This is a genomic window from Paracoccus laeviglucosivorans, from assembly GCF_900182695.1.
Taxonomy (GTDB): Bacteria; Pseudomonadota; Alphaproteobacteria; order Rhodobacterales; family Rhodobacteraceae; genus Paracoccus; species Paracoccus laeviglucosivorans.
The window spans coordinates 1-57001 of record NZ_FXTK01000007.1 but is presented as its reverse complement, the minus strand read 5'-3'; the positions used below and the strand labels follow the sequence as shown (position 1 = coordinate 57001).

At 62.5% G+C, this 57001-nt stretch carries 56 protein-coding genes (1 of these 56 cut by a window edge); 12 read left to right on the top strand and 44 right to left on the bottom strand.

Features of this window, described 5'->3' with window-relative positions:
• The 7 genes from FN835_RS09895 to FN835_RS09865 form a co-directional block, all read right to left on the bottom strand.
• On the bottom strand, positions 1 to 721 hold the start of the coding sequence (locus FN835_RS09895; protein ID WP_142663060.1) for a Hint domain-containing protein. The gene continues 1475 nt to the left of window position 1, outside the view; only the first 721 of its 2196 coding nucleotides appear in the window; the start codon lies at positions 719 to 721; its stop codon lies off the left edge, out of view.
• 193 nt (positions 722 to 914) lie between these two features.
• Positions 915 to 2921 carry a Hint domain-containing protein gene (locus FN835_RS09890; RefSeq protein ID WP_142663059.1) on the bottom strand — a complete coding sequence of 669 codons (2007 nt, stop codon included), beginning with the start codon at positions 2919 to 2921 and terminating at the stop codon, positions 915 to 917.
• Positions 2922 to 3050: 129 nt separating this feature from the next.
• Positions 3051 to 4091 (bottom strand): ABC transporter ATP-binding protein, encoded by a 1041-nt coding sequence (locus tag FN835_RS09885; RefSeq protein ID WP_142663058.1) that lies wholly within the window; start codon positions 4089 to 4091, stop codon positions 3051 to 3053.
• A complete protein-coding gene (locus FN835_RS09880) occupies positions 4088 to 4870 on the bottom strand; it encodes an ABC transporter permease (protein WP_142663057.1) in 783 nt (260 codons plus the stop codon). The genes FN835_RS09885 and FN835_RS09880 overlap by 4 nt, the downstream gene beginning before the upstream one ends.
• Positions 4867 to 5712, bottom strand: a complete 846-nt coding sequence (locus FN835_RS09875) for an ABC transporter permease (protein ID WP_142663056.1) — start codon at positions 5710 to 5712, stop codon at positions 4867 to 4869. Before FN835_RS09875 ends, FN835_RS09880 begins: the two co-directional genes overlap by 4 nt.
• A gap of 52 nt (positions 5713 to 5764) precedes the next feature.
• Positions 5765 to 6871 carry an ABC transporter substrate-binding protein gene (locus FN835_RS09870; protein ID WP_142663055.1) on the bottom strand — a complete coding sequence of 369 codons (1107 nt, stop codon included), beginning with the start codon at positions 6869 to 6871 and terminating at the stop codon, positions 5765 to 5767.
• 133 nt (positions 6872 to 7004) lie between these two features.
• Positions 7005 to 7766, bottom strand: coding sequence for a 2-keto-4-pentenoate hydratase (locus tag FN835_RS09865; RefSeq protein ID WP_246098694.1), 762 nt, complete (start codon positions 7764 to 7766; stop codon positions 7005 to 7007).
• A 222-nt stretch (positions 7767 to 7988) separates the two neighbouring features.
• Here FN835_RS09865 and mutS point away from each other — a divergent pair, with 222 nt between their 5' ends.
• The gene (mutS, locus tag FN835_RS09860) at positions 7989 to 10616 is read left to right on the top strand and encodes a DNA mismatch repair protein MutS (RefSeq protein ID WP_142663053.1); all 2628 of its coding nucleotides are present in this window, start codon (positions 7989 to 7991) and stop codon (positions 10614 to 10616) included.
• Between the two features lie 3 nt (positions 10617 to 10619).
• Here the strand turns inward: mutS and FN835_RS09855 are convergent, their stop codons facing one another.
• The 12 genes from FN835_RS09855 to FN835_RS09800 all read right to left on the bottom strand — a co-directional run bounded on the left by FN835_RS09855 (position 10620) and on the right by FN835_RS09800 (position 23470).
• Positions 10620 to 11939 (bottom strand): glycosyltransferase family 61 protein, encoded by a 1320-nt coding sequence (locus FN835_RS09855; protein ID WP_142663052.1) that lies wholly within the window; start codon positions 11937 to 11939, stop codon positions 10620 to 10622.
• 59 nt (positions 11940 to 11998) lie between these two features.
• The gene (locus FN835_RS09850; RefSeq protein ID WP_142663051.1) at positions 11999 to 12724 is read right to left on the bottom strand and encodes an Ntn hydrolase family protein; all 726 of its coding nucleotides are present in this window, start codon (positions 12722 to 12724) and stop codon (positions 11999 to 12001) included.
• Positions 12725 to 12799: 75 nt separating this feature from the next.
• On the bottom strand, positions 12800 to 13606 hold the full coding sequence (locus FN835_RS09845) for a transglutaminase family protein (protein ID WP_142663050.1): 807 nt from the start codon (positions 13604 to 13606) through the stop codon (positions 12800 to 12802).
• A gap of 13 nt (positions 13607 to 13619) precedes the next feature.
• Positions 13620 to 14576, bottom strand: coding sequence for an alpha-E domain-containing protein (locus FN835_RS09840; RefSeq protein WP_142663049.1), 957 nt, complete (start codon positions 14574 to 14576; stop codon positions 13620 to 13622).
• A 15-nt stretch (positions 14577 to 14591) separates the two neighbouring features.
• Positions 14592 to 15998: a circularly permuted type 2 ATP-grasp protein gene (locus FN835_RS09835; protein WP_142663048.1), complete on the bottom strand. Its 1407-nt coding sequence runs from the start codon at positions 15996 to 15998 to the stop codon at positions 14592 to 14594.
• A gap of 218 nt (positions 15999 to 16216) precedes the next feature.
• A complete protein-coding gene (locus FN835_RS21760) occupies positions 16217 to 18142 on the bottom strand; it encodes a M10 family metallopeptidase (RefSeq protein WP_142663047.1) in 1926 nt (641 codons plus the stop codon).
• A gap of 25 nt (positions 18143 to 18167) precedes the next feature.
• Positions 18168 to 18551: a hypothetical protein gene (locus FN835_RS09825; RefSeq protein ID WP_142663046.1), complete on the bottom strand. Its 384-nt coding sequence runs from the start codon at positions 18549 to 18551 to the stop codon at positions 18168 to 18170.
• Between the two features lie 296 nt (positions 18552 to 18847).
• Positions 18848 to 19180 carry a heat shock protein HspQ gene (hspQ, locus tag FN835_RS09820; protein WP_142663045.1) on the bottom strand — a complete coding sequence of 111 codons (333 nt, stop codon included), beginning with the start codon at positions 19178 to 19180 and terminating at the stop codon, positions 18848 to 18850.
• A gap of 89 nt (positions 19181 to 19269) precedes the next feature.
• Positions 19270 to 19731, bottom strand: a complete 462-nt coding sequence (locus FN835_RS09815) for a CreA family protein (RefSeq protein ID WP_142663044.1) — start codon at positions 19729 to 19731, stop codon at positions 19270 to 19272.
• Positions 19732 to 19797: 66 nt separating this feature from the next.
• Positions 19798 to 20547, bottom strand: a complete 750-nt coding sequence (locus FN835_RS09810) for a metallophosphoesterase (protein ID WP_142663043.1) — start codon at positions 20545 to 20547, stop codon at positions 19798 to 19800.
• A 63-nt stretch (positions 20548 to 20610) separates the two neighbouring features.
• Complete coding sequence (gene serA / locus FN835_RS09805) at positions 20611 to 22200, bottom strand: phosphoglycerate dehydrogenase (RefSeq protein ID WP_142663042.1); 1590 nt, start codon at positions 22198 to 22200, stop codon at positions 20611 to 20613.
• 115 nt (positions 22201 to 22315) lie between these two features.
• Positions 22316 to 23470: a phosphoserine transaminase gene (locus FN835_RS09800; protein ID WP_142663041.1), complete on the bottom strand. Its 1155-nt coding sequence runs from the start codon at positions 23468 to 23470 to the stop codon at positions 22316 to 22318.
• Positions 23471 to 23660: 190 nt separating this feature from the next.
• Between FN835_RS09800 and serB the strand changes: the two genes are divergently transcribed.
• The 3 genes from serB (at position 23661) to FN835_RS09785 (ending at position 26841) form a co-directional block, all read left to right on the top strand.
• On the top strand, positions 23661 to 24536 hold the full coding sequence (serB, locus tag FN835_RS09795; RefSeq protein ID WP_142663040.1) for a phosphoserine phosphatase SerB: 876 nt from the start codon (positions 23661 to 23663) through the stop codon (positions 24534 to 24536).
• Between the two features lie 86 nt (positions 24537 to 24622).
• A complete protein-coding gene (locus FN835_RS09790; RefSeq protein WP_142663039.1) occupies positions 24623 to 25315 on the top strand; it encodes a CDP-alcohol phosphatidyltransferase family protein in 693 nt (230 codons plus the stop codon).
• Positions 25316 to 25368: 53 nt separating this feature from the next.
• Positions 25369 to 26841 carry an ABC transporter substrate-binding protein gene (locus tag FN835_RS09785; RefSeq protein WP_142663038.1) on the top strand — a complete coding sequence of 491 codons (1473 nt, stop codon included), beginning with the start codon at positions 25369 to 25371 and terminating at the stop codon, positions 26839 to 26841.
• A gap of 51 nt (positions 26842 to 26892) precedes the next feature.
• On the opposite strand, the gene FN835_RS09780 is transcribed toward FN835_RS09785, so the two are convergent.
• The 3 genes from FN835_RS09780 to FN835_RS09770 all read right to left on the bottom strand — a co-directional run bounded on the left by FN835_RS09780 (position 26893) and on the right by FN835_RS09770 (position 29238).
• A complete protein-coding gene (locus FN835_RS09780) occupies positions 26893 to 27804 on the bottom strand; it encodes a lytic transglycosylase domain-containing protein (protein ID WP_142663037.1) in 912 nt (303 codons plus the stop codon).
• Between the two features lie 81 nt (positions 27805 to 27885).
• Positions 27886 to 28368, bottom strand: coding sequence for a hypothetical protein (locus FN835_RS09775; RefSeq protein WP_142663036.1), 483 nt, complete (start codon positions 28366 to 28368; stop codon positions 27886 to 27888).
• A gap of 129 nt (positions 28369 to 28497) precedes the next feature.
• A complete protein-coding gene (locus FN835_RS09770) occupies positions 28498 to 29238 on the bottom strand; it encodes a L,D-transpeptidase (protein WP_185958641.1) in 741 nt (246 codons plus the stop codon).
• A 321-nt stretch (positions 29239 to 29559) separates the two neighbouring features.
• Between FN835_RS09770 and FN835_RS09765 the strand changes: the two genes are divergently transcribed.
• A complete protein-coding gene (locus tag FN835_RS09765) occupies positions 29560 to 29820 on the top strand; it encodes a GlsB/YeaQ/YmgE family stress response membrane protein (RefSeq protein ID WP_142663035.1) in 261 nt (86 codons plus the stop codon).
• Positions 29821 to 29875: 55 nt separating this feature from the next.
• Here the strand turns inward: FN835_RS09765 and FN835_RS09760 are convergent, their stop codons facing one another.
• A complete protein-coding gene (locus FN835_RS09760) occupies positions 29876 to 31177 on the bottom strand; it encodes a D-amino acid dehydrogenase (protein ID WP_142663034.1) in 1302 nt (433 codons plus the stop codon).
• Between the two features lie 249 nt (positions 31178 to 31426).
• On the opposite strand from FN835_RS09760, the gene FN835_RS09755 reads away from it, so the two are divergent.
• The 5 genes from FN835_RS09755 to FN835_RS09735 all read left to right on the top strand — a co-directional run bounded on the left by FN835_RS09755 (position 31427) and on the right by FN835_RS09735 (position 36771).
• The gene (locus tag FN835_RS09755; protein ID WP_142663033.1) at positions 31427 to 33061 is read left to right on the top strand and encodes an MFS transporter; all 1635 of its coding nucleotides are present in this window, start codon (positions 31427 to 31429) and stop codon (positions 33059 to 33061) included.
• Positions 33062 to 33125: 64 nt separating this feature from the next.
• Positions 33126 to 34067, top strand: a complete 942-nt coding sequence (locus FN835_RS09750) for an ABC transporter permease (protein WP_142663032.1) — start codon at positions 33126 to 33128, stop codon at positions 34065 to 34067.
• Positions 34064 to 34876 (top strand): ABC transporter permease, encoded by an 813-nt coding sequence (locus FN835_RS09745; RefSeq protein ID WP_142663031.1) that lies wholly within the window; start codon positions 34064 to 34066, stop codon positions 34874 to 34876. Before FN835_RS09750 ends, FN835_RS09745 begins: the two co-directional genes overlap by 4 nt.
• The gene (locus tag FN835_RS09740) at positions 34873 to 36495 is read left to right on the top strand and encodes an ABC transporter ATP-binding protein (protein ID WP_142663030.1); all 1623 of its coding nucleotides are present in this window, start codon (positions 34873 to 34875) and stop codon (positions 36493 to 36495) included. Before FN835_RS09745 ends, FN835_RS09740 begins: the two co-directional genes overlap by 4 nt.
• 45 nt (positions 36496 to 36540) lie before the next feature.
• Positions 36541 to 36771 carry a hypothetical protein gene (locus FN835_RS09735; protein WP_142663029.1) on the top strand — a complete coding sequence of 77 codons (231 nt, stop codon included), beginning with the start codon at positions 36541 to 36543 and terminating at the stop codon, positions 36769 to 36771.
• Between the two features lie 210 nt (positions 36772 to 36981).
• Here the strand turns inward: FN835_RS09735 and FN835_RS09730 are convergent, their stop codons facing one another.
• Entirely contained in the window at positions 36982 to 37938 is a 957-nt protein-coding gene (locus FN835_RS09730) for an L-malyl-CoA/beta-methylmalyl-CoA lyase (protein ID WP_142663028.1), read from the bottom strand.
• Between the two features lie 169 nt (positions 37939 to 38107).
• Between FN835_RS09730 and FN835_RS09725 the strand changes: the two genes are divergently transcribed.
• Positions 38108 to 38968, top strand: a complete 861-nt coding sequence (locus FN835_RS09725; RefSeq protein WP_142663027.1) for a D-amino-acid transaminase — start codon at positions 38108 to 38110, stop codon at positions 38966 to 38968.
• A gap of 69 nt (positions 38969 to 39037) precedes the next feature.
• Here FN835_RS09725 and FN835_RS09720 read toward each other — a convergent pair whose 3' ends face one another.
• The 20 genes from FN835_RS09720 to FN835_RS09625 form a co-directional block, all read right to left on the bottom strand.
• Complete coding sequence (locus tag FN835_RS09720; protein ID WP_142663026.1) at positions 39038 to 39886, bottom strand: calcium-binding protein; 849 nt, start codon at positions 39884 to 39886, stop codon at positions 39038 to 39040.
• Positions 39887 to 39951: 65 nt separating this feature from the next.
• Positions 39952 to 40722: an amino acid ABC transporter ATP-binding protein gene (locus tag FN835_RS09715; protein WP_142663025.1), complete on the bottom strand. Its 771-nt coding sequence runs from the start codon at positions 40720 to 40722 to the stop codon at positions 39952 to 39954.
• Between the two features lie 10 nt (positions 40723 to 40732).
• Positions 40733 to 42184 (bottom strand): amino acid ABC transporter permease, encoded by a 1452-nt coding sequence (locus tag FN835_RS09710; protein ID WP_142663024.1) that lies wholly within the window; start codon positions 42182 to 42184, stop codon positions 40733 to 40735.
• 1 nt (position 42185) lies between these two features.
• Entirely contained in the window at positions 42186 to 43442 is a 1257-nt protein-coding gene (locus FN835_RS09705; RefSeq protein WP_142663023.1) for an amino acid ABC transporter permease, read from the bottom strand.
• A gap of 102 nt (positions 43443 to 43544) precedes the next feature.
• Entirely contained in the window at positions 43545 to 44570 is a 1026-nt protein-coding gene (locus FN835_RS09700) for an amino acid ABC transporter substrate-binding protein (RefSeq protein ID WP_142663022.1), read from the bottom strand.
• 159 nt (positions 44571 to 44729) lie between these two features.
• Positions 44730 to 45446 carry an ATP12 family chaperone protein gene (locus FN835_RS09695; protein WP_142663021.1) on the bottom strand — a complete coding sequence of 239 codons (717 nt, stop codon included), beginning with the start codon at positions 45444 to 45446 and terminating at the stop codon, positions 44730 to 44732.
• Positions 45443 to 46114 carry an HAD-IA family hydrolase gene (locus FN835_RS09690; protein WP_142663020.1) on the bottom strand — a complete coding sequence of 224 codons (672 nt, stop codon included), beginning with the start codon at positions 46112 to 46114 and terminating at the stop codon, positions 45443 to 45445. Before FN835_RS09690 ends, FN835_RS09695 begins: the two co-directional genes overlap by 4 nt.
• The gene (locus FN835_RS09685) at positions 46111 to 47154 is read right to left on the bottom strand and encodes an RluA family pseudouridine synthase (protein ID WP_142663019.1); all 1044 of its coding nucleotides are present in this window, start codon (positions 47152 to 47154) and stop codon (positions 46111 to 46113) included. The genes FN835_RS09690 and FN835_RS09685 overlap by 4 nt, the downstream gene beginning before the upstream one ends.
• Positions 47151 to 47519: a fluoride efflux transporter CrcB gene (gene crcB / locus FN835_RS09680; RefSeq protein ID WP_142663018.1), complete on the bottom strand. Its 369-nt coding sequence runs from the start codon at positions 47517 to 47519 to the stop codon at positions 47151 to 47153. The genes FN835_RS09685 and crcB overlap by 4 nt, the downstream gene beginning before the upstream one ends.
• Entirely contained in the window at positions 47516 to 48844 is a 1329-nt protein-coding gene (locus FN835_RS09675; protein WP_142663017.1) for a replication-associated recombination protein A, read from the bottom strand. Before FN835_RS09675 ends, crcB begins: the two co-directional genes overlap by 4 nt.
• A 53-nt stretch (positions 48845 to 48897) precedes the next feature.
• A complete protein-coding gene (locus FN835_RS09670) occupies positions 48898 to 49488 on the bottom strand; it encodes an acyl-homoserine-lactone synthase (RefSeq protein WP_142663016.1) in 591 nt (196 codons plus the stop codon).
• Positions 49489 to 49557: 69 nt separating this feature from the next.
• The gene (locus FN835_RS09665; protein ID WP_142663015.1) at positions 49558 to 50169 is read right to left on the bottom strand and encodes a helix-turn-helix transcriptional regulator; all 612 of its coding nucleotides are present in this window, start codon (positions 50167 to 50169) and stop codon (positions 49558 to 49560) included.
• A gap of 347 nt (positions 50170 to 50516) precedes the next feature.
• On the bottom strand, positions 50517 to 50939 hold the full coding sequence (gene rplQ / locus FN835_RS09660; RefSeq protein ID WP_142663014.1) for a 50S ribosomal protein L17: 423 nt from the start codon (positions 50937 to 50939) through the stop codon (positions 50517 to 50519).
• Positions 50940 to 51051: 112 nt separating this feature from the next.
• Positions 51052 to 52068 carry a DNA-directed RNA polymerase subunit alpha gene (locus FN835_RS09655; protein ID WP_142663013.1) on the bottom strand — a complete coding sequence of 339 codons (1017 nt, stop codon included), beginning with the start codon at positions 52066 to 52068 and terminating at the stop codon, positions 51052 to 51054.
• Between the two features lie 118 nt (positions 52069 to 52186).
• On the bottom strand, positions 52187 to 52576 hold the full coding sequence (gene rpsK, locus FN835_RS09650) for a 30S ribosomal protein S11 (protein WP_142663012.1): 390 nt from the start codon (positions 52574 to 52576) through the stop codon (positions 52187 to 52189).
• 15 nt (positions 52577 to 52591) lie between these two features.
• On the bottom strand, positions 52592 to 52960 hold the full coding sequence (rpsM, locus tag FN835_RS09645; RefSeq protein ID WP_142663011.1) for a 30S ribosomal protein S13: 369 nt from the start codon (positions 52958 to 52960) through the stop codon (positions 52592 to 52594).
• Between the two features lie 153 nt (positions 52961 to 53113).
• Complete coding sequence (locus FN835_RS09640) at positions 53114 to 53776, bottom strand: adenylate kinase (RefSeq protein WP_142663010.1); 663 nt, start codon at positions 53774 to 53776, stop codon at positions 53114 to 53116.
• A gap of 36 nt (positions 53777 to 53812) precedes the next feature.
• Positions 53813 to 55189: a preprotein translocase subunit SecY gene (gene secY / locus FN835_RS09635; protein WP_142663009.1), complete on the bottom strand. Its 1377-nt coding sequence runs from the start codon at positions 55187 to 55189 to the stop codon at positions 53813 to 53815.
• Between the two features lie 103 nt (positions 55190 to 55292).
• Entirely contained in the window at positions 55293 to 55778 is a 486-nt protein-coding gene (gene rplO / locus FN835_RS09630) for a 50S ribosomal protein L15 (protein ID WP_142663008.1), read from the bottom strand.
• Between the two features lie 143 nt (positions 55779 to 55921).
• Entirely contained in the window at positions 55922 to 56212 is a 291-nt protein-coding gene (locus FN835_RS09625) for a GSCFA domain-containing protein (protein ID WP_142663007.1), read from the bottom strand.
• Between the two features lie 57 nt (positions 56213 to 56269).
• Here FN835_RS09625 and FN835_RS09620 point away from each other — a divergent pair.
• A partial coding sequence (locus FN835_RS09620) for a transposase (RefSeq protein WP_142663006.1) occupies positions 56270 to 57001 on the top strand: 732 nt, incomplete at its 3' end.

Genomic DNA, 57001 nt, shown 5'->3' with positions numbered 1-57001 from the left:
CGCGCTCTCCGGTTTCGCCGCCATAGATCGTGTCATGTCCGACCCGCTCGGTTTCATTGCCGCGGCCCCAGCGGATGTTGTCGATACCCCCGCCGCCATAGATCAGGTCATTGCCTGTCGAGCTTTGGATGAAATCCGAACCTTCGCCGCCATAGATGGTGTCATTGCCCGGCCCGCCGTCGATGACGTCGTTTCCGCGCGATCCGATGATGATGTCGTTACCCGCGCCCGCGGTGATGTCCAGACCGTGCACCGGCACGTGATTGACCGTGCCGGGCTCGCCGCGTTCCGGTTCCAGCACCGCCAGCGCACCGTTGATGACATCATTGCCCGATCCGGTCGTCAGCCGTTCGAATTGCTGAAAGGTCAGCCGGTTGCCCCAAGCGTCCAACGCCTGACCGTCTTCGCTGGAGGTGAAGGTGACGCGAAACCCGTGCTGTCCGGCATGATGACCCAGCACCAGCCTGTCGCCGCCCAGACGATCCATATAGGGATTAGGGTCATAGGTTTCGTGCATCTGGCCGCCGACATAGGCATCGACCACCCCACGGGACAGCGGATCCTGATCCCAATACACCACATCGGCACCGCTGCCCGCATGAACCCGGTCCGGCCCGCGTCCGGGATCGATCGTGTCATTGCCGTGCATGGCGTGGATCGTGTCGCGACCGTTCGTTCCGCGCAGGCTGTCCCGACCTGCCGTGCCTCTGATCAGGGGCATGTCTCTCTCCGATTGGCATAAGGGCGAGTCGCCGGCTGGCAGCGGCTATCCTCGCAATCGTTGTCATGCCAATAGTAGATGAAACGCACGTAAGGGCGTTGACCTGACCATTTGGTCAGTCAGCAAATTCTTGCGCCCATTAAAGCATCAATCGGCGAAAGACCGCTGATGAGTCTTTCGCCAAAGATGCATGTTATTTGCAGAACAACTGCTTGTGGTTGCGCTGATGCCGTTCTGCCATGTTGCGCGCCTTGCCGCCCGACACGAATGGCCGCGCCCCGGTGGCAGGCATATCGCGCAATTCAGGGAATAGCGTGAAGATTTCATCGCAGGCCGACTGGCCAAGGGCCTTCATCGCTTCGGGTCCGGTGTAAAGCGATTCGGTTTCGGCTCCGTTTGACACGATGATCTCATGCCGGTCGAACAGGATATGGAAATACTCGACCTGATCGACGGACAGCGCTTCGATCCCGTCCATGGCGGTCAGCTGCTTGGCCGCGACCAGCACTTCATCGGCGCCGAACATCCGCTGAGCGATGGCAGACCGGACCAGCACACGGTGCTGCGGCGAAACCAGCAGATCGGCCGCGGGCAGCCCTGCCCCCAGCGCACCGGCACGAATGCGGATAGGCTGAAGACGCGGCGCCAACGCCAGATCCACGCGGTCCAGCGCGCGGCTGCCAATCCAGCGGACCGGCTGCAACCCATTGTCGCGGGTCTGCACCATATCGCCCACGCGCAGGTCCTGGACCGCAATCTCGCCCCGGTCGGTCAGGATCGTCGTGCCCCGGCAAAAACAGGGAATGCCCATGGCCAGCAGACGCTCGCGCGTCAGGGTATCGGGATCGACGCCCTGGAACCAAAGTTCCTCGCCATTCGGGAAGTGGATAACGGCGAACTGGTTGTTGTATTGATCAACATCGGCACGCACGGTCACATCGCCGACGCGGATCGGGTTGCCGTCGGCATCATGAAGACCGCTGACATCCAGCACGTCCGCGGGCGCAGGATTGCCGTCGCTGTCGGCCTCGCCACCGAATGCAAAGCTGCGGATGGTGTCCTGACCAAAGCCATCGGCCAGCACCAGCGTATCGGTCGAGGCGTCCGGGCGGCTGACCTGCGCAAAGATGTCGCCGTTCATCGAGATGAAGTCATTGCCCAGGCCGCCGATGATGGTATCGCCACCCCAGCCGCCTTCCAGCGTATCGTCGCCGCGCGACCCGATGATCGAATCGTTGCCCCAATCGGCAAAGACCCGGTAGCCGTCAACATTGGCGTTCGAGCCATCGATGACATCATTGCCGCCGCCGGTGCGCAGGTTCTGGAAGTTCTCAAAGCGCAGATGGCCCTGCACCCCGCCCAGGGCGTCGATGTCGCCGGAACTGTCGGTATCCAGCACGACATGAATACCCGCGCCGCTTTCACCTTCGACGGTCGGAGGTGCGGATTGCCAGGCGTTCAGCGTGTTGAACCCAGTGCCGCCGTCATAGAAGTCGTTGCCGATCGCGGCGTTGCTGCCGCCATCGCCCCAGCGGAAACCGTCATTGTCCGCGCCACCATAAGCGACGTCATCACCGCCGCCGGTTTCGATCACGTCATTGCCAGCGCCGCCGTAAACGGTGTCATTGCCGCCGCCGCTTTGGATGTAATCCGTGCCGCCGCTGCCATAGATCGTGTCGCTGCCGTTGCCCGAATAAAGCCGCATCCCGACGTAATGATCGGGGCCATCGCGGAACAGATCCTGTGCATCGCGCGCATCGACAAGGTTGTTGCCATTGCCCAGCCACACACGCTCGATCCCGTCGAATTGGACGGTATTGCCATTGGCATCGACAGCCGTGCCGTTCTCGGCGGTGCTATAGGTCAGCGTCACACCGACATCGGACCCATAGTTCAGCGCCAGCGTGTCGCCACCGTTATGGTTGTAGACATCGAAGGTATAGCCTTCAGAGCCGGTCAGATGGGTGACGATGCCGTTTTCCCAAACCGGCTCGTGACCGTTGCCGCCGTGGAAAACGGCGTTGTCGCCCCCTGTGGGAGAGCCTTTCCAATACAGGCGATCCGCACCTTCGCCGCCATCGACGGTATCGTTTCCGCCCATGCCCAGAATGGTATCATTGCCGTCGCCACCCGACATGCTGTCGGCATCCGCCGTGCCGATCAGCGAATCCGCACCATTCGTTCCGGGAAAATCCGCCATCATCAACCTCAAATTTGCTCGTTACTGAACTTGCCGTAAACCTTGGATACTGACGCGATTCTGGTCGGCAATGCGCAAGATTTACGCCATATTTTAAGCAAACAGAGAGTTGTTCTTTTGGACAGTCCGTCAACCTGCGGCGTCAAGCACCAGCCAGGTCGAATCCGAAGCCGAGATATGGATCGTCTCGTTCAGTTCCGGCAGGGCGACCGATGGCGCGTTGAAGCGGTCCAGCACTACGTCCTTGTCGCCGACGCGGGCACGCAACCGCTGGACAGACCCCAGAAATTCGACGCCGGTCACCTCGGCCGGGATGCCATGCGGACCGACCACCAGACCTTCGGGGCGGGCTGCCAGCGTTATGCGACCGGCCTTGACCGGGCGGTTCAACAGCACATCGGTGCGGCCGATACGGACATGCCCGGTCGCGGCATCGACCACATCCGCGTCGAAACGATTCAGCGTGCCGACGAAACCTGCGACGAAATCCGTGGCGGGCTGGTTATAGATCTGACGCGGCGTGCCGGTCTGATCGGCCACGCCCTGATGCATGACGACGATGCGGTCGGAAATCGACAGCGCCTCTTCCTGGTCATGCGTCACAAAGATCGTGGTGATGCCCAGTTGCTGCTGAATCTCGCGAATCTGGTTGCGCAGGCTGACGCGGATCTTGGCGTCCAGCGCCGATAGCGGCTCGTCCAGCAGCAGGACGCGCGGGCGCGGCGCCAGCGCGCGGGCCAGTGCCACACGCTGCTGCTGCCCGCCCGACAGCTGATAGGGATAGCGTTCGCCCATCTGCGGCAGACCGATCAGCTCCAGCATCTCGGCCACGCGGCCTGCCCGTTCAGCCTTGGCGACGCCCGCGACCTTCAGGCCGAAGCCCACATTGTCGGCGACCGTCAGGTTCGGAAACAGCGCATAGGCCTGAAAGACCATGCCGATCTGGCGCTGGTTCGGACGCAACCGCGTCACGTCCTGCCCGCCGATCATCACACGGCCCGCGCTGGGGGTTTCGAACCCCGCGACCATGCGCAGCACCGTCGTCTTGCCGCAGCCCGACGGTCCAAGGAACGAGATGAACTCGCCTTTTTCGACATTCATGCTGAAATCGTGGACGACCTTGGTGGGGCCATAGGATTTTTGCAGGTGGTCAAGGGTCAGAAAGCTCATTTCGCGGTCTTTCGCACACCCGCAAGGCGGGAAATCAGTTGCATGAGGCCCATGCAGCCCCAGGTGACGGCAAAGGCGATGACGGCCAATGCGGCGGGTTCATAGGCGCGGTTCGCGCCCAAAAGCTGCATATACGGGCCGAAAGCCGGGCGGTTCAGCAGCGCGGCCATCGTGAATTCACCGATGACGATGGCGAAGGTCAGGAACGCGCCCGACATGACGGCAGCCAGCACATTGGGCAGGATCAGTGTGCCGATGATGCGCGGCCAGCCCGCGCCCAGCGACTGCGCCGCCTCGGTCAGCGAGCGCACGTCCATCGTGGACAGGCCGGTGTCGATGGCGCGATACATGTAAGGCAGCGCCAGCGTGGCATAACCGCAAAGCAGCAGGATATTCGTCGTCCCGCCCGATCCCGTCAGCGGCAGCCATGAACTGGTATTGTAAAGCCGGATATAGCCGAACACGACCACGATGGCCGGAATGACCAGCGGCAACAGCGTGATGAATTCGATATAGGGCCGCAGGCGCGGCAGCCGCAGACGCACCCAATAGGCGGTCGGCACCACGATCAGCACGCCCAGCACGATGGTCAGCAGCGCCATCAGCACCGAATAGCCGAAGGTCGCCCGGAACGCCGGATCGGACAGCACCGAAGCATAGGCATCCAGCGAATATTCCCCGCGCCGCATCCGCAGCGAAAACTCGATCGTGCCGATCAGCGGCAGCAGGAAATACAGGCCACCGATGACGATTGCGGCCCAGGACCAGAACTTTCTCATCGCATCCACCTTTCGGCGCGGGACCGCATGATGACATAGGCCAGATTGGCGATGCCGGTGATGACGATCATGCCGAATGCCATGGCATAGCCCAGATGCGGGTCTTGCAGCACGTCACCGCGGATCTGCGCGAACAGCATGATCGGCGCGATGGACAGCGACGATCCGGTCAGCGCATAGGCCGTGGCGACCGCACCGAAGCTGTTGGCGAACAGCAGCGCGAATGTGCCCAGCAGCGACGGGAACAGGATCGGCAGCGCCACCATGCGCCAATATTGCCAGGTCGAGGCGCCCAGCACCTCGGCGGCTTCGCGCCATTCGCGTTTCAGCCCCTCCAGCGCCGGGGTGATGATCAGGATCATCAGCGGGATCTGGAAGAACAGATAGGTCAGCGTCAGGCCCCAGAAGGACAGCAGGTTGAAGCCCATCGCATAGATGTTGATGCCGAACCATTCGCGCAGCAGCATCGTCACCAGACCGACACGGCCCAGCGTTGCGATGAAGGCGAAGGCCAGCGGCACGCCCGCGAAGTTCGAGGCGACGCCCGAAAACGTCATCAACGGGCCTTTCAGCCAGCCGGGAAGGCCGCCCATGACCAGCGCCGCAGCCATGGCAAAGCCGATCAGGCAGCCAAGGATCGCCGATGCCAGCGAAATCTGGATCGAGATCTTGAAACTGTCCATGATGCGCGGTGCCGTCAGCCCCGCAAGATTCGAAAGCGTGAAGCCGCCTTCGGGATTTTGGAATGCGCCGATGACGATGTTCATCGTCGGCAGCACAAGGAACAGCGCCGCAAAAGCAAAGAAGGGCAGGATGCCCAGCCAGTTCCAACCTAACTTCATCGCTGTCCCCCGGACTTGGAAGGCCCCGCCTGATGTGGCGGGGCCGACCGTCTTATTCCTTGACCGCCGCGCCCACGACATTGTCCCAGCCCTCGGTCACGACCTTGCGGTTGGCCTCTTGCTGTTCCAGCGTCGGGAAGATCGCCTTTTCATAGGCGGCAGCCGGGGGCAGCGCGTCCAGCATTTCCTGCGGGACTTTGCCTTCGGCAACCAGATTGTTGAAGCGGATCGGGTGGCAGTAACCTTTCAGCCAGCCCAGCTGACCTTCGTCCGAATACAGGTATTCCATCCACAGCTTGGCAGCGTTCGGATGCGGCGCATAGGCCGAAATCGCCTGAACATAGACGCCCGCGACAACGCCGTCCTCGGGGATGATGACTTCGACCGGCGGGTTGCCGTTCAGGCCATCGCGCCAGGACAGCAGGTTATAGTCCCAGGCGGTGACGATCGGCGTCGCGCCCTGCGCGATGGTGGCCGACTTGCCGATGACCGGAACGAAGTTGCCAGCCTTGTTGACTTCGGCCAGCAGCTCCATGCCCTTCTGGCCCGAAGCTTCGCCCGGCTCGCCGCCATTGGCCATGCCAGCGGCCATGACCGAGATGATGGCCTGAGCCGAGGCGCGCGGGTCGCCCGCCAGTGCGAAGGCGTTGGCATATTCCAGCTTGGACAGGTCTTTCCACGACTTCGGCGCTTCGTCGATCAGGTCGGTGTTCACACCGAACGCCATCACGCCGTAATAGTCGCCATACCAGAAGCCTTCGGCATCCTTGGCATCGTCCGGGATCGAATCCCAGGTCGCGACCTTATAAGGCTGGATCAGCCCTTCGGCCTTGGCTTGCGGACCAAAGGACAGGCCGACGTCAATCACGTCGGGCGCCTGCGGGCCTTTGTTGTCCTTGTTCGCGCGGATCGCTTCCAGCTCATCGGCCGAACCGGCATCGGGGTTCAGCTCGTTGATCTGGATTTCCGGGTATTTCGCCTTGAAGCCGGCGATCACCTCGCCGTAGCCGCACCAGTCATGCGGCAGCGCGATGGTGGTCAGCATACCTTCTGCCTTCGCGGCTTCTTCCAGTGCCGCAAGATCCTGCGCCGATGCCGCGCCCGAGGCGGCCAACGCGATCAGCGCGGCAAGGCTTGCCGCTTTCGAATGAATGGTCATGGCAAACTCCGTTGCAACTTGTGCCGCCTCGGCAGCATCACGTGCCACCTAGCCGTGCCCAGTGACAGTCTTGCGACATAGCGGCCTGCATCGCAAAGAGTTTTTGCCGGGATTTATCTTTTAAGAACCGGGATTAAGGGGCAAGCGTCACCCCGACTTTCATCGGGTATCCGCCAAGGTTGTATTCCGCCTCGATTCGGCGGCCCGGCATGGCAGGTCCGAACGTGCCCAGCGATCCCAGCGAAACGATTGAGCCGGCGTGCAATTCATACCGCCCGTGCTGCACCAGCCATAGTAGCACATCCAGCGGATGCCCCAGCAAAGCTGCCCCGCTGTCGGTATGGACGACCCGTCCATCGACCTTCAGTGCGACGGTCATCCGCTCAAGGTCACCGACCGGATCGGCCAGCGCGGAAATCGGGATGCCCTGCCCCAGCACCCCGCGCCACGGCGTCACGCCATAACTGGCAAACAGCGGCCCATCCGGCACTGCCCCGCGCGGCAGCGCGATGTCGGGCAGTTCGATGAACGGGCGCACATCGCGCAAGGCAGCGGCAACCTGCGCCCGCGTGGTGGCCCGCATGATGGCGGGATCGGCCACGGTCACGACCAGATCGGCCTCGTATAGCGGGGCGCGACTGCCTTTCAGGCTAAGCCTGCTGCCATCCGCGACCAGCATGGGGGCAAACAGCGCGCCCGCGATCGGCTCGCTGATGCCATAATTCTCCTGCGCCTCGGCCGAGGTGAATGCGACCTTGACGCCGACGGGTGGTCCCAGTTCCGCCTCCAGCACGGCACGAAAGCTGGCATAGGCGCAATTGGCGTCGTCCATATTGCGCACCAGCGGATCGGGCAGGCGCTGCCCCGCGATCCAGCCGCGGGCGGCGTTGTGCATCAGCGATGAATCCGGGCATGCCGCTTGCGCGGCAGACAGGCTGCAAGCGATAACTCCCCCCAGAATCAATGCCTTCATGTGTCCCTCGCTCCGCCCTTCGGCCGACGATGCCCGATGCGCGAAGTTCTGTCACCGGGGATTTTCCCAGCGCTGGCGCGAGATGGTTTCCATCCCCTGCCCCATCCCCTAGAAGGACTTACCCCAGAACGCGCAGGCCAGCCGATGAGTGACCAACCGACCCCCATGATGGCGCAGTTCCTTGCGATCCGAGAGGCCAATCCGGGTGCGCTGCTGTTCTATCGCATGGGCGATTTCTACGAGATGTTCTTTGAGGACGCGGTAGCCGCATCCGCCGCGCTGGACATCGCGCTGACCAAGCGCGGCACGCATCTGGGCGAGCCGATCCCGATGTGCGGCGTGCCGGTCCATGCCGCCGAAAGCTATCTGCTGACGCTGATCCGCAAGGGTTTTCGCGTGGCCATCGCCGAGCAGATGGAAGACCCCGCCGAAGCCAAGAAGCGCGGTTCCAAATCCGTGGTGGCCCGCGACGTGGTGCGCCTTGTTACCCCCGGCACCCTGACCGAAGAATCGCTGCTTGAGGCGCGGCGCCACAACTTTCTTGCAGCCTTTGCCGCCGTTCGCGACGATTGCGCGTTGGCTTGGGTCGACATCTCGACCGGCGAATTCCGCGTCATGCCCTGCCCCGAAGCGCGCCTTGCCCCCGAACTTGCCCGCCACGCGCCGCGCGAATTGCTGGCCATCGAGGGCTCTCGGCTGGACGATGTGGCGCTTGAGGCGGGCGCGGCCCTGACCGAACTGCCCGCGCTTAGTTTCGACAGCGCCGCCGCGACACGGCGGTTGTCGGCACTGTTTCAAGTCGAAACGCTGGAAGGCTTCGGGACGTTTTCGCGCGCCGAGCTGGCCGCGATGGGAGCCATCGCCGATTATCTGGAACTGACGCAAAAGGGCCGGATGCCCCTGCTGCGTGCCCCTGTGCGCGAGGCGGCCTTGGGCGCGATGCAGATCGACGCCGCGACCCGACGCAATCTGGAACTGACGCAAGCCCTGTCCGGCGGGCGCGAAGGCAGCCTGCTGGCCGCCATCGACCGCAGCGTGACGGCGGGCGGCGCGCGCCTGCTGGAACGCCGCATCAGCGCGCCGTCGCGCGAATTGCCGGTGATCCATGCCCGTCAGGCCGCAGTGGCGCATCTGGTCGCCGACCCGCGACTGACCGCCGACCTGCGCGAGGCATTGTCGCGTGCCCCCGACATGGACCGCGCCCTGTCCCGCATCGCGCTGGAACGCGGCGGTCCCCGCGATCTGGCCGCGATCCGCGCGGGCCTGACGCAAGGCGGCGCCATCGCTGCGATGTTGGGCGATGACAGCGTGCAGGTGCTGGCCGACGCTGCGTGCGACCTGACCGGGCATGACGAATTGATCGACCTGCTGGACGACGCGCTGGTGGCCGAACCGCCGCTGCTGGCCCGCGATGGCGGCTTTGTGGCGTCAGGCTATGACGACGATCTGGACGAAACCCGCCGCCTGCGCGACGAAGGCCGGGGCGTCATCGCCGGGATGCAGGCCGACTATATCGCGCAGACCGGCGTCACCAGCCTAAAGATCAAGCATAACAACGTGCTGGGCTATTTCATCGAAACGACCTCGACCCATGCCGAACGCATGTTGGCGATGCCCGACCGCTTTATCCACCGCCAGACCACCGCGAACCAGATCCGTTTCACCACGGTCGAGCTGTCGGAGCTGGAAACCCGCATCCTGAACGCCCGCGACCGCGCGCTGGAGATCGAGCGCGAGGTCTTCGCCCGCCTGTCCCGCGCGGTTCTGGACCGCGCGCCGCAGATCGGTCAGGCCGCACGCGCCTTGGCCGAAATCGACCTGACGGCGGCTTTCGCCGATCTGGCGGCGGGCGCGGGCTGGGTGCAGCCCATGGTCGATGACAGCCGCGCCTTCCTGATCGAAGGCGGGCGGCATCCGGTCGTGGAACGCGCTCTGAAACGCAAGGGCGAGGCGTTCGTGGCCAATGACTGCGCCCTGACCGAAGCCGCGACACCCGCCATCTGGCTGCTGACCGGCCCGAACATGGCGGGTAAATCGACGTTTCTGCGGCAAAACGCGCTGATCGCTATTCTTGCGCAAGCGGGCGGGTTCGTGCCTGCGACCCGCGCCCATATCGGCCTTGTCAGCCAGCTGTTCAGCCGCGTCGGCGCGGCGGACGATCTGGCGCGCGGCCGTTCGACCTTCATGGTCGAGATGGTCGAAACCGCCGCCATCCTGAATCAGGCCGATGACCATGCGCTGGTGATCCTTGACGAAATCGGGCGCGGCACGGCGACTTGGGACGGGCTGTCGATCGCTTGGGCGGTGATGGAGCATCTGCACGCCAAGAACCGCTGCCGCGCGCTGTTCGCCACACATTACCACGAAATGACCAGCCTTTCGGCGCGCCTGCCCGGCGTGGAAAACGCGACCGTCAGCGTCCGCGAATGGGAAGGCGAGGTGATCTTTCTGCATGAGGTCAAAAAGGGCGCGGCGGATCGCAGCTACGGCGTGCAGGTCGCGCGTCTGGCGGGCCTGCCCCCTGCGGTCGTCGAACGCGCCCGCGAAATCCTGCACCAGCTTGAAAGCGGCGAGCGTGAGGGCGCGGGCAAGCCCGCAGCCATCCTTGACGACCTGCCGCTGTTTCGCGCAGCCCCGCCTGCCCCCGCGCCCAAGGCAAAGGCCTCGGCGGTCGAGGATCGGCTGCAAGGCGTAAATCCCGACACGATCACAGCGCGCGAGGCGCTGGATCTGGTCTATGAACTGCGCGGGTTGCTGAACCGGCCTGCCTGACGCCTAAGCGCAGACAGGACGACGCCGTTCCTGGCGGTCGCGGTCGATCAGGCCAAGGATGCGCGAGATCGCCCGCCGTCCCAGATGCAGCGCTGCCGGGGCCGAGCGCGGCGGCAGATCGTCGGGGCTGCGCCCGCCCGCCATATCGCCCAGCACGGTGTAATAGCGGCATTGCGCAACATGGGCCAAAGGCAGCAGATCGGCCCAGTCATGCAGCACCCGATGCGTCTCAAGGCTCAGGACCAGCGTGCCGGGCCGGACAAAGGCCATGTCACCAAGCCCGGTGCCATAAGGCGCGACGATCACCTCGGCCGATTGCAGCGCCGCGATGCGCTGCAGGGGCGTCTTGTCGGCAAGCTGCACGGAACGGAAACCGCGACCGCGCAACCCCTCCAGCAGAGGCTCATGCCCGGTCAGCGCCGGGGCATCCGGGCCGGGGGTCAGCCAGATCAGCGAAGGATCGTTCATGGGTGCCGGAATGCGACGCAGCGCCGCCTCTCGCAGCAGGCGCAGGCCGCTGTCATAGGATGCGCCCGCCACAGCGGCCCTTTGCCGGGCCGTCGAACCGGGGCGCTGCCAACCTGCCTGTGCCAGATTGGCGCGGCGGATGCGGCTGTCCTGCACCTGATACAGGTAATGGCGATGATTGAACACCGATCGCACGGCACCGTAGCGCCGCGCCCCGCTATGAAAACGCAACCGGGGCAGCAATGTGGGAAAGATCGCCGCAATCATCGCGACCAGACCGTGACGGATTGCAAGCGACGGGACGTGGAGATTGATCATTCGGTCTGACCCGTCCTGCGCCACATGCGCCAGATCGGACATCAAGCCGACCAGCGCCGCAGGATGCCCCGCGCCATGGCCCATCGCCAATGCCACGTCCAGCGTCGCGGCATCGCCTTCCCAGACCGGCGGGCAATATTCGCCGCTGTCGCGGGCGCTGCGGAACGCGGCCCGCAGATCGCCACTTTCGCCTGGCAGGGGCTGAAAGCGGTGGCGCAGACGGTCTCCCTGCACGCCGTTCAGCCACATCCGGCCCTGCACGGTGGCGAACAAACCGCGAAATTCAGCCCCGCTCAGCACGACGGATGCCGAGGCGATTTCCATGACGCTGCCCGGAATGCGCTGCTGCTGACGGTCGATGGCCGATTGCTGCAATTCAAGAATGGGATCGCTGTCGCTGGCCGCGAACAGGTGAACATCGGCACCCGGAACCGGGCGCATCAGCCAGTCGGTCGGCGGCAGGGCATAATGAACCCCCGCATGGATCGACGGCATATGAAACAGGTCCGTCGGCTGGCCGGAAAAATCCAGACCCATGTAACAACACTCCTCGTCAACAACACAGGTCGGCTTACCACCGGGACAAGGACGAATTGCTAGATCGTCACCTTCACGAAACTATCCCGAAGGGCCGCAGACCATGCTGCGGACATTGCCATGAAAGCCGGGTCTCCGTCCAGTATCCGACGACGTAAGCCGATGCGAAGACTGTTTTTTTCGATCACCGCCAGATCCAGAGGCATTCCCACCGACAGATTTGAACGCAGGGTTGAATCCATCGACAGCAACACAGCCTTTTGCGCATCCGCAAGACTGGTTTCGGGCGTCACCACCCGGTCCAGAATCGGTTTGCCATATTTGTGTTCGCCGATCTGCAGGAACGGCGTGTCATCCGTCGCCTCGATGTAATTGCCCTGCGGATAGATCAGGAACAGATGCGGCTCTCCGCCCTTGCGCTGGCCCGCGACGATCATGCTGGCGCTGGCCTGCTGGCTAAGCTCGCGGGTCTGTTCGGCAATTTCGCGCCGGGTGCGGTTCAGCGTGTCGCCGATCATCGTCGCGACCTTCAGCATCGATCCGGCTTTCAGGATTGATGTCGTCTCATCCGCATCGGGATCTTCGATGGCTTCCTGCAGGCGGCCCAGCGTGGTCTGGGTGACGGACAGGCTGCCCGCGGTCATGATCGCGATGATCCGTTCGCCCGGCACTTCGAAGAAGAACATCTTGCGATAGGTCGAGATATTGTCCAGCCCCGCATTGGTGCGGGTGTCCGACAACAACACCAGCCCCGCATCCAGCTTCATCCCGACGCAGTAAGTCATATCCGTTCCCGCAGCAAATCCCGCGCAATTCATAGGCCCGCGCGGGTTCGTGCGCAACATGGCGGAAAGCAGGGGTTATTGCTGCACTTCCTCGACATGGACGCGGACATCCATGCTTTCCGTCCCGATGCCAAAGGCCATGCCCCGGACGGGGGCGGCGTCCTGCGCGTCATAACCCGAGCCCAGACGCACATAGCGTTCATCCGGGCAGCAGGCATTGGCGGCATCGAACCCGACCCAACCCAACGGGCCGACATGAATTTCGGCCCAGGCATGGGCCGCGTCATGCGGCTTGCCGTCCATGCTGGAATGCAGGTAGCCCGAGACATAGCGCGCAGGCATCCCGCGCAGCCGCGCACAGGCGATCAGCGCATGGGCATGGTCCTGACAGACGCCCTGACGCTGTTCCATCGCCTGCGCGGCCGATGTCTGGGACTGGGTGACGCCGGGCATGTATTCGATCGTGTCACCGATCGCGGCGCAAAGCTTGTGGGCCAGATCCAGCGCGTCCTGCCCCTGGATGGATTTCGCCAGATCGCGCAGCGCGTCATCGGGCTTGGTCACTGCCGTCTGGCGCAGATAGACCATCGGATTGACCGATTCCCGATGCCCGCGCAGCACGCCCGCCGTGTCGCGCGTCTCGACCAGACCGTCGATGGTGACACTGACCAGATCAATGGGGCCACGCACGGTCCAGCCTTCGATCCAGTCGCCCGCCCCATCGCGGAACGCAGCCCCACGCTGGCCACCGGCAACTGTAATGCGCCAATCGCCCACGCGCTGCCCTTCGTGCGACGATGGGGTCAGGCGCAGGCTTTGCACCAGTGCCTCGACCGGGGTGTCGTAGCTGTAGCTGGTTTCATGGGTGATCTTCAGCCTCATCGCATGTCCCCCCTTACATCCGGCCACTGAAGTAATCTTCGTGCACGGCGGTCGAGATGCTGCCGATCTCTCCGATGAACCATGTCAGGAATTCGTGCAGCCCTTCGTCGAAGATCGCTTCGATGTCGCGGGCCATCAGCGATTCCAGCGTCTGCCGCGCCCGTTCCGAGGCATTGGCGGGCACGCCTTCGCCATAGCGGCGCACCAGCCCGTCAAGGTTCCAGACCGCCTCGTAAAGCGAGGTCAGCAGCGAACGCGGGCTTTCGCCGTTCAGGATCAGGAAATCCGCGACCTTGGCTGCCGTGATCTCGCCGCCATAAGCCCAGTGAAAGGCCCGATGCGCCGACAGCGCCCGCAAGATCACCTGCCACTGGTAATTGTCGAGGCCAGAGCCCACGAATTCCACCCGTGGCAAAAGCACGTAATATTTCACGTCCAGCAGGCGCGATGTGGCGTCGGCACGCTCCAGCGAATAGCCCAGATTGATGAAATGCCAGCCATCATTGCGCAATTGCGTCGCATTGATCGCGCCACGCACGGTCGAGCTGTGGCGCATGGTGAAATCCGTCAGCTCGGCCGCATCGACCTTGCCGCGTCGGCGCTGCATCTGGCGCAATTCCTGATAGGCGGTGTTCAGCGCGTCCCAGACCTGACTGGTCAGCGCGGTGCGCACGATCCGCCCGCCTTCGCGCGCGCGTTCAAGACAGGACGCCACGGATGACGGATTGTCGCCGTCAAAGAACAGCCAGCTTTCGATATTCTCCTGATTGATCTGATCGCCATAGCGTTCGGCAAAGGGCTGCTGCGCGCCCGACGCACGCAGCAGGGATTCCCATTCGTTGCGATACCCTTCGTCGGTATTGGGCAGCAGCGTGATGCGTGCGCCCACGTCCAAAAGACGGGCTGCGGTATCGGCGCGTTCCAGATGACGTCCCATCCAGAACAGGTTTGCGGCGGTGCGGCTGAGCATGTGCGACCTGATCCCTTATTCCGACAGAACCCAGGTGTCCTTGACCCCGCCGCCCTGCGACGAGTTCACCACCAGCGAGCCTTCACGCAGCGCCACCCGCGTCAGGCCCCCCGGCACCAGTTCGACCCGATCACCGCACAGGCAATAGGGGCGCAGGTCCACATGGCGCGGGGCCACCCCTTCCTCGACGAATGTGGGGCTGGTGGACAGGGCCAGCGTCGGCTGGGCGATGTAGTTGCCGGGATTGGCCTTGATGCGCAGGGCAAAATCCTCGATCTCGGCCTTGGTGGCCTTGGGGCCGATCAACATGCCATAACCGCCCGAACCGTGGACCTCTTTGACCACAAGATCGGCAAGATTCTCCATGACGTATTTGTAGTCGTCGTCTTTCCACAGCGTCCAGGTCTGGACGTTCTGCAAAAGCGGCTCCTCTCCCAGATAAAAGCGGATCATTTCGGGGACGAAGGTATAGACGGCCTTGTCATCAGCCACGCCCGCGCCGGGGGCCGATGCGATGGAAACCCCGCCCGAGCGGTAGACATCCATCAATCCCGGCACGCCCAGCATGGAATCCTTGCGAAAGCACAAGGGATCAAGGAACGGGTCGTCTATCCGGCGATAGATCACGTCCACGCGCTTTGGCCCCTGCGTCGTGCGCATGTAGACGAAGCCGCCATCGACGAAAAGATCGCTGCCCTCGACCAGCTCCACCCCCATAAGGTTCGCCAGAAAGCTGTGTTCGTAATAGGCGCTGTTGAAATGGCCCGGCGTCAGGATGACGATGGTCGGCGCACCTTCGCATTTCGCGGGTGCGACGGATGCCAGCGTGCGGCGCAGAAGTTCCGAATACTGGTCCACCGGCTCGATCCGGTTGTTGCGGAACAAACCCGGAAACATACGCATCATGATTTCGCGGTTTTCCAGCATATAGCTGACACCCGAGGGGGTGCGGCAGTTATCCTCAAGCACGAAGAACTCGTCGCGGCCCGTGCGAACGATGTCGATGCCGACGATATGGGAAAACACCCCGCGCGGCGGCACGATGCCCACGACGGCTTTTTCATATGCCTCGTTCTGATAGACAAGCTGCGCCGGGATGCGGCCCGCGCGCACGATCTCGCCCCGGCCATAGACATCGCGCAGAAAGGCGTTCAGCGCCCGCGCGCGCTGCTTGATGCCGCGTTCCAGCTTGCGCCATTCGCTTTGCAGAAAAACGCGGGGCATCATGTCGAACGGGATCAGCCGGTCGGGGTCGCCCCCCTCGCCATAGACGGCAAAGGTGATGCCGATGCGGCGAAACAGCGCCTCGGCCTCGGCCTGCTTCATCTGCCGGATTTCCGAGGGCATCGTCTCGACCCAGTCCGAGAGCATCGCATAGGGCGCCCGCACCTGCCCGCCGTCCAACATTTCATTGTAATACATGGTAACCCCGGCTCCCTCACCTCTGCTCACGATCTTGGCAATCGGGCCGACAGTGTCCACAGGCGCAACCGTGAAGAATGAACGAAGTTCCCGGCTGACAATGGCGCAGGCAAATTATGCCTTGAAACAAGGCAGCCTATGAAAGCGGCAGCCCGAAGGGCATCGCCCGGCGACAAATCCACCGGGCAATGCTTAACATGCGAAACCGCATCGCCCGGTCAGATGATCACCAGATCGTTCGAAAGCGCGTTGATATTCGTCACGTCCTCGACCCGCAGGGTATGGCCGTTGCCAAAGCTGAACAGCACGTCGCCATTGTGGATAGACGCGAATTGCAGCACCTGCGCGACGGTGCGCGTGGCATTGCCCCACAGCGCGTTGTCGATCTGGATCGTGTCGATGTCGTTCTGGAAATCGGTGATGACATCGCGCCCGTTGTTGAAGACGAACACATCTGCGCCAACCCCTCCGGTCAAGGTGTCATTGCCGCCCATGCCCAGCAGCCGGTCGTTGCCGCCCATGCCGCGGATGCTGTTGGCAAAGCCGTTGCCGACGATGGTGTTGGCCAGCCCATTGCCGTCACCGTTCTGTGCGCCGTTGGCAATCAGGCGCAGCTCCTCAAGATTGGCGCCCAATGTCATGCCATGGGCCGCGTGAACGACGTCACGGCCACCATTCGCCCTTTCGATGACCGCATCGAAGCGATCGACCCAATAGACGTCGTTGCCCGCTCCGCCATCCAGCGTGTCGCGCCCCGCCCCACCCAGCAGCGTATCATTGCCCACGCCGCCGTTGATCCGGTCGTTGCCGTCATTGCCCCAGATCGTATTGTTGGCGACATTGCCGTTCAGCACGTCATTGCCCGACCCGGCGCGCAGGTTCTCGATGATGGTTCCGCGCATGATCGAGATATTGCCTGTCAGCCCATAAGCGTCGGAAATTGATTCCTGCCCAAGAAAGATGCGCTGGTTCGCAGTATCGCGGCTTAGGTTCAGCGTATCGATCCCCGCACTGTCAAGGATGGTAAAGGTGATGTCGTCACGCTCGGGCCCCGCCAACAGGCTGGAGATTACACCGTAACTGCCGCCCGCATTGCTTTGCTCGCCGTAAACCGTATTGCCCGTGCGCAGGCTGGCCACGCCGTAAAGATCCTGCACCGCCGCAATGTCGCCCATCATCGCCGACATCACCAGGGCGTAGCTGGCATCCACGAAGGTGTTATCTTCCTGGCTGAAATAGGACATGATCGACGCCTGCCAGCTATCGTTGCTATAGTGGTTGTCAAAGCCGAAGGTCGCGGTGGAATTGTAATTCCCCGCATGGCCCAGCCCCAGCGCATGGCCGATTTCATGGATATAGGTCTGATATGAATAGGTGGCAAAACCCGTGCCATAGCTGCTCAGCCAATCCAGGCCGACATTGACGAAGGAACTGCTGATCGTGGTGCCAAACACTTCGGACGTGGAATATGCACCCGAATCGCTGTCATCAAAGCGAATATCGGCGTTGAAGCCACCATTGTTGGTGAAACGGGTACCCGTCACGTCTGTCCATGCGGCAAGCGCCGCCGTCGCCAGTTTGCGTCCCGCCGCGGTCAGCCCCGACATATCTACGCTCAGGGCCTCGCCGGGATTGACGTCGAACGCACGGCGGCCCCGGAACGTGCTTTCCCAGTAACCGTCGGTCAGCTGCTCGGCGATCTGATCGATGGTAAAGGTCGGGATCGTGTTGGTCCTGACCCCAAGGCTATAGGCGCCGGTGTGGCTGGAGTTATAACCGCTGGCCTCAAGGTAATACGTACCGGCCTGGGTGATGTTCAGCACCAGCCGCGAATCGCGGTTCGTGCCGCCATCGTCATCCACGGCGATCGTGAGCCCACTGGAATTCATGACGGTCAGATATGCGTCGGTCAGCCGCGCGCTGCCCACACCTTCAAGCGAGATGACATAGGTTCCGGGCTGCAGGTTGATCCGCACCCAATCGTGGTCCCCGGAGCCGATCCAGCCGTTGAAGCTGTCGCCGACGTTCATGCTGTAGGGCGTGCCGAAACCTGCGGGCGCATCGCTTGTTTCGGTCCGAACAGCGCGCGAGACATCTTGCCCAAAGGGGTTCGGATCATCGGCGATGGGTCTGGCAAGTGTCATGGAAAACTCCTGATGATTACTTGTTTCAACGCAAGGGAGCCCCCGCCCTGTCGATCAGGGCGCGGGCGAAAAATTCAAGCTGCTGCGGGGGTAGATCGGCGCGGTCCATGACCGAAAGTTCGCCCTGCTCGCCACGATGGCGCGTGCCGTCCCGAATCACGTCAAGCCGCGCCCAGATTATATCGACGCGGGGCGCGTTGGCCGTCAGCACCAGTTCGGTCCCGGCCCGATCCGTGTCGATCCGATGGCCGCGTTGCACCAGTTCGTTGCGGATGGCATCGCAAAGCGCGGCAATTGCGGCAGTGCCCGGTTCACATTTCAATGCGACAGGTTCGGCCCCGGCTGCGGACCCGCAGCCAGTCGCTCCCAGCACACCGAAAAGACCTGCGGCAAGCAATCTTTCACGCATGAGCCCCACTTCCAATAACCAGACATCAACTACCCACAGGAATAGCTAACCCGCAGCCAAGCCGGGGATCAACGCCCCCGGACCTGTCGTTTTGGTCTGGTTTTTCGCCCATAGCGGGTTTTCGTGGTTATTCCCAGACGGGCCGGTTCAGGAAATGCAGAAAATCCAATTCATTATCCGGCTTTGCATCCGCCGTGCCGAATGCATATTTAGCGCAGATAACATCGATTACCGACCCGTTTCGGCTGGCATCACGCATCGCCCGCCCCGCGCAGGAATGCGTCGCGACGGGTCGATCAGTTCAGGCCGAATTGCAGGGGATAGCGTCCGTCTTCGAACTCTCCGAACATCTCATCGACCTCGGGATGTTCCAGCGGCTCGCCCGAACTGTCCGGCACAAGGTTCTGTTCCGAGACATAGGCGACGTAATAGGTCGCCTCGGTTTCCGCGAACAGATGATAGAACGGCTGGTTGCGCGACGGGCGGGATTCCTCGGGGATGGATTCGTACCATTCCTCGGTATTGGCAAATTCCGGGTCCACGTCGAAAACCACCCCGCGGAACGGATGTTCCCGGTGGCGGACGACTTGTCCCAGACTGTATTTTGCCGTTTTCGACGGAATCCGCATCGTGATGTTCCTGCTTCGTCGCGCTCATTAGCGCGCCGGGCATGGCCTGTCCACCTTGGCACGCGGCGCGTCAGGCGACTTGGCGCCGTTCAGGGCGGCGGCAATGCCTCGGACGGCTGCAAAGTCACGGTCGAAAGCGACATCTTGGCCGAGCCTTCGGAAAGCTCGTTCCCATGCGCCAGATAAACCAGAACCTGGTTCTTTTCGTCATAGATCCGTTTCACGCGCAGCGATTTGAACAATAACGAACGTGAGGCGCTGAACACATCTTCCCCCTTCGGGCCGCGTCGGATGTCGCCGATGCTGATGGGGCCGGTGCGTTCGCATTCGATGGCGGAATTCGACGGATCCTCGAACCAGTTGCCCTGCTTCAGCCGGTCGAACATCGAACGGTCGAAATAAGCCAGATGGCAGGTCACGCCCGACACTTTGGGATCGGCGATGGCCTCGATGACAATATCGTTGCCTGCCCAATCGACGCCGACCTTGCCGACGACATCGGCATGTGCAGGCAGCCCCAACAACATAAGAAACGCGGCGAAACGGAACATCGTGACCTCGGCCCATGGCTATGCGGGCGCAGGATGCCGCGCCGCAACAGCCGCCGCAAGCAGGGTTCAGCCGACCGCGACCGCTTCGCGCAGGACCGGCGCTCGCCCGTTCTGGGTCAGTTCGTGCAAGCCGTCCTGATCGAACACCACGACGCTTAGCGGACCGCCATAGGCCGCGCCCGTGTCGATGGCCAGACGATTGCCGAAATGCGTCACCCGTTCGACCACGGTATGGCCATGCACGACCAGCGTGCCGTGATTATCGGCATTATCAAGAAAGCCCTTGCGGATCCAAAGCAGGTCATGCTCGGCCTGTTCCTTAAGCGCGACACCGGGCCGCAGCCCGGCATGGACGATCACCGCGCCGTCGATCTGGTGATACAGCGGCAGCGCGTCCAGCCAATCCACATGCGCCCGTGGCACTGCGGCACGCGCATCGGCCAGCACATCGGCATGATGGCGCGTCCCGCGTTCGACCCCGTATGAGGCCAGCGTCGGCCCCGCCCCCAGATTCTGGTGATCCAGCCAATGCAGCCCCGAGGTCAGACCGGGATCCACCCACTCGGGCGTCTGCAGGAAACGCACCAGAAAGCGGTCGTGATTGCCTTTCAGGACGATCCACGGACGCCCTTCAGCCTGCCCGCGCATCAGGTAATCGACCACGCCGCGCGAATCGGGGCCACGGTCGATCAGGTCGCCGACATGAACGATCACCCCCCCGCCGCCATGGGCCGCGTCATCGCGGGCGATCCGGTCATGCACGGCTTTCAGAAGCTCAAGCTGGCCGTGAATGTCGCCGATGGCATAAGTCCGCATGATCGCTCCGCTGCAAGAAAAAAGCCCCCGGAGTGTCACTCCGGGGGCTTGGAAGTGCAAGGATCAGACCTCGAAATTGATCGGGCGAACCTGAAGGAACTTGCCAGTGGCTTTCAGCGCCTCGATCACCTCGGGCTTCAGCTCTTCGTCCAGATACAGGATCGCGATGGCATCATCGCCAGATTTGGTGCGGCCCAGCGTAAAGTTCGCAATGTTCACGCCCAGATCGCCCAGCGTCATCCCCAAAGCGCCGATCACGCCCGGCACGTCGCGGTTGCGGGTGTAAAGCATATACTCGCCAATCTCGGCATCGACATTGATGCCACGGATCTGGATGAAACGCGGCTTGCCATCGCTGAAGACCGTGCCCGCAATCGAACGCTCGCGCGTGTCGGTGACGACGGTGACCTTGACGTAGCCGTCGAACACGCCGGTCTTGGCCTGAGTCGTGGTGGCCTGCTGCACGCCGCGTTCTGTCGCCATGACGGGGGCCGATACCATGTTAACGTCCGGGTTCGTGGCCTTCATCACGCCCGCGATCACGGCAGCGTTCAGCGCCTTCAGGTTCATGTCCGAGGCAACGCCGTCATAAAGCACGTTGATCGCCTTGATCGGCTCATCGGTCATCTGGCCGATGAACGCACCCAGATGGCCTGCCAGCTTGATCCACGGCCCCATGACAGCAGCTTCCTCGGCGGTGACCGAGGGCATGTTCAGCGCGTTCGACACCGCGCCGGTCAGCAGGTAGTCCGACATCTGCTCGGCCACCTGCAGCGCCACGTTCTCCTGCGCCTCGTTGGTCGAGGCACCCAGATGCGGCGTCACGACAACGTTGGGCAGCCCGAACAACGGGCTTTCGGTCGCCGGCTCGGTCGCGAAAACGTCCAGCGCGGCCCCCGCGACATGGCCCGATTGCAGCAATTCGGCCAGCGCGGCTTCGTCGATCAGACCACCGCGCGCAGCGTTCACGATGCGCACGCCCTTCTTGGTCTTCAGCAGGTTTTCGCGCGACAGGATGTTCTTGGTCTTGTCGGTCAGCGGCACGTGCAGGGTGATGAAATCCGCCTTGGCCAGCATCTCGTCCAACTCGACCTTCTTTACGCCAAGTTCGACCGCACGCTCTTCCGACAGGAAGGGGTCATAGGCCAGAACCTTCATCTTCAACCCCAGCGCCCGGTCGATCACGATCGAACCGATATTGCCAGCGCCGATGATGCCCAGCGTCTTGTTGAAGACCTCGACACCCATGAAGCGGTTCTTTTCCCACTTCCCGGCATGGGTCGAAACGCTGGCCTCGGGCAATTGACGCGCCACGGCGAACATCAGCGCGATGGCGTGCTCGGCGGTGGTGACGCTGTTGCCAAAAGGCGTGTTCATCACGATCACGCCTTTCTTCGAGGCGGCGGGAATATCCACGTTATCGACACCGATCCCGGCGCGACCGATGACTTTCAGATTGGTCGCGTTTTCCAGCAGCTTTTCGGTCACCTTGCTGGCCGAACGGATGGCAAGGCCGTCATACTGCCCGATGATCTCGGCCAGCTTCTCCTTGTCCTTGCCGACATCCGGCAGGTAATCCACATCGACGCCACGATCACGAAAGATCTGGACGGCGGTTTCCGAAAGCTTGTCCGAAACAAGAACCTTGGGCATTTCTCAATCCTTTGGATATGCGGGGACGGCGCGGCCAAGGGGCCACGTCCATGTCTTCTCTGTTCCAAAAATACCCCGGGGGTCCGGGGGCAGCGCCCCCGGTCCGGCCGGAAAATCAGGCGTCCACGGCCTGCGCGGCCAGCTCGGCCTCGAAAGCGTATTCGATCCACGGCATCAGCGCTGCGACATCAGATGCCTCGACGGTGGAACCGCACCAGATCCGCAGACCGGCGGGCGCATCGCGATAGGCACCGGCGTCCAGCGCCACGCCTTCCTTCTCCAGCCGCTTGGCGACGGCCTTTGCGAAGGCCGCGCCGTCCTTGATCCGGGCATCGGTGAACTTCAGGCAAACCGAGGTGGTCGAGGCCGTGGCCGGATCCTCGGCCAGATCGGCGATCCAGTCCTTGTCCGCGATGAAATCACGCACAGCAGCCGAATTGGCATCGGCTCGCGCGATCAGCGCCTGACGCCCGCCCAGCGATTGCGCCCATTTCAGCGCGACCAGATAATCTTCGACGCACAGCATCGAGGGGGTGTTGATCGTCTCGCCCTTGAAGATACCTTCGATCAGTTTGCCGCCCTTGGTCATGCGGAAAATCTTGGGCATCGGCCATGCGGGGGTATAGCTCTCCAGCCGCTCGACAGCGCGGGGCGACAGGATCAGGATGCCATGCGCACCTTCGCCACCCAGCACCTTCTGCCAGCTGAAGGTCACCACATCCAGCTTGTCAAACGGCAGTTCCATCGCAAAAGCCGCGCTGGTCGCGTCGCAGATGGTCAGGCCGGCGCGGTCCGCCGGGATCGCGTCGCCATTGGGCAGGCGCACGCCCGAGGTGGTGCCGTTCCACGTGAACACCACGTCATTGTCGAAATCGACCTGCGCGAAATCAACGATCTGGCCATAGGGGGCCTTGCGGACCACAGCGTCCAGCTTCAGCTGTTTCACGACATCCGTGACCCAGCCTTCGCCAAAGCTTTCCCAAGCCAGCATCTCGACCTTGCGGGCACCCAGCAGCGACCAAAGCGCCATCTCGACAGCGCCGGTATCGGATGCGGGGACGATGCCGATGCGGTAATCGGCGGGCACGCCAAGAACTTCACGCGTCAGGTCGATGGCTTCGGCAAGTTTCGACTTGCCCACTGCAGCACGATGCGAGCGGCCCAGGGGCGCATCAGCAAGCATGTCCAGCGAAAAATGGGGGATCTTGGCACAGGGGCCCGAAGAAAAGCGCGGATTGACCGGGCGCGCAGCCGGAGCAGTCATGCTCATTATGTGTAGCCTTCCAGCTAGATAGCGCCGCGTTGGGGCGGCGTGTCCCGCTGACCGCCATAAAGCCCGCCGCAGATTCCCGCAAGAGAAATTTGCAAGGCATGTTTGCGACAATCGCGCGGGACAAATCCGCCCGATTGAACCCCTGCCCCGCAACGGCTAATCCTGCGCCAACCCAGCAGGAGCCGCCATGTTCACCGTTACCATCCTTGCCGCCCCGACCCGCGCCGATCTGGCGCCCTCGCTGATCGAAACGCTGCGGCAGGGCTGGAATGGCGGCCATGTGATCGAGCTGGCCCCCGGCATCGCCGCCGAATTCCCGCTTCAGGCCGAGCCCGCGGATTTCTGGCAGGTCTGGGCCGATCTGCAGGCCAGGGGTTTCGATCTGGTGATCCAGCCCACACAGGGCCGCCGCAAGTCGATCCTGCTGGCCGACATGGATTCGACCATGATCAATCAGGAATGCATCGACGAACTGGCCGATTTCGCGGGCGTCGGCGAACGTGTCGCTGCCATCACCGCCCAGGCCATGAACGGGGAACTGAATTTCCACGAAGCGCTGGTCGCCCGCGTCGGCCTGCTATCCGGTCTGGCCGAATCGGTGATCGAGCAAGTGCTGGACAGCCGCATCACGCTGGCCGCAGGTGGTCGCCAGCTGGTCGCGACCATGCGGGCGCAGGGCGGTTATGCGGCGCTGGTCTCGGGCGGGTTCACGGTCTTTACCGGCCCGGTCTCGACGGCGCTGGGTTTTGACGAACACCGCGCCAACACGCTGCTGGCCGATCAGGGCGTCCTGACCGGCCATGTCGCCCTGCCCGTTCTGGGCCGCGAGGCGAAGGTCGATGCGCTGAACGAAATCAGCGCGGCGCGCGGGCTGACGCCTGCCGATGTGCTGGCCGTGGGCGACGGCGCGAATGATCTGGGAATGCTGCAACTGGCGGGCACGGGCGTGGCGCTGCACGCAAAGCCGGTCGTTGCCGAACAGGTCAGCGTGCGGATCAACCACGGCGATCTGACTGCGCTGCTTTACCTGCAAGGTTATGCTGCCGAAGAATTCGTCGCCTGACCCAAGACCACAGCGTTCAGCGAAATTCCTTGCGAGACGCGCCCGAAAACTTGCGATTGAGACCGTTAGATGACAGAACCCGAGGCATGACCCTGCGTTTCAAAGCCTTGACCGTCCATCTTCTGACCGCCACCGGCGCGGTCCTGTCGATGCTTGCCCTGCTGGCAGCGGCGAATGCCGAATGGTCGCAGATGTTTCTATGGCTCGTGATCGCGCTGATCGTGGATGGCGTCGATGGGCCGCTGGCCCGTCGCTATCAGGTCAAGGTCAACTGGCCGACCTATGACGGGATCCTGATGGATCTCATCATCGATTATCTGACCTATGTGTTCATTCCGGCCTATGCGCTGTTCATGTCGGGGCTGCTGCCCGGCTGGACCGGCTGGATCGCAATCATCGCCATCACCTATGGCAGCGTGATCTATTTCTCGGACACGCGGATGAAGACCAAGGACAATTCCTTTGCGGGCTTTCCGGCCTGCTGGAACATGGTCGTTTTGGTGCTGTTCGCGCTGAAACCCAGCTTCTGGGTCATCCTGCTGATCGTGGTAGCGCTGACCGTCGCCATGTTCACCAATGTGAAATTCGTCCACCCCGTCCGCACCGAACGCTGGCGCTGGATTTCGCTGCCCATGTGCGGCGCCTGGGTGGTGTTCGCGGTCTGGGCCGTCATCGTCGATTTCCACCCCGAAAGTTTCGCGCGCTGGGGCCTGCTGATCTCCTCGGTCTGGCTGCTTTGCGCGGGTTTTGTCCAGGAACTGACCGAGAAGCGGGCTTGATCGGCGCGCCGATTGCCTGAAATCTGAACCCCCGAATGCCCCGGAGGACGCGGATGTTTGCAAAACTGATGCAGGCGGCGGCGCTGGCAGGCTGCCTTGCAGGCCCCGCCATCGCCCAGCAGGACCAGATCACGCTGGGCATGGTGCTGGAACCGCCATCGCTGGACCCCACCGGCGGCACGGCAGCCGCGATAGATGAAATCACCTATGCCAATATCTTCGAGGGCCTGACCCGCATCGGCCCCGACGGCAGCGTGCTGCCGGGGCTGGCCGCAAGCTGGGAGGCGCAGGACGACGGCAAGACCTATGTCTTTCACCTGCGCCCGGATGTCACCTTTCACGATGGCAGCGCGTTCGACGCGCAAGACGTGATCTTTTCGCTGGACCGGGCACGCGCGCCAGACAGCACAAATGCGCAGAAATCGCTGTTTGCAGGCATCGCCTCGGTTCAGGCGCCCGATCCGCTGACCGTGCGTGTCACGCTGAATGCCCCCGATGGCAGCTTTCCCTTCAAGATGGCATGGGGGGATGCGGTGATCGTGGATCAGGCCAACATTCCCCAGATCGCGACCCATCCCATCGGCACTGGCCCGTTCCGGTTCCAGCAATGGGTGCAGGGCGATCACGTCACGCTGGCCGCCTATGACGGCTATTGGGGCGAAAAACCGGCGCTCAGGACCGCGACATTCCGTTTCATCCCCGATCCCTCTGCGGCTTTCGCTGCGATGATGGCGGGCGATGTCGATGCTTTCCCGATCTATCCCGCCCCTGAAACCCTGCCCCAGCTTCAGGTCGATCCCCGGTTCAAGGTGCTGGTCGGCACGACCGAGGGCGAGACGATCATCGCCATGAACCATTCCCACCCGCCCTTGGACAATATCAAGGTGCGTCAGGCGATTGCCCATGCGATCAACCGGCAGGAAATCATCGACGGCGCGATGTTCGGCTATGGCACGCCCATCGGCTCGCATTTCCCGCCGCACAACCCCGATTACATCGACCTGACCGCGCAATCGAACTACGATCCCGAACTGTCCAAACGCCTGCTGGCCGAGGCCGGCGCGACAGACCTGACCCTGCGCCTTGCGCTGCCGCCGCCGCCCTATGCCCGCCGCGGGGGCGAGATCGTGGCGGCCCAGCTGCGCGCCGTTGGCATCAAGACGCAGATCACCAATGTCGAATGGGCGCAGTGGCTGGGGCCGATCTTTCAGAATGCCGATTACGACCTGACCATCATCAGCCATGTCGAGCCGATGGATCTCGGCATCTATGCCCGGCCCGATTATTACTTTAAATACCAGAACCCCGCGTTCAATCAGGTCATGGCCCAGCTCGATGCCGCGACCCAGCCCGCTGAACGCTCAGAGCTGCTGAAACAGGCGCAAAAGCTGCTGGCCGACGACTACACCAATATCTTCCTGTTCCAGCTTGCGAAAACCGGGGTCGCCAAGGCCCAGATCGAAGGTCTGTGGGAAAACACCCCCATGCCCGCCAACGATCTCAGCCATGTGCGCTGGACCCCATAGCTTCTTAGTTCTTCAAATACCCATGCGGCGCTGCTCGCGGGCGGTGTCGCATCAGTTCTTAAGAACGATGCAGCGCCCGCCAAAGCTGCGCAGCCGCGAACAGAATGCATAGGCCTCGGATTTCGAGGAATAGCCGATCTGCGCGGTATAGACGCGCCGCGCGCTGCCGCCGACCTTGCGCCGCACATAGCTGACCCTTTTGCCGCCAAGAATCGGGCGCAGCGACTTGTTCAGGCGCGACACCTGACTGGTCACGCCCGATTGGCTGGGATGGGTGGCCACAATCACACCCCAAGGCCATGCGTGATCCGGCGTCTTGAACTCGCGCAGCTTTCGGTTTCCGGCCAGTTCGACACAGGCGGCGCGGAACGGGCGTTCCTTGTCCAGCCGCAGATCGGGGCTGGATCCGGGTTTGTCGCGCCAGTTCCATGCCGTCAGGCCGGTGATGGCCTGCACGTAATCCTGTGTCTCCCAAGGCAGATTGCCGCCATCCGCAATGAAACGCGCCGCCCGGTTTTCTCCGCCGTTATAGGCGACGGCGGCAAGGCCCACATTGCCCAGCCCGTCCGATAGCTGCTTCAGATAACGGGCCGAGGCGGCGATGGCCTTGGCCGGATTGAAAGGATCGTCCAGCCCGACGATCTCGGCAGTGCCCGGCATGAACTGCGCGATGCCCATAGCACCGACCGGACTGACCGCACCCGCCTCGAACAGGCTTTCCTTCCACAAAAGCCGGGCAAAGAAATGCGGGTCCAGCCCATTATGGGATGCCGCCTGTTCGATCGCCGCGCAGACATCGGGAACATAGTTGGAAACCGAGATACAATAACGCGCATCATCCGTGCAGCGCGTCTTGGCCGAGGCGCGGGGCGCCGCCACGCCATGGACCGCATCCACCGCTTCGTAAGCCGGGGCGCTTGCAGGGGCCAGCGCGGCAAGAAAGGCAAGAACCAGTCGGCGCATCGTAAATCCCGGAAGGGTCAACGCCCTTCCGATAGCAAGATTGTCCGGGCTTGGAAACTGCCCTGAAGGGCAAGCTGCGCCTTAGTGCGTCTTGTCGCCACCGGGCTTGGCGGGCTTGGCGGCGGGTTTGGGCTTTTTCGCGGGCTTTTCTGCCAGTCGCGCGGCCTTGCGTTCGGCCTTTTCGGCGGCCTCAGCGCCTTTGCGTTCGGCCTTTTCGGCCTCTTTGACGCGCTTCTTTTCGGCCTTTTCGGCGGCCTTGCGGCGCTTGTCCTCGGCCTTGTCTTCCTTGGTCGGGGCGGGTTCCGGCTCGATGGTGGCTGCCGGCTCATTGGCTTCGGCCAGGGCGGCGGCGGTCTGGCGGCTGCGCTTTTCGGCGGCGGCACGGCGGATTGCCTGCGCCAGCACCTTTTGCATTTCCAGTTCCTGCTCGCTGGCCTTCATGGCACGCAGATCGCGCAGCAATCCGTTCAGCCCCCTGACGTCCAGCAGGCGAAGTGCTGCGGGCTGGGTCTGTTCGATCATCCCGTTCAGATCGGCAGAGGTCTTGTCGGGTTGAACGGCCATTTTCGCTGCTCCTGTCAATTGCATCGGCGCGCGGCGAAAATGCCATGCCCAAAGGCGCGCCACCAGAAGAAAACGCCCCGGCGGATGGCCGGGGCGCATGATCTTTGTTCGTTCAGCCGATCCGGCGGCTTACTGGGCGGCGACCGTTGCGGTGCCGCCTGCGGGCTCCAGATAGCCATCGGGCGTCTGGACCAGCGGCCCTTCCAGTTGCAGGCTTTCGGCCTGCGTGCGGACCTTGACGCGGGTGCCGTTCGGGATTTCGTTGAACAGATCCATGATGTCCTGGTTGAACAGGCGGATACAGCCAGCCGAGGTGGCCTTGCCGACCGAGGACGGGTCCATCGTGCCGTGGATGCGATACATCGTGTCGCGGCCACCCTTGTAAAGATACAGCGCGCGCGAACCCAGCGGGTTATCGACGCCACCGGCCAGACCGTTTCTTAGCGGGCCATACAGATCGGGCATGGTGCGGACCATATTGGCGGTCGGCGTCCAGCTGGGCCAGGCCTGTTTGCGGTTGATGGTCGCATTGCCCTGGAAGTTCTTGCCAGCTTGCCCCACGGCCACGCCGTAACGCATCGCTTCGCCGGGGGCGATGACGTGGTAAAGGAAGCGGGCATAGGGATCGACGATGACCGTCCCCACGTCTTCGGGCCCGTTATAGGCCACGCGCTGGCGCGTGTTGCGTTCGTTCAGATAGGCCTTGCGAACGGCATGGATTTCGATCGGCTCGCCATTCGGGCCGGAATCGGTGCGCGCACCATAGACCCCAAGATCGGCCGAGGCGGGCGGCGGGTTGGAGGCGGGCGGTGTGGGCGAGCAGGCAGCAAGACCCAGACCCATCGCCAGCATCAGCGAAGCAAATCGCATCGGATTTTCCCCTTCGTAACGCGGTCGCAAGTCAGGCGCAGGCGACCGTGGCAGCGGTTCGTTTTCGACAAATCGGACCGGGGACCGAGCAGCAGCCCCCACGATTCGGATGCTTACAGAAGCGCCTTGCGCAGCGCGGGCGTCAAGGACAACCCTTTGTGAACGCGCGATTTGCTGGACACCTGTTGCCGATTCGCTTGCAAATATGCGCTTCGCGGGGATTTTTGCGCAAGCGGGGAACCGCCGTCGCCAAAGCGGGTTTTACGACCAAGGTCCAAGCAGATGCGATCCCGCATCGCGGCACTTCAAAAGGAGATCGCCATGACCGTAACCGCACTTATCATCACGCTTATCATCGGCGCCATCGCCGGCTGGCTGGCCGGCATGATCGTCAAAGGGCACGGTCAGGGTCTGCTGACCAATATCGTCGTGGGCATCGTCGGTGCCCTGATCGCCAGTTTCCTGTTCCCCGCCATGGGTCTTGGCATGGGAATGGCCAGCCCGATCCTCGGCTCGATCATCTTTGCGACCATCGGCGCGGTGATCCTGCTGGTCATCCTGCGGCTGATCCAGCGCGCCTGAAGCGCCCGGCTGTCCCCTGCCCCAGCGGTCGGGGACAGCCCATGTCCGGCAAGGCTTAAGCCCGCGCCGGTTCCAGCTTGGGCGAAAGCCGCGCCTTGGCCCCTTTGATGTAACGGGCATATCCCAGATCGTCGGACTGGATGTCCGGGCTGCGCCCCGAGATCAGATCGGCAAGCACCCGGCCCGAGCCAGCAGCCATGGTCCAGCCCAGCGTGCCGTGGCCAGTGTTCAGAAACAGGTTCGCAATCGGCGTCGCCCCGACGATGGGCGTGCCATCGGGCGTCATCGGGCGCAGGCCGGTCCAGAACGCGGCCTTGGCCGGATCACCCGCACCGCCGAACAGATCCGTCACCGATTTCGCCAGCGTCGCGCGGCGACGATCATTCAGGCTTAGGTCATAGCCTGCAATCTCGGCCAAACCGCCCACGCGGATGCGGTCGCCCAGACGGGTAATCGCGACCTTGTAGGTTTCATCCATCACCGTCGAAACAGGGGCCCGGCTTTCATCCTCGATCGGAATGGTCAGCGAATAGCCTTTCAGCGGATAGATCGGCAGCCTCAGGCCCAGATGCCGGACCAGCTGTGGCGAATGCGGCCCCATGGCCAGCACATAGCGGTCGGCGGTGATGCGGCCCTGATCGGTGACGACGGCGGTGATGCGGCCTCCATCGACCTCAAGCCCCTGCACGGTCACACCCCAGCGGAAGGCAACGCCCAGACCGGCGGCCATCTCGGCCAGCCGGTCGGTGAATTTGAAGCAATCGCCCGTCTCGTCGCCCGGCAGGCGCAGGCCGCCCACGATCTGATCGGCGGATCCGGCCAGCCCCGGTTCCGCGGCCACGCAGCCCGCGCGGTCCAGCACCTCGAACGGGACGCCATCGGCGCGCAGCACCTCGATGTCCTTGCCCGCACCGTCCAGCTGTTCCTGCTTGCGAAACACCTGCAGCGTGCCCTGCGTGCGTTCATCATATTCGATGCCGGTTTCTACCCGCAGGGTGCCAAGGCAGTCGCGGCTGTATTCCGCGATCCGCACCATGCGGCTTTTGTTCACGGCATAGGCGTCATGGGTGCAGTTTGCCAGCATCTGCGCCAGCCAGCCCAACCGATGTCGGTCAAGACGCGGTTGCAAAACCAGTGGCGCATGGCGCTGGAACATCCATTTCATCGCCTTCAGCGGAATGCCCGGTGCCGCCCAAGGCGATGAATAGCCAGGAGAAATCTCTCCGGCATTGGCAAAGCTCGTTTCCAGCGCGGGTCCGGTCTGGCGGTCGATGACCGTCACCTCATGCCCCGCCTTGGCCAGATACCAGGCCGAGGTGACGCCGATAACGCCTGCGCCAAGAACAACGATCTTCATCCGCGACACCCCTATTCATTCGGAATTTACGGGATGATACGGGATGATGCGGAAATGAATTTGCGAATATGGCCGCGGTTTCGGCCATTCGCGCAAGGATTAACCGGAAATGTGTCAACTTTAAAAAGCTTCTTCGGTCATTTTGCAAATGCCCGAAATATATGCCCGCATGGCCCGTGAATCGGGCAGAGGTTGCCCCTGCCCCGCACCCTGCCTAAGGTTGGCGCCAAGAGCCTTGGTGGAAGATTCATGCCAGCAGCAGCCCGCAAAAGCGCCCTCGCCCCGTTTCGTCATCTTGATTTCCGGCTGCTTTGGTCCGCCACGCTGATCTCGAATTTCGGGGGGTTGGTGCAATCGGTCGGCGCGGCGTGGATGATGACGCAGCTGACCGACAGCGCGACGCTGATCGCATTGGTGCAGGCATCGAACACCTTGCCGATCATGCTGTTTGCGCTGGCATCGGGCGCACTGGCGGACAATTTCGACCGCCGCACGCTGCTGCTGGGCGCACAGTTCTTCATGGCTGCGGTGTCTCTGGTTTTGGCCGTCCTGACATGGCAGGGCTGGATGACGCCGCTGTTGCTTTTGTCGCTGACCTTCCTGATCGGCACCGGGCAGGCGCTATACAACCCGCCCTGGCAAGCCAGCATGGGCGATCTGGTCCCGCGTGAGGATTTGCCCGCAGCGGTCACCATGAACTCGGTCGGGTTCAACCTGATGCGCAGCGTCGGACCTGCGGCGGGCGGTATCATCACTGCGGCATTCGGGGCGGCGGCCGCCTTTGCTGTCAACGCCTGCAGCTATATCCCGCTGCTGGCCGCGTTGCTGCGCTGGCATCCCAAGACCCCGGCCCGGCTGACCTCGCGCGAGCCGTTCGTGTCGGCGGTGGGCGCGGGGCTGCGATATGTGGCGCTGTCGCCCAATCTGGTGCGTGTGCTGACCCGTGGGGCGTTGTTCGGCTTTTCGGCCATCGCGATTCTGGCGCTGCTGCCGCTGGTCGCCAAATCCCACCCCGAGGGGGGATCCCTGTTGTTCGGGCTGCTGCTGGGTTGCTATGGCCTTGGCGCGATTTCGGGCGCGATCATCAACCCACGCATCCGCGACAGGCTGGACAACGAAAACATCGTGCGCATCGCGTTTTGCGGCTTTGCTTTGGCGGCGCTGGTTCTGGCCTTCACCGAGCCGGTCTGGCTGCACGCGCTGGCCATGCTGCCTGCGGGTGCAAGCTGGGTGCTGGCGCTGTCGCTGTTCAACGTCTCGGTCCAGCTATCGACGCCGCGTTGGGTCGTGGCACGCGCCTTGGCGCTTTATCAGACCGCGACATTCGGCGGAATGGCGATCGGCAGCTGGGTCTGGGGCATGATCGCGTCGGATTACGGCATCGACGCGGCGCTTGCCTGTGCGGCAGTGCCACTGATCATGGGCACCGTCCTTGGACATTGGCTGCGTGTGCCCGAATTCGGCACGCTGGATCTGGACCCGGTGAACCGCTTCCGCGAACCGGAACTGAAGATTGATCTGCGCGGTCGCTCGGGTCCGCTGATGATCATGATCGACTACAAGATCGATCAAAGTGACGTGCCGGAATTCCTGCGCCTGATGGCGGTGCGGCGTGAAATCAGACGTCGCGACGGGGCGCGGAACTGGGCCCTGCTGCGCGATCTGGAGCACCCCGAGCTTTGGTCGGAAAGCTATCACATCGCGACATGGGACGAATACGTGCGCCACAACCTGCGCCGCACCAAGGCCGATTTCGAAAGCTATGAGGAATTGCACAAGCTGCACCGGGGCGAAAAACCTCCGGTTGTGCATCGGATGATCGAACGTCACACGGTGGATGCAAGCGACGATCTTCCATTGGTCGGAAAGCTGGAATTGCCGTGAAATACAGTCGTCGCAGCAAAGTGAACGGCTTTACCGAATCCGGTGCCGCGTCTAGCGTGCGGCCATGCGCAGCTACCTGATCCGCCGCCTGATTGCCCTGGGCCTCAGCCTTGCTGTGGCCTCGGTGGTGATTTTCGCGGTGGTCGAGCTGGTGCCGGGCGATCCGGCCAGTTTCATGCTGGGCACCGGTGCGCAGCCAGATACGCTGGCCGCGCTGCGCCAGCAGCTTGGATTGGATCAGCCCTGGCCCCTGCGCTATGCGGCGTGGCTGGGGGGCGTGCTGACCGGCGATCTGGGGCAAAGCCTCACCTATCGCACCCCAGTCGCAGGCATGATCCTTGATCGGTTGCAGGTGTCGCTGCCGTTGGCGCTGATGGCGCTGGCGCTGGCCGTCGCGCTGGCTTTGCCCATCGGCATGTTCGCCGCCGCCCGTCGCGGGCGCGCAGGCGACACGGCCCTGATGGGCGCCACCCAGATCGGGGTGTCGCTGCCGAATTTCTGGTTCGCCATGCTGCTGGTCCTGCTATTTGCGGTGAACCTGCGATGGCTGCCAGCTGGCGGGTTTCCGGGTTGGTCCAATCCGCTGGCCGCGCTGAAATCGCTGATCCTACCCGCCATCGCGCTGGCCTTACCGCAGGCGGCGATCCTTGCCCGCGTCCTGCGCTCGGCCCTGGTCGAGACGCTGGGACAGGATTACATCCGCACCGCAAGGGCCAAAGGTCTTAGCGCGGGCCAAGCACTGCGTCGCCACGCGTTGCGCAATGCGCTGATCCCGGTCCTGACCATCGTGGGGATGCAGTTTTCCTTTTTGCTGGCCGGGGCGATCATCGTCGAAAACGTCTTCTATCTGCCCGGCCTGGGAAGGCTGATCTTTCAGGCCATCACCCAGCGCGACCTGATCGTCGTGCAAAGCGCGGTGCTGGTCATGGTCGCTGCGGTGATCATCGTCACTTTCCTTGTCGATCTGGCCTATGCCGCCGTCGATCCAAGGCTGCGCCACGCATGAAGGTATCGCTGATCCTTGGCGCGTTTCTGGCCGGTCTGGCGCTGCTTGCGGCGGGGCTGAGCTTTCTTTGGACGCCCGGCGACGTGACCCAGCTTGCCATTGCCGAAAAGCTGCAACCACCTTCGGCGGCGCATTGGCTGGGGACGGACCATCTGGGGCGCGATCTTTTGTCGATGATCATGGTCGGCGCACGCACCTCGATCGCGGTCGCATTGGTCGCGGTGGGGATCGGCATGGGGATCGGCGTGCCCTTGGGGCTGACCGCCGCCACATGGCCCGAAAGCTGGGTCGATCAGATCATCATGCGCGGCAATGATCTGATCTTTGCCTTTCCCAGCCTTGTCATCGCCATCCTGATCACGGCGGTGCTGGGACCGTCGGCGCTGAACGCGATCATCGCCATCGGCATCTTCAACATCCCGGTTTTCGCACGGGTCACGCGCGGCTCGGCTTTGCCGATCTGGGTCCTGGATTACATCCGCGCCGCGCGGGTCGCGGGCAAGGGCCGGGCGCTGATCAGCCTGCAGCATGTCCTGCCAAATATCGGCAATGTTCTGATCGTGCAGGCCACGATCCAGTTCAGCCTTGGCATTCTGGCCGAGGCGGGGCTGTCCTATGTCGGGCTTGGCGCGCAGCCGCCCACCCCAAGCTGGGGCCGGATGCTGGCCGAGGCGCAGACGATGATCGGCATCGCGCCGCATGTCGCCATCGTGCCGGGGCTTGTCATCGTGCTGACGGTTCTGGGGCTTAACCTGCTGGGCGACGGGCTGCGCGACAGCCTTGACCCCCGGCTGCGCGGTGCCCGATGATCCAGATTTCCGAATTGAGCGTCGGGCTTGGTGACGCCAATTTGCTGCATGACGTGAAGCTGGACCTGTCGCCCGGCCAGATCACCGCGCTGGTCGGTGAAAGCGGCTCGGGCAAGTCGCTGACAGCGCTGGCGATCATCGGACTTCTGCCCCCCGCGATGCGCGCCGATGGCCGGATCCAGCTGGACGGCGAAAACCTGCTGGAACTGCCCGAGACGCAGATGTGCCGCATCCGCGGCAAGCGCATCGCGATGGTCTTTCAGGAACCGATGACGGCGCTGAACCCGCTGATGCCCATCGGCGATCAGGTGGCCGAGGCGCTGCGTCTGCATCACAACATGGACCGCGACGCGGCGCGGGCGGTTGCCCGCGAAAGGCTGGACCGCGTGGGCCTGTCCGGGCCGCGCTTTCCGCTGACGCTGTTTCCGCATGAACTGTCGGGCGGTCAGCGTCAGCGCGTGGCAATCGCGCTGGCCATCGCCCAACAGCCCGACCTGCTGATCGCGGATGAGCCGACAACGGCGCTGGACGTGACGACGCAAAAGCAGATCCTTGATCTGCTGACCGGGCTGGTCCGCGACGAAGGCATGTCGCTGCTGCTGATCACCCACGATCTTGCGGTGGTGGCCGACATGGCCGATCAGGTCGCGGTCATGCAGCGCGGCCAGATCGTCGAGACGGGCACGCCGATCGACATCCTGACGGCCCCGCAGCATCCCTATACCCGCGACCTGCTGGCCGCGACGATGCATCAGCCGCGGCTGGTCCTGTCCCCGCCCGATGCGCCCGTCCTGCTGGAGGTGCGCAATGTCGTGCGGGACTATCCCCTGCCCCGCCCCGATGCGGGCGGCACGCATTTCCGCGCTGTGGATGATGTCAGCCTGATCATCCGCGAACGCGAGGCGGTGGGTCTGGTCGGCGAATCCGGCTGCGGTAAATCCACGCTGACCCGCGCCATCCTTGGGCTGGATGCCATACAGGGCGGCACGATCCGTCTGGCCGGACAGGAAATCCATGCCGGGCAGACCATGCCCAAGCCGCTGCGCGCGCAGATGCAGATCGTGTTTCAGGATCCCTATGGCAGCTTTGACCCTCGCTGGCGGATCGAGCGCGTCGTCGCCGAGCCGTTCCACCTGATCGGTCGCCCCAAGGACTGGCGCGACCGCGTGGCCGAAGCCCTGTTCGACGTCGGCATCACCGGCGATGCAATGCGGCGTCATGTGCATGAGTTTTCGGGCGGTCAAAGGCAACGCATCGCATTGGCCCGCGCCATGATCATACGCCCGTCGCTGATCGTGCTGGACGAAGCAGTCAGCGCGCTGGACGTTCAGGTGCGCACTCAGGTGCTGGACCTGCTGGCGCGGTTACGGGTCAAGCACGGCCTGTCCTATCTGTTCGTCAGCCATGACCTGTCGGTCGTGCGTCAGATCACCGACCGCGTGCTGATCATGTGTCAGGGCAAGATCGTCGAGGAAGGTGCGACGGCCGATGTGATGACCGATCCGGCGCACCCCTATACGAAAAGCCTGCTCGACGCGACGCCGCGTTTGCCCGATACGCTGCATCCGCCTGCTCACAACTTGGTCAGCCGCCTTGCCGATACAGGGGCAAGGCACTAACTGCGGAACGCCTGCAGAGCGAAGGCTCGGGATACGATGGACAGAATGACTTACGATCGACGCCTTTCGGCGCAGAAAAAAAATTGCCGCTCGGCCGCCGAAACGCTGATTTCGGCCTCCAATCAGGCTCAGGAAGGGCTGATTGCTGCTGCCGGAGAGGCGGTGATTCCCGCAGTTGCCGAATCACCCATCCCGGTTCTGGCCGCGAAAAACCGCACCCCCGACAGGCTTATGCGCCGTGCGACAAAGGTCGCAGGCAGCTCGCGGGCCGCCTGAACGGGGCCGTCAAGGGGCGAACCGGCATGGCGCGACAACGTGCCGCAGCAAAATGTAACAGATTTATCAAAGAGCTAGGCGGCTTGCGGATGTGTCAATTTGCAAGGCGCTGAAAACACAACAGGCCCCGCATAGCCGCAGGGCCTGTTGCTCCTCCCCTGTCATGGCGACCAAGCCTCCCCGAATGGCCGCCCAGGATCCGATAACGGCTTAGACGCTGATCAGCTCTGCCTGCCGTACAATCACTTGTGCCTGACGGATCGACGCGATGTCAACCAGTCTGCCATTGTATACAGTGGCCCCGGCCCCCGACTTCTGCGCCGCATCCATCGCCGCCAGGATCTCGCGCGCCTCGGTCACGGCTTTGTCGCTGGGCGAAAACACCTCATTGGCCAGCGCGACCTGCTTGGGGTGAATTGCCCATTTCCCGACCATGCCCAAGGTGGCCGAACGGCGGGCCTGCGCGCGGAACCCCTCATCATCGCTGAAGTCGCCAAATGGGCCGTCCACCGGCAGCACGCCATGCGTCCGGCAGGCCGCGACGATGGCCGTCTGCGCCCAGTGCCACGGGTCGGACCAGTGCCGCGCCCCGCCATGCAGCATATAGTAATCCTCCTGCGTGCCGCCGATCCCGGTCGTGGCCATGCCCATGCTGGCCGCGAAATCCGCCGCGCCCAGCGACATGGCCTGTAGCCGGGGGCTGGAGGCCGCGATCTCCTCGACATGCGCGATGCCGGCGGCGCTTTCGATGATGACCTCAAGGCTGATGCGTTTGGCCCGCCCCTTTGCGGCCTCGACCGCCGTGACCAGCGCATCAACGGCATAGACATCGGCGGCGCAGCCCACCTTGGGGATCATGATCTGGTCCAGACGCTCACCGGCCTGTTCCAGCAGGTCCACCACGTCACGATACCAGAACGGCGTGTCCAGACCGTTGATGCGGACCGATAGCGTCTTGTTGCCCCAGTCAATATCACCGATGGCCTGAATGATGTTCTGCCGCGCCTGCGGCTTGTCATCGGGGGGAACCGAGTCCTCAAGATCCAGATTGATGACATCGGCAACCGAACCCGCCATCTTTTCAAAGATCGCCGGACGCGAGCCGGGGCCGAACAATTGGCAGCGGTTCAGTCGTGCGGGGGCTGGGGGCTGCAGACGGAAGGACATTCGAAAAACCTTTCGGCAATGATGTTTCAACCTGATTGCAAAAACTGTTAGATAATTGCTGCACCTGCATCAAGTCATTTCGCATCTGCAACATCTGTCCCGCTTGACCCCTGCCCGCTTTAGGCGCAGGACCACGCCTATTGCCCGCTTCATAAAAAAGGAGAACATGATGACCCGGACCGTCTACCTGAATGGCGAATACCTGCCCGAGGCCGAGGCCAAGGTCTCGATCTTCGACCGCGGCTTCGTCATGGCCGACGGGGTTTATGAAGTGACCAGCGTGCTGGACGGCAAGATCCTTGAATTCAAAGGCCATCTTGCGCGCCTTGGCCGTTCGCTAAGCGAACTTGGCATGGGCAACCCGCTGTCTGACGACGAATGGCTGGCGATCCACCGCAAGCTGGTCGAACTGAACAATATCGACGAAGGGCTGATCTATCTGCAGGTCACACGCGGCAATGCGGGCGACCGCGATTTCGCCTATCCGCCGCAGGACACGCCGCAGACGGTGGTGCTGTTCACGCAGGCAAAGCCCGGCCTTGCCGACAACCCGGTGGCCAAGACCGGGATGCGCGTGATCTCGGTCCCGGATCTGCGCTGGTCGCGCCGCGACATCAAGACGGTGCAGTTGCTTTACCCCTCGATGGCCAAGATGGAGGCCAAGGCTCGTGGCGCCGATGACGCATGGCTGGTCGAAGACGGCTTCGTCACCGAAGGCACGTCGAACAACGTCTATATCGTGAAGGACGGCACCATCATCACGCGCCAGCTTTCGACCGACATCCTGCACGGCATCACCCGCGCATCGCTGCTGCGTTATGCCGCCGAGGCGCAGATGCAGGTGATCGAACGCCCCTTTACCATCGAGGAAGCGCAAAGCGCGGATGAAGCCTTCCTGACCTCGGCATCGGCCTTTGTGCTGCCGGTGGTCGAAATCGACGGCGTGAAGCTGGCCAGCGGCAATGTCGGCCCCGTCGCAACCCGCCTGCGCGAACTGTATCTGGAAGAATCGATGAAATCCGCGCTGTAAGGGCCGGATGCAAAGACGAAAGGGCGCGCTGCAAGTTGCGGCGCGCCCTTTTTTTTCATGTCGCGAAGATCAGCCTTCCAGCGTTTCGCGGATCAGGTTGATCGTGCCCACGTCATCGGCCTGCGTGTCGCGCAGAATGGCCAGTGCCTGACCGTTCACAACGACCTGCACGTCATCGCCGCTTTGGACCAGTTCATATTCCTCGGGGCCGTCATAGCCATCGGCCAGCGTGATGTTCAGCGTGTCCGAGGTGCCATAGGTGATGTCGGCAGCCCCGCCCGCATCGCTGCGCAGCACGATCAGGTCGGAACCCGAACCGGCATCGACCAGATCGTTCGCACCCGCATGGATGGTGTCGTTGCCGTCACCGCCCAGCAGCGTGTCCTGCGCATCAAGTTCGGATGCGTCGGGCGACAGGATCAGATCGTCATCTTCCTCGCCATCGATAAAGACCACGCCGCCATGATCCTCGATCCGGTCGTCGCCTTCGCCGCCGGTGATGGAATGGTTGCCCAGATTGGTGATGATCGTGTCATCGCCCGACGCGCCGTCGATGGTGTCGTTGCCTTCGTCGGCACCAAGGTCCAGACCGCCATACAGATCGTCATCGCCGCCCAGATAGATCTCGTCATCGCCTGCGTCGGCGGTGACGGTATCGTTGCCATAGCCACCCCCGATCAGGTCGTTTCCAAGCCCGCCAGAGATGCTGTCATCGCCGTCCAGGGCAGATATCCCGTCATCGCCGTCCGTTCCGTTGATGACGTTATCTTCGTCATCGCCCTCGATCAGGTTGTCGGGATCAAGGCGCGGATCGTCCGCAGGTTCTTCCGGCGGATGATCGTCGTCATTGCTGGACACAAGCGAGCCGATGCCGGCAATACCCAGCACCCCCAGCAGCAGGAAAATGGTTTCGTTCATCCGCGCCTCCGAAGAATTTGCGCGCAGGATAGACCGGGGCCAGCCGCCCCGGCAACCTGAGAAACCTAATGCCCGAGGATCTGGCTAAGGAACAGCTTGGTGCGTTCCGATTTGGGATTGTTGAAAAACTCGGTCGGGGTGTTCTGTTCGACGATCTGACCCTGATCCATGAAGATCACGCGATGCGCGACGGCTTGGGCAAAGCCCATCTCATGCGTGACGCACAGCATGGTCATCCCGTCCTCGGCCAGTTCGATCATGGTGTCCAGCACCTCCTTGATCATCTCGGGGTCAAGGGCGCTGGTGGGTTCGTCAAACAGCATGATGCGCGGGCGCATGCACAGCGCGCGGGCAATCGCCACGCGCTGCTGCTGGCCGCCGGAAAGCTGACCGGGATATTTCAGCGCCTGATCAGGGATCTTCACCTTGGTCAGAAAGTGCATGGCCGTTTCCTCGGCCTGCTTTTTCGGGATCTTGCGCACCCAGATCGGGGCCAGCGTGCAGTTTTCCAGAATGGTCAGATGCGGGAACAGGTTGAAATGCTGAAATACCATCCCGACCTCGGACCGCACCCTGTCGATGTTCTTCAGGTCGTTGGTCAGTTCGGTCCCATCCACGACGATGCGGCCGGACTGGTGCTCCTCCAGCCGGTTGATGCAGCGGATCAGCGTCGATTTCCCCGAACCGGACGGCCCGGCGATCACAATACGCTCACCGCGACTGACGTTCAGGTCGATGTCGCGCAGCACGTGAAATGTGCCATACCACTTGTTCAGCTTGGCGATTTCGATCGCGGTTTCGCCCAGTTGCGTCTGTGCTTGTGCCTGAATTGCCATTTGATGCTCCTCAGCGGTGGTCGCGCTTCAGGCGGCGTTCCAGATACATGGAATAACGCGACATGCCGAAGCAGAGGATGAAGAAGATCGAGCCGACGAAGATATAGGGCTCCCAATAGGCACCCTTCCATTCGAAGCTCGCGCGGATGGTATCGGCCATGGCCTTTAGCGGATCGAACAGGCCCACGAAGACGACCAGCGTGGTGTCCTTGAACATGCCGATAAAGGTCGAAACGATGCCGGGAATACTGATCTTCAGCGCCTGCGGCAGCACGATCAGCCGCTGCGCCTTCCAATAGTCCAGCCCCAGCGCGTCCGCCGCCTCATACTGGCCTTTGGGCAGGGCGGCCAGACCACCCCGGATCACCTCGGCCATATAGGCAGATGAAAACAGCGTCACCATGATGATGACCCGCAGGATGATGTCGAAATTCGTCCCCGGCGGCAGGAAATAGTTCAGCAGCAAGGACGCCACGAACAGCAGCGTGATCAGCGGCACGCCCCGGATGAATTCGATGAACATCACCGCCATGGTCTTGACCAGGGGCAGGTCCGACCGTCGCGCCAGCGCCAGAATCACGCCCAAAGGCAGCGACATGGCAATGCCCGCGACGCCGATGGTGATCGACAGGACGAACCCCCCGAACTGGTCCGACGACACGGGCCGCAGGCCGATCGGCAGAATGCTCGACAATGCGCCGGCAACCTGCTTGTCCAGCACCAGCCACCAGATCGCCGCCGCGACGACGCCCGCTGCAAAGGCCAGCATTCCGTAACGCGCCAGCGCGCGCCACACCAGAAAGCCGATCACAAAGCCCGCAAGCGCCACCACCGGCGACCAGAATGATCCGCCCCAAAGCAGCCAGACCGCAAGGAACGGATAGATCAACGAGGCAAGGATGGCCCAGTTCGGGCGCATCTCGATCAGCGCGGCCCAGCCGATCAGCAGGATCGCGATGGCCACCAATTGCGGCGTGGGCGCCCCCAGCACCTGCGCGATGACAAAGGTCAGGATCGCAGCGGCAGCCACGACGATCCAGCGCGCGCGGCGGCTGTCGGAAAACAGCACCGGGGCCAGCGCCAGAAACAGCGCGCCAAAGGCCAGAACCGGGCGCCAGTAAAGCTCGGCGGGGTAAAAGCCGAAAATGAACTGGTTCCAGCGATGCTTGATAACGGCGAAACAGGCGCCGGTCGCATCCGGCCCGTAAGTCGCCGTGACGATCTGGCGGCATTCCGCGATGCTGTTGGCGTTCCAGACCGAATGGGCAAGGAACGGCCAGACCGTGTGGAACACCATCCACAGGATCAAAAGCCCCAGCAGCGTCAACCCGATATTCACCGGACCCGAGAACAGGTTTTCCCGCAGCCATTTCACCGCGCCCTTTTGGCTTAGCGGCGGCGGCTGTTCGGGCAGCATGGTGTCGCGGACATAGGCGACGGTCTGGGCGTGGGTCTCGCTCATATCACCGCTCCCTTAGCTTTACGCGGGAATTGAACACGTTCATCCCGCCCGAGATAATCAGGCTCAGCACCAGATAGACGCCCATCATCAGAACCATGCACTCCATCTCTCGGCCGGTCTGGTTCAGCGTCGTGCCGCCCAGCGTGCCGCGCAGGTCCATGTAGCCCACGGCAATCGCCAGCGAGCTGTTCTTGGTCAGGTTAAGGTATTGCGAAATCAGCGGCGGCACGATCACGCGCAAAGCCTGGGGCAGGATCACCAGCGACATCGTGCGGCGCGGACGCATCCCCAGCGCAAACGCCGCCTCGGACTGGCCACGGCTGACGGCAAGGATACCGGCCCGGACGATTTCCGCGATGAATGCGCCGGTGTAAAGCGTCAAGGCCAGCCACAGCACGACAAAGGCGTTGTCCAGATTGATGCCTTCGGCAAAGTTGAAGCCGCGCAGAACCGGCGGGATCAGGTGCAGGCCAAACCACCAGGTCAGCAAAAGCACCGGCACCAGATACATCGCCAGCGTTTTCCACCACGTCGTGGGCCGCTGGCCGGTCTGTTCCTGCACGCGCTGCGCCCATGCACGCATCATGCGATGCGCGACAAAGGCCGCCGCGATCACCACGGCATAGGCGATCAGCGCCCAGCTGATGCCTTCGCGGCCCAGTGAAATGGTGCCCGGCGGATTGGTCATCCCGATCGAGGGGATGGCTGTATAGCGGTTCGTCGGCGCGATCAGGTCGAACATGATCATGCTGGCCTGCGGCGTATCGCCCCGATAGGCGTTCGGCGGCGGCATGACCTCGGTGAACAGCGCAAGGATCACCAGGATCCACAGCAGCAGCGGGATGTTTCGGAACACCTCGACATAGACCGTCATCAGCCGCGCGATCAGCCAGTTCGATGACAGCCGCAACACGCCCACGACGACCCCCACCAGCGTCGCCGCGATGCAGCCAAGGATCGAAACCTGCAGCGTGTTCAGAAACCCGACGATCGACGCCCGCAGATGCGTGTCGTCCGAGTTATAGGGGATGAGCTGCTGGGGAATGTCGTATCCGGCGCGCCGGAACAGGAATTCAAAGCTGAAGGTCTTGCCCATGATGGCAAGGTTTCTCAGCGTGTTGTCGATCAGCCAGCTTGCCGCCAGCATGACAAGGATGAACACCACCGCCTGAATGGTCAGCGACCGGTATCGCTTGTCGTAAATCAACATCGACAGGCGGAAGGGCTGGGATGCCGCGCCTGCTGGAAAGTCAACCATGAGTTACCCCCTGTTGGCCGGATCGCAGGTCTGATGCCCGCTTGTGGCTCCGGCAGAAATTCGAACGGGCGAGGCGATCCGCCCCGCCCGTTTCTTCACCGCTTAGCGGAAGGGCATCGCATACATCAGACCACCCTGGGTCCATTGCGCGTTCAGGCCACGCGCCAGACCGATCGGGGTCTGCTCGCCGATGGTGGCCGCGAAGATTTCGCCATAGTTGCCGCCCGCCTTGATGGCGTTCTTGGCCCATGCGGCGTCAAGGCCGATCATGCCGCCAAGATTGTCGGTCGCGCCCAGCAGACGCTGAACCTCGGGGTTGGTCGAGGATTTGGACAACTCCTCGATATTGGCCGAGGTGACACCGTATTCTTCGGCCGCGATCAGCGCGTAAAGCGTCCAGCGCGTGATGTCGCCCCAGTTGTTGTCGCCATGGCGGACTGCCGGCCCAAGCGGTTCCTTGGAAATGATCTCGGGCAGGATGATGTGGTTTTCGGGGTCCGCGAAGGATGCGCGCGTCGCAGCAAGGCCCGATGCGTCGGTGGTATAGGCGTCGCAGGCGCCCGCCATGTATTGCTGCTCGCCTTCGGCGTTCGAATCGATGTTGACCGGCTGATAGGTCATGTTGTTGGCCTTGAAATAGTCGGCCAGGTTCAGCTCGGTCGTGGTGCCGGTCTGGATGCAGATCGTCGCGCCGTCCAGCTCCTTGGCTGACGAAACGCCCAGATCCTTGCGGACCATGAAGCCCTGACCGTCGTAATAGTTGACGCCGATGAAATCCAGTTTCAGGTCGGTGTCGCGCTGGAACGTCCAGGTCGAGTTCCGCGCCAGCAGGTCCACCTCGCCCGAGGACAGCGCGGTAAAGCGCGTCTGGCCGGTGGTCGGCACGTATTTCACCTTGGTCGCATCGCCCAGAACGGCAGCGGCCACGGCCTTGCAGAACGACACATCAAAGCCCGACCAGTTGCCATTCGCATCAGGCGCAGCAAAACCGACAAGGCCAGTGTTCACACCGCAGTTCAGCACGCCGCGGGCTTTGACCTCTTTCAGCGTGTCGCCTTCAGCGGCCATGGCGCCCGTCGCAGCAAGTGCGATCACGGTAACCGAGCCGAAGAGTGCAGATTTCTTCATGGGAATCCTCTCTGTTGTTCTTCCAGCCCGAGACAGCGGGCCGTTCGGAAGCCGGGGACCATAAGGCCAGCCCGCCTGAGCCAAGGGAACAGATCGGCTGCCCCCATAAGCGGCATTGTGCCGATGGTGGATCATCCGTCAAGGAATAAGCCGAAAGGCTTAGGCGGGGCGGCTAAGTTCCCAAAACCGCTGGGCCACGCGCATCGCCTCCAGCCGGCCTGCCGCCGCCTCGTCGGCCTCATCGTCGCGGCCCCAGCGATCTGCTTGGAATTCCTCATCAATTCTGGCAAGCGCGTGGGCCTGATCCGCGTCCAGCCTGCCGTGGATCACCGCCAACCCCAGCACCAGCGATCCGGGCAACGTCACCAGATCATGCAGCGCGGTCAGGCCAAAGGGATCAAGCCCGCCGACCGCTGCCCGCAAATTCAGCAGCGCGGTTTCATCCTGCGGCACAGGGATAACGCCATGCGTGATCCGCAGCGGCGCGTGCAACCGGGTGGCGGCCCAGTCAATCAGCGGATCCCACCCCGCCGCCTGCTGTTCCACCAGCGCATCGGGCGCCTCGGCACGATAGGACAGCAGATCCGTGCCGCCGTAATCGGCCAGCATCTCGGCCACGCCGTGAAATTGCGGCGTGACCTTTTCAATCGCTGAATTCGCGGCACGGGTCAGTGGCATCGTGCTCGGATCGATCACATCGGCCTGCGCGTCCCATTCCTCAGCGATAGCCTGCGCAAGCGCCTTGGTCGGCAGCACCAGCGCCAGCTTGCCCGGTGTCCGCAGCGGACGGTCATCCAGCACAACCTCGTGCCCCGCATCGACCGCACGGGTGCTGGCGGATTTCCAGAAACGCCGGGCTTTCCATTCGCTGCTCATGCGGTTTCCTTTGTCGTCCAATCCAGCAATGCCTGCGTCAGTGCGGCATAATCGGGCGCGACCAGCGCCGCCCCGGCTGCGTGCAATTCCTGCGACGGGTGATAGCCCCAGCTGACGCCAAAGCCCAGAATGCCCGCGCTGCGCGCCATTTCCATGTCAAAGCTGGTATCGCCGATCATCACCGCGCGCCCGGCTGCAACTCCCGTTTCCGACAGCGCGCTGTGCAGCATCGCCGGATGTGGCTTTGACGGGTGCCCATCGGCTGTCTGCTTGGTGATGAAACGGGTGCCCAGCCCATGTCCGTCCAGCAGCGAAACCAGCCCCCGCATCGCCTTGCCGGTGGCGATGCCCAGCAGCACCTCGTCCTGCGCGGCCAGCGCGTCCAGACAATCCAGCGCACCATCGTAAAGCGGCGGCAATGCCCCGGCGGTGCGCGATGCGAAAAAAGCCTCACGGTAGCCCAGCACAACACGATCATGCTGATCGGGCGTCGCCTCGGGCAGCAGCCGCGCGACGGCTATGGGCAATGACAGGCCGACGATGGACAGGATCAGCGCCGGATCCATCTCGGGCAGACCCGCCGATTTCATGCCCAGATTCATCGACTGGGTGATTTCGTGCTGGCTGTTGACCAGCGTGCCATCGACATCGAACAGGACCAGTTTCATTGCGCATCCTCGAACGGGTCTTCGGGCACGTCGTTTTCGTGCCAGCCCAGCGTGTCCCACGTCCGCACCATGTGATCGGGCAAGGGTGCCGTCACCGTGATCAGCTTTTTGGTGATCGGATGCTCAAACCGGATCAGCCGGGCGTGCAGGTGCAGCTTCTTGCTGATCTCTCCGCCCAGTTGCGCACCCCAGCCGTCGCCAAGGTTTTCCTGACCCGAGCCGCCATATTTCCCATCCCCGACGATCGGATGGCCCATTTCGGACATATGCGCCCGCAACTGATGCGTGCGGCCCGTGACCGGAACCATCGCGACCCAGCTGACGCGACCGCCCAGACCCGACAGCACCGCGTAATCGGTATGGGCACGCTTGGCGCCTTCGGTCGTCGCCACCTCGCTGGGCAGGACGGCAACCATCTTTTCGCCCTCGCCCATGCGGCCACGGCCCGGCGCCTTGACCAGCCCGTATTTGATCGAGCCCATGCGCGGATGGGGCACACCCGCAACGGCAGCCCAATAGATCTTGCGGGTCAGGCGGTGACGAAACGCCTCGGACAAAGCCCGCGCGATCCGGTCCGTCCGCGCCAGCAGCAGCACGCCGGACGTATCCTTGTCCAGACGATGCACCAGCTTGGGCTTGTCCTTGTAGCCGAACATCAGCGCCTCGGTCAGACCGTCCACGTGCCGGTCGCCCTGCCCGCTGCCGCCTTGTGATGGCAGGCCCGGCGGCTTGTTCAGCGCGATGATATGTTCATCCCGCCACAAGACGCAGGACTGGATCATCTCGGCATCCGAATTCGTCACGCGGGTGCGCGGTTTCGGCGCGGGCGCTTCGCCCTGCGGCAGCGGCGGGACGCGGATTTCCTGCCCCGCCTCAAGGCGGGTATTGGCCTTGACCCGCCCGCCATCGACGCGCAACTGCCCGGTGCGGCACATCTTTTCAACGGCCCCCTGAGTCAGCTGCGGGAAACGCTTTTTCAGCCAGCGATCGACGCGCTGGTCGCCTTCGTCTTCGCCAATGCGAATGGTCTGCACGCTCATGCGAAAATCCCCCGGCCAATGGCCAAACCGGCGAAGACCGCCGCAAGTGAAAAGATGACCGAGGCCAGGACATAGCCCACCGCCAGTCCCACCGCGCCGCGTTCCCACAGGGTCAGCGTGTCCAGCGAAAAGGCGGAAAACGTGGTGAACCCGCCCAACACCCCGGTCAGCAGCAAGGGCGCCAGATGCTGCCCGCCGCGCATGGCCAATGCGCTGGCCAGAACGCCCATGACAAAGCAGCCGACGATATTGACCGTCAGCGTGCCCAAGGGCAGCGTGGTGATGCGAAGGGCCGCGATATTGACGCCGTAGCGCAGGACAGATCCCGCCGCCCCGCCAATCGCGACCTGAAGAAATGGGTTCATGCTTTTCCCTCGGAACGGCGCTTTTGCCGCAGGCTGGCGAACCATTCAACGCGCTTTTTCAGATCGCGTTCAAAGCCGCGTTCGACCGGCAAATACAGCACAGGCCGTTTCATGCCGTCGGGAAAGTAGTTCTGCCCGGAAAAGCCGTCCTCGGCATCGTGGTCATAGTCATAGCCCGCGCCGTAACCCTGATCCTTCATCAGGCTGGTCGGCGCGTTCAGGATATGCGCGGGCGGCATCTGGCTGCCTGATTGCTTGGCCAAAGCGCGCGCACCCTTATAGGCGACATATCCCGCGTTCGATTTCGGCGCGAGCGCCAGATAGATCACGGCCTGCGCCAAGGCCAACTCACCTTCGGGGCTGCCCAACCGTTCATAAAGCGCCCAGGCATCCAGACAGTGCCGCTGCGCCGCCGGGTCGGCAAGGCCAATATCCTCGACCGCCATGCGGGTCAGGCGACGGGCCAGATAGCGGGGGTCCTCGCCCCCCTCCAGCATCCGTGCGAACCAGTAAAGCGCCGCATCCGGGTCGCTGCCGCGCACCGATTTGTGCAGGGCTGAAATCAGGTTGTAATGTTCGTCGCCCGACTTGTCGTATTTCGCAGCCCGCCGCATCAGACGCTGCGAAAGCTGGTCGGTGTCCAGTTTGCCCGCCACTTTCCACGCCAGCACCTGCTCGATCAGGTTCAGCGCCGCGCGGCCGTCACCGTCCGCCATCTCCAGCAACCGGTCGCGGGCTTCGGCGGTCAGCGGCAGTGCGCGGCCGGTCTCCTGCTCGGCCCGCTGGGCCAGACGTTCAAGATCGGCCAGCGTCAGGCGTTGCAGCACGATGACCTGCGCGCGCGACAGGACGGCGGCGTTCAGTTCAAAGCTGGGGTTTTCGGTCGTCGCGCCGACCAGAACGATGGTCCCGTCCTCCATATGCGGCAGGAAACTGTCCTGCTGCGCCTTGTTGAAGCGGTGGATTTCATCGACGAACAGCAGCGTCCCCCGCCCCTGCTGACGGCGCAGACGGGCAGCATCGAATACCTTGCGCAGTTCCGGCACGCCCGAAAAGATCGCCGAGATCTGCACGAATGCCAGATCGGTCTCCAATGCCAGCAGCCGGGCGATGGTCGTCTTGCCGACGCCGGGCGGCCCCCACAGGATCAGCGACGACAGACTGCCCGAGGCAAGCATCGCCCCCAGCGGACCGTCGGGGCCAAGCACCTTGTCCTGACCGATGACATCGGACAGGTTGGCGGGCCGAATGCGGTCCGCTAGCGGGCGATTGGCCTCGCGCCGGGGGGCGCCGTCCTGCGGCGCGCTGTCGAATAGATCTGCCATGCGGGCGGCATGTTACGCCGCCCGGCTTACAGGCGAAAGTCCCCCGCCATCGCTCAGTGCATCTTGCCGGTCAGGTTGATCGAGACGCATTGGAAATAGCCGTCATCAATCCAGACGACCGGGCCCATCGCGTGCGCATCCAGACCGCAGGGCGACAGCCAGCGCGGCCACGTTGCGGCAACCAGGCAGACCAGGCGGCTTGCACCCAGCGCGCGGGCCGAATTGGTCATTTCCTGAACCAGATTGATATGCACCCGGCGGCGCTCGCGCTGCGGGATCGTGTGATCGACAAACAGGCGGCTGGCTTCCCAGACGCCCGCCTCGACCGGTGCGGGACCGTCAAGCAGGTTCTGCGGGATCGAACCACCCAGCAGATCAAGTTGTGCATCCCGGATCATGTAGGAATACATGCCGCAACGTGCCGTGGTCGGCGTAAGCCGGACGCCGGCGAGAACTTTCCCCGTTTCGTGGATGGCAACCCAACGGCTCATCGGGGTGTCGTATTGGTCGAACTCCATGTCATCCGTCTGGGGCAGATCCCAGCGCTTCTGGATGATGAAGCTTTGCTTCCGCGCGCGGAAGATGTTTGCGAACAGCTCGCCATGGTTGTGGAGGTTGGCGAACGAGAGTGTGGTGGTCTGCATTGGTATTCTCCTGGGGTGTGGTGGGTGGTGGCCCCCAGGGTCGAACCGCACGCAGGCGGAACGTTTACTCTACAACAAGCGGTAGTCCTTGGCCCTTTGCAGCGCCTCGGCCGTCGTGCGCGCCATGAGACGTTCGCGCGCAGAGATGAGACGTGCCTTGAATGCGCTCTCCGTTATACCAAGTTTGGCAGCCGCTGCTGCATGACGATCGCCCTCTGCGATGCACCTAAGGGCCTCTTGTTGAGCCTTTGTCAGGCTCTCCGGCGGCTCGGTAATTTCATGAAGCCGTCGAAGCGTGGTCGAGATCGTTTCGATCTCGTCATCGGTAAATTCTCGTTTGTCATGCGCGAAGGCCGCGATGGTGCGCGACTTGATCGGGCCGTGTGCCACGGCAAGGCCGTAATTCAGCCCGTGGTCTGCGGCGTCCTGCAAAATCGAGAAAGGATCGGGAATGGGCAGCACACTCCACCGACAGGCGCCCGTGGTCGAAAAACCCCAGGCGATCGTCGGGTCCCGCAGCGCATAGGCGCGCTCGGAATAACGGTGCGACCATTCCTTGTTATAGGTCTGGAACTGCATCAACGGCGCAGCAAACCGGATGTGCAAGCCGATGAAATACCCGGCTGGTGCCAGCTTCTTGAGCTTGGCAAGTGCTGCATTTATTTCCGCGCGAGACGACATGACTATTTGGACAGATTGTGATTTCTACAACTTAAAGCCATAAATGGCACAAGCATAAGTGTATTCAAGCGTAACAGGTTTTGCGAGCGGTGTTTTTCCAACCGCCTGCCGGGTCCGCTTGTCCCAATGCGAAGGTCGCATCGCGGCTTAAATCGCAAAATAACCGCAATAAAAGCAAATTCATGCGCAAATCCAGCGTTCTGCACGGAATTTCGCGGCGTTTTCGCATATGCCCGAATTGGTTGTCGTATGTTTGTTATTTCAACTCCATGTTGCAAAAAAGCCCGAGGGCCTTACGGACCTCGGGCTTACGATAATGAGATAACCCTAAGGAAGGATTAATCTTATTACGATTCGTCTGCGGCCGATTCGGCTTCCAGACGGGCGCGGTCAGCTGCGCCTTTTGCGCTGGTGTCGCGGTCCACAAGCTCAATGATCGCCATAGGCGCCATGTCGCCATAGCGGAAGCCGGCTTTCAGGATGCGGACATAACCGCCTTGACGGTCCTTGTAGCGCGCGCCCAGAATTTCAAACAGCTTGGCGACGTGCTGGTCTTGTTTCAGTTGCGCATCGGCCTGACGGCGGGCGTGCAGGTCGCCACGCTTGGCCAGCGTGATCAGCTTTTCGACGATCGGACGCAGTTCCTTGGCTTTCGGAAGCGTGGTCTTGATCTGCTCGTGCTCGATCAACGAGCCGGCCATGTTGGCGAACAGCGCCTTGCGGTGTTCATGGGTGCGGTTCAGACGGCGATAGCCGCGGGCGTGACGCATGATAATCTCCTATTTACGTCTTTTGCTTTGTCTGGCGACCCTGCGTGCGGGCCGCTCTCCTTGGGGCGGGATGCCCGGTCGTGCGGGGGCGGTTGGCCCGCCCCCGTAAAAATCAGAACTGGTCGTCGAAACGCTTGGCCAGATCTTCGATGTTTTCCGGCGGCCAATCCACGACATCCATGCCGAGGTGCAGACCCATGCCCGAAAGCACTTCCTTGATCTCGTTCAGCGACTTGCGGCCAAAGTTCGGGGTGCGCAGCATCTCGGCTTCGGTTTTCTGGATCAGATCGCCGATATAGACGATGTTGTCGTTCTTCAGGCAGTTTGCCGAACGGACCGACAGCTCCAGCTCATCGACCTTTTTCAGCAGACGCGGATCGAATTCCAGACCGTCTTCTGCATCCGAACGGGTCGCAGCTTCCGGCTCGTCGAAGTTCACGAAGACCGACAGCTGGTCCTGAATGATGCGCGCGGCATAGGCCACGGCGTCTTCCGGGGTCAGCGAACCGTCGGTTTCGACCTTCATCGTCAGCTTGTCATAGTCCAGCACCTGACCTTCGCGGGTCGGGGTGACTTCATAGCTGACGCGCTTGACCGGCGAGAAGATGGCGTCGATCGGGATCAGACCGATGGGCGCGTCTTCGGGGCGGTTTTTGTCCGCAGCGACATAGCCCTTGCCGTTTGCAACGGTCAGTTCCATGTGCAGTTCAGCACCGTCATCCAGATGGCAGATCACGTGGTCGCGGTTCAGGATGGTGATGCCAGCGGTTTCCTGGATGTCACCGGCCTTCACCTCACCCGGACCTTTGGCCGAAAGGGTCAGACGCTTGGGGGCATCGACTTCCATTTTCAGCGTCACGCCCTTGAGGTTCAGGACGATATCGGTCACGTCTTCACGCACGCCCGGAACGGACGAGAATTCGTGCAGCACGTTGTCGATCTGGACCGAGGTGATCGCAGCGCCTTGCAGCGACGACAGCAGGACGCGACGCAGGGCGTTGCCCAGCGTCAGGCCGAAACCACGTTCAAGCGGCTCGGCAACCACGGTCGCAACGCGCGAGGAATCCGCGCCCGGCTTGATTTCAAGCTGGGTCGGCTTGATCAGTTCAGCCCAATTCTTGTGGATCATGCGTTTTCCTCCATTCCTGCTTCCGATCCATGACCTTTGATCGGAAACGCCCGAGGTTAAATGCGAAAATCGCGCCCGCGCGGAAGACCCACGCGGAACGCGGCAAGAAAGACCCAGATCAGACGCGGCGACGCTTCGGCGGGCGGCAGCCGTTATGGGCGATCGGCGTCACGTCACGGATGGCCGTGATGTTGAAGCCGACAGCGGCCAGCGCGCGCAGAGCCGATTCGCGGCCCGAGCCGGGGCCTTGCACTTCGACTTCCAGCGTGCGGACGCCGTGTTCCTGCGCTTTTTTGCCTGCATCTTCTGCAGCCATCTGAGCAGCGTAGGGGGTCGATTTCCGCGAGCCTTTGAAGCCCATGGTGCCAGCCGACGACCACGAGATCGCGTTGCCTTGCACGTCCGAGATCAGGATCTTGGTGTTGTTGAACGACGAGTTCACATGCGCGACGCCAGAAGCGATGTTCTTGCGTTCCTTGCGCTTGATGCGGGTTTTATCGCGTGCCATTACCTCAGCCCCCTCTTACTTCTTCTTGCCGGCGATGGGTTTCGCCGGGCCCTTGCGGGTGCGGGCGTTGGTGTGGGTGCGCTGACCGCGGACCGGCAGGCCACGACGGTGACGCAGACCACGATACGAGCCCAGGTCCATCATGCGTTTGATGTTCATCTGGGTTTCACGACGCAGGTCGCCTTCGACGGTGTAATTCGCGTCGATGTATTCACGGATCTTCAGAACTTCGGCATCCGAAAGTTCGTTCACGCGACGGGTCGCTTCGATGCCCACGGCAGCGATGATCTCATCGGCGAATTTCGAGCCGATCCCGTGGATGTAAGTCAGTGCGATCGGGACGCGCTTCCCGGTCGGAATGTTGACGCCAGCAATACGAGCCACGCGTTTTCCTTTTCATGTTGCGGTTCCGTAGCACCGGAACCTTTTTTCACAACCAAAGACCCGAAAGCCATGCCTTCGGGCCTTTTAGCGGCCACCTGAGGACAGGTGATTCTCAAATGAGATGCTGCGAATTAAAGGATTCGCATCTCGTCGTCAAGCCTCGACGGCCACGCCGTCCAGAACCTGCGCCACCTCGCCTGCCACACGCTCGATCTCGGCAAGGCCGTCGACCGGGTGCAGGTTTCCCTTGGCATAGTAATAGCCGATCAGGGGCGAGGTTTTCTTGTAATATTCCATCAGCCGGGTCTTCAGGCTTTCGGCATTGTCATCGGCGCGGCGACGCAGATCGGTCGAGCCGCAGACATCGCAGGTGCCCTCGACCTTCGTGGGCTTTGTCACGTCGTGATAGACCTCGCCGCAATTGCCGCAGGTGTAACGACCCGAAATGCGCGACACCAATGCGGCGTCGTCAACGCGCATCTCGATCACGGCGTCGATCTGCTGGCCTTCGTCGGCCATCAGCGTCTCAAGCGCATCGGCCTGCGGCAAGGTGCGCGGGAAGCCGTCAAAGATGAAGCCCTTGCCGCCCTGTTCGATCTTTTCACGAATCAGGCCGATGACGATCTCATCGGTGACAAGCTGACCGCGGTCCATGACCTCGGCCACGCGCTTGCCCATCTCGGTGCCCGAACTGCGCGCTTCGCGCAGCATGTCGCCGGTCGAAAGCTGCACAAGGCCGCGCTCTTCGATCAGGCGACGTGCCTGGGTGCCTTTGCCGGCACCCGGAGGCCCCAGCAGAATGATATTGATCGTCATCACAGTCCCTCTTTTGCCCTTGCGGGCTGGCTCCCTTTAGCGGCGAGCAGGTGCTTTACGGGGCTTTGCCGCCCCTGTTGTCTTTCCACGCTTGCCCCGCAGCTGCGATTTCTCGATCAGACCTTCATATTGATGGGCAAGCAAGTGGCTTTGCACCTGATTGATCGTATCCATCACGACACTGACCACGATCAGAACGGAAGTCCCACCAAAGTAGAAGGGGATGGACAGCTGGTGGCGGATCACTTCGGGCAGCAGACAGACGGCAGCCAGATAGGCAGCACCGATCACCAGAACCCGGCTGACCACATAGGTCAGATAATCCTCGGTCCGCTTACCCGGACGGATACCGGGGATGAAGCCGCCCTGATTCTTCAGGTTCTCGGCCACGTCCTCGGTTTTGAAGCTGACGTTGAAGGTATAGAAATAGGCGAAGAACACGATCATCGCCGCGAAGAACAGCAGATACAGCGGCTGACCCGGACCGAAATAGGCCAGAATCGTGGACATCACCGGACCCGTCTGGTTCCCCGAGAAGGTCGAGATGGTGACCGGCAGCAGCAGCAGCGAGGACGAGAAGATCGCCGGGATCACGCCTGCCGGGTTGACCTTGATCGGCAGGTGCGACGACTGGCCGTCATAGACCTTCATGCCGACCTGACGGCGGGGATACTGGATGTGGATCTTGCGCAGCGCACGTTCCATGAACACGACGAACGCGATCACGGCAGCCACCATCACGATCACGCCAAGGATCACCGGGGTCGAGACGGCGCCCGAACGACCCTGCGCAAGGAACTGCGCCAGATGGCCGGGGATCTCGGCCACGATGCCGACAAAGATGATCAGCGAAATGCCGTTGCCGATGCCGCGCGCGGTGATCTGTTCGCCCAGCCACATCAGGAACATTGTGCCGCCGACCAGCGTGATCACGACGGATGCGCGGAAGAACATGCCCGGCTCATGCGCCAGATTGCCATGCTCAAGGCTGACTGCCAGACCCCAGGCCTGGAACAACGCCAGTGCCACGGTGCCGTAGCGGGTATATTGGTTGATCTTCTTGCGGCCCGTCTCCCCCTCTTTCTTGAGCTGCTCAAGCGAGGGGACCATCGACGCCAGAAGCTGCACGATGATCGAGGCCGAGATATAGGGCATGATGCCAAGCGCAAACACGCCCATGCGACCCAGCGCGCCGCCGGTGAACATCGACAGGATGCCCCCGATGCCAGCCTGCGCCTGATCCATGAAGTTGCGCAGCGCCGCGCCGTCGATGCCCGGCACCGGGATATAGGTGCCTAGACGATAGATGATCAGAAGCCCGAGCGTGAACCAGATCCTCTGGCGAAGCTCGGTCGCCTTGCCAAGCGAAGCCCAGGAAAGGTTCGCGGCCATCTGTTCTGCGGCTGACGCCATAACATGCCCCTTCATGTCAGCGCCGCCGGATCGTTTCCCGATCCCGCGGCGCCTGGAAAACTTGGAAGCCTATCTATGGGGCGCAAGCGCGCCCTTCAACAGCTTATTCGGCTGCGGCTTCTTCTTTGGCGGGACGGGTGACGGTGACTTTACCGCCAACCTTCTCGATCGCCTCGATCGCAGCTTTCGACGCACCGGCCACGGTCAGGTTCACAGCGACTTTCAGCTCGCCCTTTGCCAGCACGCGCACGCCGTCCAGTTTGCGACGGGTGACGCCAGCAGCAACCAGCGCATCTTCGGTCACGTCCGCTTTCGCATCCAGCTTGCCCGCGTCGATGAACGACTGGATCTGGCCCAGGTTCACGACCGCGAAGTCCAGGCGATTCGGCTTGCTGAAGCCGCGCTTGGGCAGGCGGCGATACAGCGGCATCTGACCGCCTTCGTAGCCGTTCAGTGCAACACCCGAACGCGAGGTCTGACCCTTGATACCACGGCCAGCGGTTTTACCCTTGCCCGAGCCGGGGCCACGTGCAACGCGCTTTTTCTTGCGGGACGAGCCTTCGTTGTCGCGAATCTCATGCAGTTTCATTTCGCTTCTCCTTAAAGCCGGAAGCGCCCCATGAAGCGAAGGGGGCGGACACGGCATTTCTTGCTTGATGTGATGTGCCGTCGAGGGCACCGGCGGTTCCTAGAGCGTTTCGCGCCACAATTCAACCGTAATCTGGCGCGGAATCAGGCGACGTAGCTTTGCACCAGAAACTGCATGATGCGCTGCACCACTGGAACGCGCAAGTGGACCAGATCGGGCTGATAGCTGCCCATCCCGCGTGACAGCACGATCTCGTAGCTGGGGAAATAGTCGACGAAATCGAAATCCCGCGTCAGCATGTCGGCGACCACCCGCAAGGTGGCTTTGGAATAACTGTTCGAAATGACGCAGTCGCGTGCTTCAAAGGTTGCGCCCAACGGCACGGGCGAAACGGTCAGAAGAATCTTGCGGACCCCCTGCCTGTCAATCGGCACGCAAAACTGACCCCTCGGGGGTGCGGCAAAAAAGTTGGACTATCTAGGAGATAGTTCATGCATACTTACGAAGAGCGGATGAGGGCGGTCGAGCTTTACATCCAGCTCGGCAAGCGCTCGCGGGCGACCATCCGCGAGCTGGGATATCCGACGAAGAATACCTTGATAGGCTGGTATCGCGAATACGTGCGCCGTCAGGATTTGCCGCTAGGATCGGCCCCGCGCCCGCCCAAATTCTCGGAAACACAGAAGCAGGTTGCGCTGGAGCATTATGCCAGCCACGGGCGCTGCATTTCCTGGACCATGCGTGCGTTAGGCTATCCCGGCCGAGCTACGCTGACGGCATGGGTGCGCGAGGCTTTCCCCGAGACCCGGACGGTCTCTACCGGGACACGTGGACCAGGTCATCATTCCTCTGCCGCGAAGCAGGCGGCTGTGGTGGGCCTTTATTGCCGAGAAGAAAGTGCGGAGGCTTTGGCGAAAAGGGTCGGAGTGAGCCGACCGACACTTTATGCTTGGAAAAACCAGTTCCTTGGCGCAAAGGCTCCGGCCACGATGAGACGCAAGAAAAGTGCTCCCCTGGATCCAGAGATTGAAGAACTGGAACGTCAGCGCGCGGCTTTGCAGCGCGATATCCGCGAACTTCAGATTGAGCATGACCTGCTCAAGACAGCGAGCGAACTGATAAAAAAGGATCTTGGCGGCGACCTGCAGAGCCTGAGCAATCGGGAAAAAGCCATGCTGATCGTCGCCCTAAAAAATCAGTATAGGCCATCGGCGCTGCTGATG

Coding starts and splice junctions, on each gene's coding strand:
- FN835_RS09640 (WP_142663010.1), bottom strand. CDS start 53,776: ATGACGATCAATATCATTCTGCTGGGGCCTCCGGGTGCCGGCAAAGGC.
- FN835_RS09850 (WP_142663051.1), bottom strand. CDS start 12,724: ATGACTTACTGCGTCGGGATGAAGCTGGATGCGGGGCTGGTGTTGTTG.
- FN835_RS09690 (WP_142663020.1), bottom strand. CDS start 46,114: ATGAAACTGGTCCTGTTCGATGTCGATGGCACGCTGGTCAACAGCCAG.
- FN835_RS09845 (WP_142663050.1), bottom strand. CDS start 13,606: ATGAGGCTGAAGATCACCCATGAAACCAGCTACAGCTACGACACCCCG.
- FN835_RS09835 (WP_142663048.1), bottom strand. CDS start 15,998: ATGTATTACAATGAAATGTTGGACGGCGGGCAGGTGCGGGCGCCCTAT.
- FN835_RS09760 (WP_142663034.1), bottom strand. CDS start 31,177: ATGAAGATCGTTGTTCTTGGCGCAGGCGTTATCGGCGTCACCTCGGCC.
- FN835_RS09875 (WP_142663056.1), bottom strand. CDS start 5,712: ATGAAGTTAGGTTGGAACTGGCTGGGCATCCTGCCCTTCTTTGCTTTT.
- FN835_RS09695 (WP_142663021.1), bottom strand. CDS start 45,446: ATGAGCAGCGAATGGAAAGCCCGGCGTTTCTGGAAATCCGCCAGCACC.
- mutS (WP_142663053.1), top strand. CDS start 7,989: ATGAGTGACCAACCGACCCCCATGATGGCGCAGTTCCTTGCGATCCGA.
- FN835_RS09705 (WP_142663023.1), bottom strand. CDS start 43,442: ATGGTTGACTTTCCAGCAGGCGCGGCATCCCAGCCCTTCCGCCTGTCG.
- FN835_RS09735 (WP_142663029.1), top strand. CDS start 36,541: ATGACTTACGATCGACGCCTTTCGGCGCAGAAAAAAAATTGCCGCTCG.
- FN835_RS09765 (WP_142663035.1), top strand. CDS start 29,560: ATGACCGTAACCGCACTTATCATCACGCTTATCATCGGCGCCATCGCC.
- FN835_RS09710 (WP_142663024.1), bottom strand. CDS start 42,184: ATGAGCGAGACCCACGCCCAGACCGTCGCCTATGTCCGCGACACCATG.
- FN835_RS09825 (WP_142663046.1), bottom strand. CDS start 18,551: ATGCGTGAAAGATTGCTTGCCGCAGGTCTTTTCGGTGTGCTGGGAGCG.
- FN835_RS09655 (WP_142663013.1), bottom strand. CDS start 52,068: ATGATCCACAAGAATTGGGCTGAACTGATCAAGCCGACCCAGCTTGAA.
- FN835_RS09780 (WP_142663037.1), bottom strand. CDS start 27,804: ATGCGCCGACTGGTTCTTGCCTTTCTTGCCGCGCTGGCCCCTGCAAGC.
- FN835_RS09700 (WP_142663022.1), bottom strand. CDS start 44,570: ATGAAGAAATCTGCACTCTTCGGCTCGGTTACCGTGATCGCACTTGCT.
- FN835_RS09665 (WP_142663015.1), bottom strand. CDS start 50,169: ATGTCGTCTCGCGCGGAAATAAATGCAGCACTTGCCAAGCTCAAGAAG.
- secY (WP_142663009.1), bottom strand. CDS start 55,189: ATGGCGTCAGCCGCAGAACAGATGGCCGCGAACCTTTCCTGGGCTTCG.
- FN835_RS09770 (WP_185958641.1), bottom strand. CDS start 29,238: ATGCGATTTGCTTCGCTGATGCTGGCGATGGGTCTGGGTCTTGCTGCC.
- FN835_RS09775 (WP_142663036.1), bottom strand. CDS start 28,368: ATGGCCGTTCAACCCGACAAGACCTCTGCCGATCTGAACGGGATGATC.
- FN835_RS09880 (WP_142663057.1), bottom strand. CDS start 4,870: ATGAGAAAGTTCTGGTCCTGGGCCGCAATCGTCATCGGTGGCCTGTAT.
- hspQ (WP_142663045.1), bottom strand. CDS start 19,180: ATGCGGATTCCGTCGAAAACGGCAAAATACAGTCTGGGACAAGTCGTC.
- FN835_RS09675 (WP_142663017.1), bottom strand. CDS start 48,844: ATGGCAGATCTATTCGACAGCGCGCCGCAGGACGGCGCCCCCCGGCGC.
- FN835_RS21760 (WP_142663047.1), bottom strand. CDS start 18,142: ATGACACTTGCCAGACCCATCGCCGATGATCCGAACCCCTTTGGGCAA.
- FN835_RS09800 (WP_142663041.1), bottom strand. CDS start 23,470: ATGAGCATGACTGCTCCGGCTGCGCGCCCGGTCAATCCGCGCTTTTCT.
- FN835_RS09840 (WP_142663049.1), bottom strand. CDS start 14,576: ATGCTCAGCCGCACCGCCGCAAACCTGTTCTGGATGGGACGTCATCTG.
- FN835_RS09810 (WP_142663043.1), bottom strand. CDS start 20,547: ATGCGGACTTATGCCATCGGCGACATTCACGGCCAGCTTGAGCTTCTG.
- FN835_RS09730 (WP_142663028.1), bottom strand. CDS start 37,938: ATGTCCTTCCGTCTGCAGCCCCCAGCCCCCGCACGACTGAACCGCTGC.
- FN835_RS09785 (WP_142663038.1), top strand. CDS start 25,369: ATGTTTGCAAAACTGATGCAGGCGGCGGCGCTGGCAGGCTGCCTTGCA.
- FN835_RS09725 (WP_142663027.1), top strand. CDS start 38,108: ATGACCCGGACCGTCTACCTGAATGGCGAATACCTGCCCGAGGCCGAG.
- FN835_RS09685 (WP_142663019.1), bottom strand. CDS start 47,154: ATGAGCGTGCAGACCATTCGCATTGGCGAAGACGAAGGCGACCAGCGC.
- FN835_RS09720 (WP_142663026.1), bottom strand. CDS start 39,886: ATGAACGAAACCATTTTCCTGCTGCTGGGGGTGCTGGGTATTGCCGGC.
- rpsK (WP_142663012.1), bottom strand. CDS start 52,576: ATGGCACGCGATAAAACCCGCATCAAGCGCAAGGAACGCAAGAACATC.
- serB (WP_142663040.1), top strand. CDS start 23,661: ATGTTCACCGTTACCATCCTTGCCGCCCCGACCCGCGCCGATCTGGCG.
- rplO (WP_142663008.1), bottom strand. CDS start 55,778: ATGAAACTGCATGAGATTCGCGACAACGAAGGCTCGTCCCGCAAGAAA.
- crcB (WP_142663018.1), bottom strand. CDS start 47,519: ATGAACCCATTTCTTCAGGTCGCGATTGGCGGGGCGGCGGGATCTGTC.
- serA (WP_142663042.1), bottom strand. CDS start 22,200: ATGCCCAAGGTTCTTGTTTCGGACAAGCTTTCGGAAACCGCCGTCCAG.
- FN835_RS09750 (WP_142663032.1), top strand. CDS start 33,126: ATGCGCAGCTACCTGATCCGCCGCCTGATTGCCCTGGGCCTCAGCCTT.
- FN835_RS09870 (WP_142663055.1), bottom strand. CDS start 6,871: ATGACCATTCATTCGAAAGCGGCAAGCCTTGCCGCGCTGATCGCGTTG.
- rplQ (WP_142663014.1), bottom strand. CDS start 50,939: ATGCGTCACGCCCGCGGCTATCGCCGTCTGAACCGCACCCATGAACAC.
- FN835_RS09740 (WP_142663030.1), top strand. CDS start 34,873: ATGATCCAGATTTCCGAATTGAGCGTCGGGCTTGGTGACGCCAATTTG.
- FN835_RS09745 (WP_142663031.1), top strand. CDS start 34,064: ATGAAGGTATCGCTGATCCTTGGCGCGTTTCTGGCCGGTCTGGCGCTG.
- FN835_RS09855 (WP_142663052.1), bottom strand. CDS start 11,939: ATGGGTCTGGATTTTTCCGGCCAGCCGACGGACCTGTTTCATATGCCG.
- FN835_RS09815 (WP_142663044.1), bottom strand. CDS start 19,731: ATGTTCCGTTTCGCCGCGTTTCTTATGTTGTTGGGGCTGCCTGCACAT.
- FN835_RS09865 (WP_246098694.1), bottom strand. CDS start 7,766: ATGCACAACGCCGCCCGCGGCTGGATCGCGGGGCAGCGCCTGCCCGAT.
- FN835_RS09755 (WP_142663033.1), top strand. CDS start 31,427: ATGCCAGCAGCAGCCCGCAAAAGCGCCCTCGCCCCGTTTCGTCATCTT.
- FN835_RS09790 (WP_142663039.1), top strand. CDS start 24,623: ATGACCCTGCGTTTCAAAGCCTTGACCGTCCATCTTCTGACCGCCACC.
- FN835_RS09885 (WP_142663058.1), bottom strand. CDS start 4,091: ATGAGCTTTCTGACCCTTGACCACCTGCAAAAATCCTATGGCCCCACC.
- FN835_RS09670 (WP_142663016.1), bottom strand. CDS start 49,488: ATGCAGACCACCACACTCTCGTTCGCCAACCTCCACAACCATGGCGAG.
- FN835_RS09890 (WP_142663059.1), bottom strand. CDS start 2,921: ATGGCGGATTTTCCCGGAACGAATGGTGCGGATTCGCTGATCGGCACG.
- FN835_RS09715 (WP_142663025.1), bottom strand. CDS start 40,722: ATGGCAATTCAGGCACAAGCACAGACGCAACTGGGCGAAACCGCGATC.